General features: G+C 53.2%; 45 protein-coding genes (1 of these 45 running past the window's edge). 18 read left to right on the top strand and 27 right to left on the bottom strand.

Annotated elements, in window-relative coordinates:
• The 4 genes in view from ARC85_RS15235 to ARC85_RS15220 are tightly spaced (at most 46 nt apart) and all read right to left on the bottom strand, a layout consistent with a single transcriptional unit that may run on beyond the window.
• On the bottom strand, positions 1-1,331 hold the 5' portion of the coding sequence (locus ARC85_RS15235) for a type IV pilus inner membrane component PilO (protein WP_011783298.1). The gene continues 34 nt to the left of window position 1, outside the view; 1,331 of the gene's 1,365 nt are visible here — the first part of the coding sequence; its start codon is at positions 1,329-1,331; its stop codon lies off the left edge, out of view.
• A 1-nt stretch (position 1,332) separates the two neighbouring features.
• Positions 1,333-2,976: a secretin GspD/PilQ domain-containing protein gene (locus ARC85_RS15230; protein WP_011783299.1), complete on the bottom strand. Its 1,644-nt coding sequence runs from the start codon at positions 2,974-2,976 to the stop codon at positions 1,333-1,335.
• Positions 2,977-2,988: 12 nt separating this feature from the next.
• Positions 2,989-3,375: a TcpQ domain-containing protein gene (locus ARC85_RS15225; protein WP_041657284.1), complete on the bottom strand. Its 387-nt coding sequence runs from the start codon at positions 3,373-3,375 to the stop codon at positions 2,989-2,991.
• A gap of 46 nt (positions 3,376-3,421) precedes the next feature.
• Positions 3,422-4,297: a hypothetical protein gene (locus tag ARC85_RS15220; RefSeq protein ID WP_011783301.1), complete on the bottom strand. Its 876-nt coding sequence runs from the start codon at positions 4,295-4,297 to the stop codon at positions 3,422-3,424.
• Between the two features lie 108 nt (positions 4,298-4,405).
• Here ARC85_RS15220 and ARC85_RS15215 point away from each other — a divergent pair, with 108 nt between their 5' ends.
• On the top strand, positions 4,406-6,595 hold the full coding sequence (locus tag ARC85_RS15215; RefSeq protein WP_011783302.1) for a type IA DNA topoisomerase: 2,190 nt from the start codon (positions 4,406-4,408) through the stop codon (positions 6,593-6,595).
• 219 nt (positions 6,596-6,814) lie between these two features.
• Here the strand turns inward: ARC85_RS15215 and ARC85_RS15210 are convergent, their stop codons facing one another.
• The 9 genes from ARC85_RS15210 to ARC85_RS15170 form a co-directional block, all read right to left on the bottom strand.
• Entirely contained in the window at positions 6,815-7,501 is a 687-nt protein-coding gene (locus ARC85_RS15210; RefSeq protein ID WP_011783303.1) for an outer membrane protein, read from the bottom strand.
• A gap of 24 nt (positions 7,502-7,525) precedes the next feature.
• The gene (locus ARC85_RS15205; RefSeq protein WP_011783304.1) at positions 7,526-9,175 is read right to left on the bottom strand and encodes a hypothetical protein; all 1,650 of its coding nucleotides are present in this window, start codon (positions 9,173-9,175) and stop codon (positions 7,526-7,528) included.
• Positions 9,176-9,306: 131 nt separating this feature from the next.
• Complete coding sequence (locus ARC85_RS15200) at positions 9,307-10,113, bottom strand: hypothetical protein (RefSeq protein WP_011783305.1); 807 nt, start codon at positions 10,111-10,113, stop codon at positions 9,307-9,309.
• A gap of 19 nt (positions 10,114-10,132) precedes the next feature.
• The gene (locus tag ARC85_RS15195; RefSeq protein WP_011783306.1) at positions 10,133-10,531 is read right to left on the bottom strand and encodes a hypothetical protein; all 399 of its coding nucleotides are present in this window, start codon (positions 10,529-10,531) and stop codon (positions 10,133-10,135) included.
• A 35-nt stretch (positions 10,532-10,566) separates the two neighbouring features.
• Positions 10,567-11,181 carry a hypothetical protein gene (locus tag ARC85_RS15190; RefSeq protein WP_011783307.1) on the bottom strand — a complete coding sequence of 205 codons (615 nt, stop codon included), beginning with the start codon at positions 11,179-11,181 and terminating at the stop codon, positions 10,567-10,569.
• Between the two features lie 15 nt (positions 11,182-11,196).
• On the bottom strand, positions 11,197-12,783 hold the full coding sequence (locus tag ARC85_RS15185) for a peptidoglycan-binding domain-containing protein (protein WP_011783308.1): 1,587 nt from the start codon (positions 12,781-12,783) through the stop codon (positions 11,197-11,199).
• Between the two features lie 87 nt (positions 12,784-12,870).
• Positions 12,871-14,418 (bottom strand): DotG/IcmE/VirB10 family type IV secretion system protein, encoded by a 1,548-nt coding sequence (locus ARC85_RS15180; protein WP_011783309.1) that lies wholly within the window; start codon positions 14,416-14,418, stop codon positions 12,871-12,873.
• Positions 14,419-14,420: 2 nt separating this feature from the next.
• Positions 14,421-15,416 carry a DotH/IcmK family type IV secretion protein gene (locus ARC85_RS15175; protein ID WP_011783310.1) on the bottom strand — a complete coding sequence of 332 codons (996 nt, stop codon included), beginning with the start codon at positions 15,414-15,416 and terminating at the stop codon, positions 14,421-14,423.
• 2 nt (positions 15,417-15,418) lie between these two features.
• Complete coding sequence (locus tag ARC85_RS15170; protein ID WP_157680750.1) at positions 15,419-16,240, bottom strand: DotI/IcmL family type IV secretion protein; 822 nt, start codon at positions 16,238-16,240, stop codon at positions 15,419-15,421.
• Positions 16,241-16,444: 204 nt separating this feature from the next.
• Between ARC85_RS15170 and ARC85_RS15165 the strand changes: the two genes are divergently transcribed.
• Both ARC85_RS15165 and ARC85_RS15160 read left to right on the top strand, forming a co-directional pair.
• Positions 16,445-17,704, top strand: a complete 1,260-nt coding sequence (locus ARC85_RS15165; RefSeq protein WP_049756953.1) for a hypothetical protein — start codon at positions 16,445-16,447, stop codon at positions 17,702-17,704.
• A gap of 128 nt (positions 17,705-17,832) precedes the next feature.
• The gene (locus ARC85_RS15160) at positions 17,833-18,546 is read left to right on the top strand and encodes a hypothetical protein (RefSeq protein ID WP_011783313.1); all 714 of its coding nucleotides are present in this window, start codon (positions 17,833-17,835) and stop codon (positions 18,544-18,546) included.
• Positions 18,547-18,633: 87 nt separating this feature from the next.
• On the opposite strand, the gene tnpA is transcribed toward ARC85_RS15160, so the two are convergent.
• A complete protein-coding gene (gene tnpA, locus ARC85_RS15155) occupies positions 18,634-19,071 on the bottom strand; it encodes an IS200/IS605 family transposase (RefSeq protein ID WP_236079011.1) in 438 nt (145 codons plus the stop codon).
• Positions 19,072-19,093: 22 nt separating this feature from the next.
• Between tnpA and ARC85_RS15150 the strand changes: the two genes are divergently transcribed.
• The gene (locus tag ARC85_RS15150; RefSeq protein WP_011783315.1) at positions 19,094-20,362 is read left to right on the top strand and encodes an RNA-guided endonuclease InsQ/TnpB family protein; all 1,269 of its coding nucleotides are present in this window, start codon (positions 19,094-19,096) and stop codon (positions 20,360-20,362) included.
• Between the two features lie 146 nt (positions 20,363-20,508).
• On the opposite strand, the gene ARC85_RS15145 is transcribed toward ARC85_RS15150, so the two are convergent.
• The 5 genes from ARC85_RS15145 to ARC85_RS15125 all read right to left on the bottom strand — a co-directional run bounded on the left by ARC85_RS15145 (position 20,509) and on the right by ARC85_RS15125 (position 32,328).
• Positions 20,509-22,125 carry a hypothetical protein gene (locus tag ARC85_RS15145; protein ID WP_011783316.1) on the bottom strand — a complete coding sequence of 539 codons (1,617 nt, stop codon included), beginning with the start codon at positions 22,123-22,125 and terminating at the stop codon, positions 20,509-20,511.
• Entirely contained in the window at positions 22,122-23,654 is a 1,533-nt protein-coding gene (locus ARC85_RS15140; RefSeq protein ID WP_157680749.1) for an EAL domain-containing protein, read from the bottom strand. Before ARC85_RS15140 ends, ARC85_RS15145 begins: the two co-directional genes overlap by 4 nt.
• A gap of 5 nt (positions 23,655-23,659) precedes the next feature.
• Positions 23,660-29,359, bottom strand: a complete 5,700-nt coding sequence (locus ARC85_RS15135) for an LPD1 domain-containing protein (RefSeq protein WP_286715333.1) — start codon at positions 29,357-29,359, stop codon at positions 23,660-23,662.
• 105 nt (positions 29,360-29,464) lie between these two features.
• A complete protein-coding gene (locus ARC85_RS15130; protein ID WP_286715332.1) occupies positions 29,465-30,790 on the bottom strand; it encodes a hypothetical protein in 1,326 nt (441 codons plus the stop codon).
• 431 nt (positions 30,791-31,221) lie between these two features.
• A complete protein-coding gene (locus tag ARC85_RS15125) occupies positions 31,222-32,328 on the bottom strand; it encodes a hypothetical protein (RefSeq protein ID WP_286715331.1) in 1,107 nt (368 codons plus the stop codon).
• Between the two features lie 236 nt (positions 32,329-32,564).
• Here ARC85_RS15125 and ARC85_RS15120 point away from each other — a divergent pair, with 236 nt between their 5' ends.
• The 6 genes from ARC85_RS15120 (at position 32,565) to ARC85_RS15095 (ending at position 40,244) form a co-directional block, all read left to right on the top strand.
• Positions 32,565-33,599 (top strand): hypothetical protein, encoded by a 1,035-nt coding sequence (locus ARC85_RS15120; protein WP_286715330.1) that lies wholly within the window; start codon positions 32,565-32,567, stop codon positions 33,597-33,599.
• 146 nt (positions 33,600-33,745) lie between these two features.
• Positions 33,746-34,144 (top strand): HigA family addiction module antitoxin, encoded by a 399-nt coding sequence (locus tag ARC85_RS15115; protein ID WP_011783322.1) that lies wholly within the window; start codon positions 33,746-33,748, stop codon positions 34,142-34,144.
• Between the two features lie 203 nt (positions 34,145-34,347).
• Positions 34,348-35,649 (top strand): replication initiation protein, encoded by a 1,302-nt coding sequence (locus tag ARC85_RS15110; RefSeq protein ID WP_011783323.1) that lies wholly within the window; start codon positions 34,348-34,350, stop codon positions 35,647-35,649.
• 870 nt (positions 35,650-36,519) lie between these two features.
• Complete coding sequence (locus tag ARC85_RS15105; protein WP_286715327.1) at positions 36,520-37,749, top strand: replication initiation protein; 1,230 nt, start codon at positions 36,520-36,522, stop codon at positions 37,747-37,749.
• A 259-nt stretch (positions 37,750-38,008) separates the two neighbouring features.
• Entirely contained in the window at positions 38,009-39,172 is a 1,164-nt protein-coding gene (locus ARC85_RS15100) for an AAA family ATPase (protein WP_011783325.1), read from the top strand.
• Positions 39,165-40,244, top strand: a complete 1,080-nt coding sequence (locus ARC85_RS15095; RefSeq protein ID WP_286715326.1) for a ParB/RepB/Spo0J family partition protein — start codon at positions 39,165-39,167, stop codon at positions 40,242-40,244. The genes ARC85_RS15100 and ARC85_RS15095 overlap by 8 nt, the downstream gene beginning before the upstream one ends.
• Before the next feature lie 413 nt (positions 40,245-40,657).
• Here ARC85_RS15095 and ARC85_RS15090 read toward each other — a convergent pair whose 3' ends face one another.
• Positions 40,658-42,106, bottom strand: a complete 1,449-nt coding sequence (locus tag ARC85_RS15090) for a tyrosine-type recombinase/integrase (protein ID WP_286715325.1) — start codon at positions 42,104-42,106, stop codon at positions 40,658-40,660.
• 113 nt (positions 42,107-42,219) lie between these two features.
• Between ARC85_RS15090 and ARC85_RS15085 the strand changes: the two genes are divergently transcribed.
• The 4 genes from ARC85_RS15085 to ARC85_RS15070 are packed head-to-tail and all read left to right on the top strand — an operon-like array spanning position 42,220 to position 45,637.
• Positions 42,220-42,963, top strand: a complete 744-nt coding sequence (locus tag ARC85_RS15085) for a metallophosphoesterase (protein ID WP_286715323.1) — start codon at positions 42,220-42,222, stop codon at positions 42,961-42,963.
• A gap of 26 nt (positions 42,964-42,989) precedes the next feature.
• Entirely contained in the window at positions 42,990-43,865 is an 876-nt protein-coding gene (locus ARC85_RS15080) for a 3'-5' exonuclease (protein WP_011783329.1), read from the top strand.
• A gap of 3 nt (positions 43,866-43,868) precedes the next feature.
• On the top strand, positions 43,869-44,579 hold the full coding sequence (locus tag ARC85_RS19665; RefSeq protein WP_353744308.1) for a GmrSD restriction endonuclease domain-containing protein: 711 nt from the start codon (positions 43,869-43,871) through the stop codon (positions 44,577-44,579).
• A 29-nt stretch (positions 44,580-44,608) separates the two neighbouring features.
• Positions 44,609-45,637 carry a DNA-binding protein gene (locus ARC85_RS15070; protein ID WP_286715321.1) on the top strand — a complete coding sequence of 343 codons (1,029 nt, stop codon included), beginning with the start codon at positions 44,609-44,611 and terminating at the stop codon, positions 45,635-45,637.
• A 961-nt stretch (positions 45,638-46,598) separates the two neighbouring features.
• On the opposite strand, the gene ARC85_RS15065 is transcribed toward ARC85_RS15070, so the two are convergent.
• The 6 genes from ARC85_RS15065 to ARC85_RS15040 form a co-directional block, all read right to left on the bottom strand.
• On the bottom strand, positions 46,599-47,270 hold the full coding sequence (locus tag ARC85_RS15065; protein WP_286715319.1) for a DUF6884 domain-containing protein: 672 nt from the start codon (positions 47,268-47,270) through the stop codon (positions 46,599-46,601).
• Between the two features lie 30 nt (positions 47,271-47,300).
• Positions 47,301-47,897 carry a hypothetical protein gene (locus ARC85_RS15060; RefSeq protein ID WP_286715317.1) on the bottom strand — a complete coding sequence of 199 codons (597 nt, stop codon included), beginning with the start codon at positions 47,895-47,897 and terminating at the stop codon, positions 47,301-47,303.
• Positions 47,894-48,076, bottom strand: coding sequence for a hypothetical protein (locus ARC85_RS15055; protein WP_286715315.1), 183 nt, complete (start codon positions 48,074-48,076; stop codon positions 47,894-47,896). The genes ARC85_RS15060 and ARC85_RS15055 overlap by 4 nt, the downstream gene beginning before the upstream one ends.
• Positions 48,077-48,192: 116 nt before the next feature.
• Positions 48,193-48,750, bottom strand: a complete 558-nt coding sequence (locus ARC85_RS15050; protein ID WP_011783336.1) for a hypothetical protein — start codon at positions 48,748-48,750, stop codon at positions 48,193-48,195.
• 53 nt (positions 48,751-48,803) lie between these two features.
• Positions 48,804-50,531 (bottom strand): S8 family serine peptidase, encoded by a 1,728-nt coding sequence (locus ARC85_RS15045; protein ID WP_286715314.1) that lies wholly within the window; start codon positions 50,529-50,531, stop codon positions 48,804-48,806.
• Between the two features lie 27 nt (positions 50,532-50,558).
• On the bottom strand, positions 50,559-51,470 hold the full coding sequence (locus tag ARC85_RS15040; RefSeq protein ID WP_011783338.1) for a hypothetical protein: 912 nt from the start codon (positions 51,468-51,470) through the stop codon (positions 50,559-50,561).
• Positions 51,471-51,707: 237 nt separating this feature from the next.
• On the opposite strand from ARC85_RS15040, the gene ARC85_RS15035 reads away from it, so the two are divergent.
• Positions 51,708-52,415 (top strand): DNA binding protein, encoded by a 708-nt coding sequence (locus ARC85_RS15035; protein WP_286715311.1) that lies wholly within the window; start codon positions 51,708-51,710, stop codon positions 52,413-52,415.
• A gap of 26 nt (positions 52,416-52,441) precedes the next feature.
• Entirely contained in the window at positions 52,442-52,741 is a 300-nt protein-coding gene (locus ARC85_RS15030) for a hypothetical protein (protein ID WP_041657256.1), read from the top strand.
• 6 nt (positions 52,742-52,747) lie between these two features.
• Here ARC85_RS15030 and ARC85_RS15025 read toward each other — a convergent pair whose 3' ends face one another.
• Positions 52,748-53,359: a thermonuclease family protein gene (locus ARC85_RS15025; protein WP_041657254.1), complete on the bottom strand. Its 612-nt coding sequence runs from the start codon at positions 53,357-53,359 to the stop codon at positions 52,748-52,750.
• 541 nt (positions 53,360-53,900) lie between these two features.
• Here ARC85_RS15025 and ARC85_RS15020 point away from each other — a divergent pair.
• Together ARC85_RS15020 and ARC85_RS15015 are read left to right on the top strand one after the other, a co-directional pair.
• Positions 53,901-55,391 (top strand): site-specific integrase, encoded by a 1,491-nt coding sequence (locus ARC85_RS15020; protein ID WP_286715309.1) that lies wholly within the window; start codon positions 53,901-53,903, stop codon positions 55,389-55,391.
• On the top strand, positions 55,388-57,625 hold the full coding sequence (locus tag ARC85_RS15015; protein ID WP_286715307.1) for a hypothetical protein: 2,238 nt from the start codon (positions 55,388-55,390) through the stop codon (positions 57,623-57,625). Before ARC85_RS15020 ends, ARC85_RS15015 begins: the two co-directional genes overlap by 4 nt.
• The last annotated feature ends 46 nt before the right edge of the window (positions 57,626-57,671 follow it).

The following is a 57,671-nucleotide window of genomic DNA, read 5'->3' as shown; positions in this document are numbered from 1 at the left end:
CCATTAAGCTCCACAACCTGGGCGCCCCAGTTAATGGAAACAGTTTTAACAGCGATACCGTTGAAGCTGCGGAGCATGGATGTAACAGCGCTCCAGTAACGTGCGGGGAATGTCAGCCCCCACTCCCCTTGATTCCACATTTCAACAAGAGGCAAGAAGCGGCTTCCACGGAATGGGTATTCGGCGGGTTCGTTGATCGCGTACGCGGTACCGGGGCCCAGTCGAGCAATTTTCATCAATTCACCCTGAAACCGATCTATTTCGGACTGATCAAGCAAGGCCTCATTGATGTCGGTTTCGTAGATTTGGCCGCTGGGTTCCTGGCTCACAATCATCGGCTTTCCGACGTATTGGATGTCGCATTCGGCTGTTGTACCGTCTGCCGATATTGCTAGCTGATCGCACCACCCCCCAATTGTTGCTTTGATGTCGGCAGGCAGAGTGAGGTTTGAGTTTAAATAGGTCAGCTTGCAGCTGCTTTCAGCGCAAACGGCTGACTGCAGATTCCATCCATCGATCTGTGTTGGGGTGTCTTTGATGGGGCTGATCCAAATGGATGCGAGGGTATGTCCTGCTGCATTCATCCCTCCGGTTTCGTTCAGGATGGTTTGAAATTCGTTTTGGGCGCGTTTGCGCTGCAGGTCCCGTCGCTTCTCTGCTTGCTCAGCCGTTTCTGCGCCATCCAATCCGTACATGATGCCGTACCAAGCGCCGCCGGCGGCCACAAACGACACCAGCAAGCCAACGGTAAGGATCGTTGTCAAATTGCTATTGCTTGTTCGCTTAATGATCGCTTTCTGATGAGCGCTTTTGGTCAGTGCTTCCGCCAGCACAGGACAATCTCGGGCATCCGTATTGAATGGAAGGTTGCGAGCAGCTTCTCCAATGTACCCGACGTTATCAGCGCCAAGAGCCTCAAGCGTGCTCTCCGCCATTGTAACGACGGTCTCCCAGTCTTCGATCAGAGTGTCCGTGCCAATGACAACCTGGCCATCATTAACAATGCACAGCCAGTACGCCATTGTCTCTTCTCGACGCTGTTCCACTTCCTCCAAAGCGAGGATGGTTCCACTTCGGAATGTGTGGGCGAGCCAAGCGGCCAAAGATACAGCCTTGCCGGATTCGGGCAGTTCAGCCTTCGGAATCTGGCCTATATTCACCATGTCCTTGGATTGGGAGCTGGTGCTTGTTAGGGCCAGAAATTCCAGCCCTTGTGTTCTCATTTCTGGCTTTGCCTTCCTGAACTCCTTGGAGCCCAGGATGGTCCACTCGATGTCCGTCAGGATATTCTTGGCATACTCCGGACTTCCGTTAAGCAGAATTTCCGGCATCTCAGAACACCCCTTCCTGAATGTGCGGTGTAATCATTACCAGAAGGATCTGTTCTTCTTTGCTCTTGCTGGTGCCACCACCAAGTCCCCAGAAACCCGGATCACCTGTACCCTGCTCCTGGTTGGATGATTTGCTGGAATTGAATGCCGCCAGAACCCACGTTTCCCCGTTGCGCAGCCAGGCGCGTTGCACCACGCTGTTGCGATCACGCGTTGGCGTTTGAACGATGGTGCTGTCGAAATTGACCAGAGTAAGATTGCTTGACAGTTCCAGGGCTACTTGCAGCTGTAGCCGGGATTCCGAGATCACCCGTGGTAGAAGTGTGGCGTCAAAGCCAATGTTTACCGTATCCGTCTGAACATCACTTACCAGGTTATCGGCATTAACAGTGGCGTCTTGTTGTGAGATACCGCTGATATAACCAGTTTCGGTCAGAACTTTCAGGCTCGTTGGCTGATTCGATAATGTGGTTACCGCCTGTTCGTTCACTTCTGTGCTCTCAAGCTCGGAGGCCAGCAGCTCAAGGGCAAGGGAGGCACCGTTCGAGGTGCGGATTACATTGAATACGTTGGGAAGGTTCTGCGTTGGTACCTCGGCCGTCTGAGAGGACAATTCAAACGCACCGCTGTTCACCGTATTAAGGATGTTGTTCCAGGTCACATTAAAATCGTTGGCGCTCTCAACAGAGACAGCAGCTGTTCGTATCTGCAGGTACACCTGACGGCCAAACACATCGTTTACCTTTTCGATGTACTCGGTTACGGACTCCATTGCTTCCGGCGTATCAACCACGACAATGTTGCCGGTGCCTTTTACAATCGTGGCCTTGCCGAACGGGCTCAGCAGGGCCTGCACGCCTTCTGCTATTTCTTCCCACGAGCCGGATTCATTCTCATAAGAGGCGTTCTGACGGATAACGCTATCTCGATCACCCGACCGGCCAACGTCGATCTCAGCTTCTGCGATGCCCGGGAAGAATACCTGGAAGTTCTCTTGGTCTAGCCGGTAGAACGTCACGCGGTTCCGGACCTCGTCATACTTCCAGCTGATGCCAAGTTGCGCTGCGATATTGTCGAGCAGATCTGATGCGGATTGCCCTTCGCTCTTAACGGTGAGTTCTGCGCTTAATGGATCATCAAAACGGCCACTGTTTCCGCCGAATGTGGCTCCAAACAGTGTCATCACATTGGAGGTATCAATAATCTCAGGTTGGCGTATAGAGCGTGGACCACCTTCGCTGCCCTGCTTCTGAGTTGACTGGTTCTTCTTACCCTGGTTCGCGGCACCTTCCCGGTTAAGGTAGAGGTCGGACGCCAGGAAAATGTTGACATCCATTTCTTCTGAAAGGCGCACCACCATTTCGGGCAATGTTTTCCCATATTGTGCAATGGTGATTTTTTGGCCTTCCAGATGATCGTATTTCTGGTAGTCGCCAACGTGTTTGGCCACCAGCCACGGACTGTCATCCTTGAATTTGCTGCCCTTTGATGCCTCCTGTTCCAACTTGAGCAACTCGGCCTGCAGCTTTTCAAGCGTTGGCATGTGCTTGGGGCGATCAGCATTGGTTTCGGGCATCCATGCAGCACAACCGGCCAGCGTGATGCTGGTGACAACCGCAAATAATGACGTTTTGATAGGGTTCATATCGGAATCCTGTTAGCGCTTGGCGTTAGCGACAAAGACACGAAGCACCTTGTTTGAGTGCAGCTTCCCGTCAAATTTGGTTTGTGCGCGCACCACCTCGAAAAACGAATCCGCTGCATCAGCAAAGGTGTCCGTAAATGCCATATCGGCAGCAAAAATGATGTCGCCATCCTCCGGCGCCGGCTGCCATACCAGCTCATAACCCGCTTTTGTGGTCCAGCGCGTCATTGCTTCCCGCAACTTCTCGCCCTTATTAATCTTGTAGGTGATGACTTCCTCGGTTCGCGCCATGGGGGCAATTTCAAACAGCGCATCAGAAGAGAATTCACCCGGAAAAGCACCTTCAACGACCTCCACGGCGGGCTTATCCGCATCTTTTTCAGAGGCCAGTGCCATCATTGGTGCCCCGGAAATGGCAACGCACAGACTGACTGCCAGCATCGATTTAGTTTTTTGCATTGGTAGGGCACTCCATATTTCTTGGGATTACGGCAGCTACTTTGTCGGCTTCATACAGGCACATTCTTCCGGAGAAGCCAGATACCACCTGGCCCATAATGTGGTGGGCATCGCCAATGTAGGTTTGTGTTTGCGATACGCGCTGATCGACCATCAGCCAGTGGAATTTCTCGTATCCAAAAATCAGGGCGAGGTCTTCCAGTGCAAGCTTGGCGCTTTCCCCTTTTTTGAGCGTAAACACGCTTTGATCAGGGTTTTCGTCGTTCAGGTTGACGTATGACTTTGTGGACACTCGCTGATGCGCGACGATCTCTTCGACGTTTCCGTGTTTATCGAACACCCGACTTGCGGTGGCGGACGGGTAGGTTTCCTCAATCCCAATCTGCTCGGGACGATCAAAAACAAGTTTCCGGCCGTTCTTGACGAACACCTGCTTGCGATTGAAATCAATGTGGAACTGCAAGCCGTGTCGTTCACCGAGGTTGGCCAAGGCATCAACCCAGGTGGCCTTCTGTAAATCCCAGGACACAGCCAACCGGCCTTCCAGGTCCAAATCCTTCGCCCGCATAACTTTCCATTCGTCCGGGGCGAGCACTTTCAGGGCATCCGACAACGGCATTTTGTCGCCGTAACTTGGCGCTTCATTGAGGCTGGGTACTTCGCCATAAGTGATGACCGATTTGTACGAGTTGTCGACCCACATTGAAAACTCGGATTCATCGAATACCGCAGCGGCCTTCGCCGGTTCTTGCACCGGCATCTTTGATTTCTTGATCTCGAATGCCGCCATAGAGCTTGAGCTACCCGCAAACAAGAGGCCTGCCGAGAGCCCTACAACCATTGCACGTTTAAGCGCGTCCATAACCGTTCGTTACCCTGGTTAGTGTTAAACTGATTTCAGATTTCAATTCATTCTACAACACCCCATGTGCTGTGTGGGTGGGCCGCTTTTATTCGCAGGAGGATTCTGATGGGGCAAATACTGGTTATCGTAGAGTCTCCGGCTAAGTCCAAGAAGATTCAGACCATCTTGGGCTCGAACTATCGTGTAGCTGCATCTGTTGGGCATATGCGGGATTTACCGCCCCGGGACCTTGGTGTGGATTTGGAAACGCTCAAACCCACTTATGTGGTATCCGAAGGTAAATCCCAGGTCGTCAGCAATCTTAAACGGCTTGCCGGAATGAGTGACGAGGTAATCCTTGCTACTGACCCTGATCGAGAGGGGGAAGCGATTGCCTGGCATCTTAAAGTAGCGCTTCGGTTGCCTGATGATGTGAAACGTGTGAGCTACCAGGAAATCACCCGGGATGCCATTATGAAGGCCATGGCCAATCCGGGGCGTATTGATATGAAGTTGGTGGCTGCCCAGGAAAGCAGGCGCGTTCTGGATCGTCTGATTGGCTATCAGGTATCCCCTGCCCTTTCCAGTAAGGCGAACCTTTCCCTCAGTGCCGGGCGCGTGCAGTCCGTTGCGGTAAAGTTCGTGGTCGATCGTGAGCGCGAGATCCAAGCATTTCAGCCTCGTGGCTACAACGTGTGCACGCTAAGACTGGCCGGCCATCCTAATGTATCTGCTTCTCTTGATATGACTCCCTTCGTCCCAAAAGATGAGCGGCTCTGGAAAGCCTCGGATGCACAGCCATTCGCAGGGCCGCAACGAGTGAAATTGGTGAAGGTCGAAAAGAAACCAAATGCTGTTAAGCCGAAGTCTGCTTTTACAACAGTCGATCTGCAGGGGGTTGCGGGGAAAATATTTGGGCTCTCCGCAAAAGAGGTTATGGCTGCCGCCCAAACCCTCTTCGAGCAAGGTCTTATCACCTATCATCGGACAGACTCACCAAACCTGTCCGACGAGGGTATCGCCAAGATCCAATCCTACCTTTCTGGTCAGGGTGTTCCGATTGCTGATCAAGTGGTAAGGCACAAATCAAAAGGTGATGCTCAGGAGGCCCACGAAGCCATACGGCCTACGGATGTGAGCGCCGCAACTGCTGGGCAAACTGATACCGAAAAGAATGTCTACTCCTTAATTCGGGAGCGGGCCATGCTGAGTGTTATGCCCAATGGCATAGATGCCGTCACTCAATATGTCTTCCAGTCCGAGCGTCGAGTGCCAGGTTTAAGTGGTCGGCCGGTGAATCCCATGTATATGGCAAAGGGAAGCGTTGTTCAGGAAAAGGGGTGGCGCGCCTACGCGAAGCTTGAGCGAATCAAATCAAAAGACACACCCCTGCCGTTGCTTGAGCAAGGTCGCATCTATGACGGTTCCGTGGCGGCGGTCCAGAAAACGACAGAGCCACCGTCACGATATAATGAGCAGACCTTAATTAAGGCGCTGGAGGCGAAAGGGATTGGGCGTCCTTCAACCTACGCACAGATCATGGAGAACATTAAGAATCGCTCTTACATCGAGCCTAAACCCGGCTCTGGGAAGTCTCCCGCCTTTGTCCCGGGTAAGCTGGGATACTACATCGTTGATGCCCTGTCTCGCTTTAGCTTTATGAGCTACACCTATACCCGTGCTGTCGAGGCATCTCTGGACAAGGTGGCCCGAGGTTCAATGTCCTACGTTGGGCTTGTCCGTCCCGTTAGTGACCAACTTACCTCTGACATTGCAGAGCGTCTTGAGGCTGAGTCATTAGCGCTGAAAGGCCGCTGCCCGGGCTGCGATCAGCCCATCATCCAAAAGCACCGCAAAGGTTCCGGCCGTGGCAAGGGGCGGTCTCAAGGCTCGCGGGCGTTCTGGGTACACATTGATGACGCTCATGCAGCTGCTTGCGTTCAGTATCTCAACGATGAGCATGATGCCCCAGTCCTTCCCCCTCCAGAGGTAACATCCCCTTGCCCTCAGTGTCAGGCAACTCTAATCCGTCGTTACAGCAAGACGGGTAGTCGCTCACCGTACTGGGCACATGCCGAACGCGGGGATGGAGATGCTTGCGGAGTAAAATTCTTCCCCGATGTGGACGGTCAGCCCGTAATCCCCGAACCAATCCCAGAGACTAAGTGCGTAGATTGCGGCGGGATCATGAAGAAACGTAAAAACTCCAAGACGCAACAGCCGGTATGGGTTCATGTGGCGAAAAAGCCTTCCTGCGGAAACTTATTCATTGATGACATTGATGGGGTGCCGGCGAATGCTGCGAAGAAAGCGTAGCAGGAGCAATATACTGACGCGGCGCTTAGACAGCTTCCTGTGCCTGCTCGCCTGTTCGGCGGGCAGGCGGCCGCGCTTGCACCTGGCGGCGCGCTCTTCTGGATTCGGTTTCGGAATTGGATGTTGTTCGGGTGGGTTGGGTAGGTCTGGGCGGGGGATGTTTCGGTTGGATGAGGGTGGGCCGCGAGGATTCGCGGCCCTGGTCAGCCACTCAATTGATTAGAAGTGTCCGATAATACCGATCGTGATTCGGTTCTCGCTGTTTTTCATTTCCATTTCAGTTGTGCCGTCAGCCATATCGATGTCGAAATCTTCTGAGCTGTAGTTGGTTTGCGTCCACTCGAGCCGGGCGCTCAGTGCGCTAGTCAGCATGGTCTCCATGCCAATGCCAAAGCGGTACCCGCCCAGGGTGTCGTCATAGCCATCATTGGTAATATCACCGCTTGCCAGGTCCCGGGAGGATGACTTCAGTTCAAAGTCTGTCATCTGGTAACCGGCGATGCCGTAAATCTGGCTGTGCGCATTGACGTTAAACGCCAGGATCGCTGACAGGCCATAACCCAGGTCACTGGAGATTGACTGGTCAAGGGTTTGCTGACCGTTAACAGTTTCTGTGGCCTCGTACTCTGCGCTGCTGTCAGCAACATTGGCTTCGATGCCCACAAAGCCCGTTGAGATTGGAAATTTCACGCCCAGGATTCCCCCGAATGCCGGGCCCGAGGCGCTGGCGGTTTGGTCGCCGGCGAAGGTGTTGTTGTTTGCTTCAGTTGAGCCTTCCAGTTCGATTTCACTGGCATTCCAGCCGATATTGAGCCCCGTATAGAACACCGGGCTATCAGCCATGGCGGGGGTTGCTGTGAATCCAGTAGCGGCAGCAATAATGGCAGCGGAGATCAGCTTTTTCATGGGTATGTTCCTCATTTTTCGCGGTTATTGGCGTTCAAGTTCAAGGTGTTCAACGTTGGTCTCGCTCCCTAGTGTCAGCCGAATCGTATCCGGCGTACCTGGAGTGAAATCTGCAATTCCGTTGTAGGTGCCGTTGCGCTCGGACCCTGATGCCGTTGTAGACGCCGAGCAGTTGGCAACCGTGGTTCGAATTTCGTAAATACCTGCGTCCGGTGATGTGATGTTTGTGACACCGTTGTAAACGCATCCCGTTGTGTCGGATCCTGTCAGGGTGCCGTCTACTGCGATCGTAATGGTGGCGGTAATGGCTCCGGGGTTTCGGGTTCCAGAATAAGTGCCAGACACCGTGGGCAGATCAAGCGGTGTAGCCGTAAACACGTCATCATTCGTTTCAATGCGCTCTGCGCTAAACCGATTGAGCAGCTCCTGGTCGCTACCCAGCAGTGAGCCGGCCAGCTTAAATGTCCCTGTTGCGCCGTTATCGGGCGTTCCGAAAATCTCAACCGCATTGGAGGGCTGTTGTGATGCCCCAGCGCGCTCTGATTGCGTCAGGGTGGTCCGGAAGGTGTCTACATCACTTACTTCAATTCGGGCCACGGCCAGGCGTCGATCAGTTGCGAGTGACATTCGTCCGGTGTCGCTTATCACGAGTATCCCGGATTCAAGGTCCGACTGGCTGGCCTCGATGGGGATCTCGTTGAAGCTGTATGTGCCCGCTTCAAGGCTGGTAACTACGGATGAAGAAATGTCGAAGTCATCCGTAAAAAATGTGGCGCTTTCTTCCGGCTCATCCTCACCGGGATCGGTGTTCGTTGCCGTTACTCGCACGCCAATTTCCCCGTTGGTTCCGAACATCGTCAAAGAGCCTGAGTCTTGCGACAGTCGACCGACAGCAAAGTAATGACCGTCCCTGTCGCCAGCGGGGATTCCCACGGCCGGGCCGCATTTTTCTGCCAGGAATGAAGCCTCGAACACATCTTTGGCTGGATCGGGAATGGTGTATTCGCCGCTGAAATCGCAACCACTTGTGTCTGAGCCTACAAGTGTTCCGTCAGCAGCAAGGCTGATGACCGTTCCGGTACCATCCTCACCAATCCCGCTATACGTTCCTGCGGCCGAGCTGGAAGTCAGGCTAAGATCGTCCGGTTGCTGGCGGTCAAGGCGGTAGTTGAGAATGAGGTTTCCGCTGGCCTCTTCAAGAATGGTGCCGGAAATCCGAGCCAGGGCTTCAGGGCTCACACCTGTATCGCGTCGTCCGCGGATGATTCGAGCGATTTCATTTTGCCCGGTATACGTCGACTCCAGCCGTTGTTCAAAACGGTTGTCATCATTTATCTGAATGCGGGCAAACTCCATAGAGTCTTCCATTGCCAACGCCATGCGACCGCTTTGGCTAATGATGGCCAACCCAATTGCTTCGTTCCCGCCGTTCGCGCTGGTGGCGGTGTATTGGTAAATGCCCACTGGGACGTTGGGGCTCAGCGAGGGTTCAATGCTGAGGTCACCATTGCTGAAGAGTCTCGGGATTGGCTTATCGCCTTCATCCTCTTGCTTGATGGGTGGCTCATCATTTGGCGTCAGGGAGCGGTCATCGTCACCACCACCACCGCCGCAAGCGGTAAGTGAGACCAGTGCGGCTAGAGAAAAAGCCAGTTTGCGATCTGCAAATGCCATCGAGCATCCTCCGGGATCGGGATAGATTATGTGTATCTGTGTGATACGTTATGGAGATATGATAACCCCCCGCTCACGCTAGCGGGGTAGGTTGCTTTACTTCGCAGACCGGAAATTGGGTGGACGATGGCTTAGCGGCTATTTTCGCTCAATGCCTGCTCAAAAAAGGTGCTGTATCGTTTGATCCAGGGGTTTCCCGTCGAGGTAGGCGACCGGTCTTCTTGGTTGGGATTTTTGTGTGCTGTGCTCCCCCAGTATCCAAACAAGGGGCGAAAACTGTCAGCCGATGGCCAGAACCGAAGATGTTGGGCGAAGCGTTGTTGGTAGATGCGCCTTTCCCGGGCTGGGAGGCGTCTGAGGGTATCCAGCCAAACCTGGGCGTCCCACTCAGTATCCTCTGGCAGTGCCAGGACTTCCGATAAAATACCGTGGTTCCCCATCTCCTCTTCAATCACCAGCATCGCCTCGCTTGCGCGGCCAAGGGTTGGGATATGGTGATCGCCTTTCGGCTGGCTATCCGCGACGGCGAGTGTTCGAAAAAGCGTGATGAGCTCACCTTGTGAGGCCCATGGGGCAAAGATCAGGCTGCCACGCTTGTAGTTGATTGCAAGATCTACGTGTTTTGACCAGTAAATCAGGGGGCAGACGACCTGCACAGTCTTCGGTGTGACTCCAAGCTTCTGCAGTCGCTCCTGTATTGCTCGGGCAGAGAGCGGTTGACCGTGTTCGTCGGTATCTCTTGGCTCGATCATTAGGGGGGTTGCCCTTCCCCCGCTGCTTGAATCGCTTTTCATGAGGGGGTATGGGTAGCCGGACACCTGGCATTGGTGTCCGGTCGCCGCCGCCAGCTTCATGGCCAATGGTTGAAACTTCTTTCCGAGCGTTTGCGGGAGAAGTTTTTGAGCAACCGTAGTCGAAAAAAGCCGGGGCGTCTTCATGGGTGGGCTTTCCTGCCGATTAAATTACAGATTCGATGGCTTTCTCGGTGTCCTCTCCGGAAACCGATTCACCGACCGCGGCAACGAAGGGGATCAGCAGGATCAGGAGAACACCGCCGATAATGACGTACATCTGAAATGTCGGCTCACGCTGATTCTTCTTCGCGGATACCCAGCTAAGAATGCCGAAACCAGCCATGGCGATGCCCACGCCAGCGAGAATCGCAATGATGATCGGGACGGCCAGGGCAAACTCGTTGCCAATATTGATGATCCAGTCTGAAAGGGCTGCGTGACCCGTCGCGGGGATCAGAGCGGTAAGTGTTACAGCGGCCCAAATTTGGGCTACGCGCACGCCAATCTTCCTGTCAGCAGGGTGCATGGTGCCGAAGCGGTTAGGTTTCACTTTAGATTGCATCGTGTACTTCCTCACGGGGTGGTTTTTGCTTTGGGTTAAAGGTTGAGGTCACTTGAGAACTTGCCTGCTCCACCGGTGACCGATTCAAAAACGTCATCAATGAAAAATTGGGCGAATGTTAAGACCGTTGCGGCAGCCAGGCGCGACAGGCCAGCCTTGGCAAGCTGGTAGCCGTCTTGCTGTGGGTCTCCGCATCTGGCAAACGCGAACATTGCTCGGAATGCTGTGATCCATCCGACAAAGACCAAGAACGCCAGAATACCGAGCATCATCACCTGTTCCGGGGATGCCGCTCCCTGAATGGCCGCTGAGTACGTCATGGCCCTTGGCACCTTGCCGCCAGTTCGGTCGTCGCCAAATACTGACTCGCTCACCTCCTGCATGAAGGGGACAAGGAGAATCGTCACGGGACCTATCAGTGCCCGCCAAGCAATGCTTGATGGGTTGATCTGTTGGGCGTACTGCGGATTCTTCATCTTCATCATTTTCAGAATCGCTGATGCAGAAATCATCAATCCAACGCCCGGGACGATGATCGTCAGCAAAACCGTTTCGATCTTGCCGAACTCTGCCGCCAAATTCGCAATGTATGAGATGAAGTTGCTATCACTTGATAGCAGCCCGTCCAGTATTTGTTGAAGATCGAACATGGTATTTTTGCGTCCTTACCGGCGCGTAATTACACCATTTGGTGTGATTACGTGGAGCTTTTCAGGATCAAGCGCAGTGACTTGGCCCATTCCAGGTATTTCGCTGCCAACCTTGACCACAAATGACATACCGTCCGGCCGATACAGAATTGCCTTGATGGGCGTAACCCCTCGAACAAACCACTGCTCACCGAATGCTTCGGCCGCTTTTTCTTGCCTGGTTACCGCAATTGTTGGTTCCTTTGAGGATGACGTATCGTCCTGGGCATAGGAGCCGCTGTACTTCTTCGGGTTTTCCAGTGCTGCCAGGGTTTCAGGGTTCAGCCAGCCGGTGATATCAAGACCGTGCTCTTGCTGTAATCGCTTGATCGCCCATCGTGTCTGTTTGCCGAAAATTCCATCTACTGGGCCTGGGCGATAGTTCAGGGCCTTGAGGGTTTCCTGAAGCTGTTTCACTTCTTTCGGCGACTTCGGGGGTTTGGTCTTTATGTCGGCCACTTTATCCGCCTGTGGTGCTGTTTCGTTGTGCTTGACCGCCTGTTCCTTTGAATCTTGCTCCAGCCGCAGCTCAAGGCGCGCAACGCGCTTGTCCAGATCTTTGAGGTCCCGACGTGTTTCGCGCTGGTATCCGTTCAGATCGTTCCGTACGTTCGCCAGTTGTTGGCCGTTCTGTTGCGTCATATTCATCAATACAGAGAACGCCTTGCGTTGCTCTTTCAAGGCCTGCGCATACTCGGGCTCAGCATCCACAACACGGCGCGTTGCCGGGTCTTGAATGGTGGGCTGTTCGCTCGTAAACGAATCGTCTGAGATCGTTGGAGGCAGATCTATCCTGCCGGCGCCACCGTTGTTCCCGCCACTTCCGGTTACCGGTGGCGTTTGGCTGGGCGGCATACCAGTATTCGTCGGCGCAAGTGGCTCATCCGGTAGATCCAGTTGTGATGGCGCTTCAACGCCTGCCATCTGCTCAGGGATATCTGAAAGATCTTCGCGGGTTGTGACTCGATCATCGATCGCTGATGGCTCTGGGAAAGGGCTAATTTCAATTGGCCCATTCTCCCGGCGAGAACCGGTGCCAGTTTGTTGCGTCGTTGGCACCCCAGCATTTGCCGTGGGGCCAGCTTTGGGTGCCGGCATTGGAGGTTCTGGTGCTGGAGGTGGTGTTGGCAGTTGCCGAGTCTCTGTACTTGCTGCTGAATTGCCCCCGGTGTCTGGCATGGCCCAATAGCCAAGGCCGCCCGCTGCTGTTGCGGCAACAAGCGCGAGGCCTACCCATGCTTTCCAGCCGATAGATGCTTCCTCTTGGGAATCCGCATCTTCATCAGAGAGGTCATAATCGCCAGGAGACTCCGACGCTTCCTGGTATTCGTCTTGGTGCTGCTCATCACCAAGGTCAAACTCATCTGACTCAGATGCAAACAGATCGGATTCGTCGGTGCCTGACATGTCAAGAACATCGTCCTCACTCAGATCGAATCCTTCATCGTCCTGAGTAAGAAAACCGTCATCGCTGTGCGGGTCATCCGGGATCTGGAACTCATCGGCATCCGGATTAAATTCATCGCCGCCGTGGTTCAAAAAGTCATCATCTCTATCCGACATGCTTCACTCACCTGTCCATTTATAACTCGGTATAGGATACCCTGTGCAACATTAGCCGTGGGTACCCTGCTTTAATTCGCAGAGCAATTATTGGATTGGGTCACCGTAACCTTGGGCTTCCCGTTTTTCCTGGGCGCGACGCTTCTTCGAGATATCGGTGTTGAGTTCGCAAACCGTATCTTCAAAAAGAACGCCAGCCTCTTCGTTTGGGTCGAGCGTCACGGTAATTGGGCGATTGATGTTGTCCCTGAATGTTTCCTCAAACAGCGCGCCGAATTCACCCAACACTGTCCAGGTGACCTGCTTTCCGTCGGGCTCTCTGTTTTGGGTGCTGCGAGTGCCGTCTGGCGTGACGGTTTCGCTGATTTGTGCACGGTTTTCTGCCAATGTCTGAAATGCGCTCAGAATCGTCCCCAGGCCGAAGCCGCCGTAGCGATAGATAATGTGGTAATCCACGTTAGAGGCCATGGCCCAGAGCGTGGTGTTAGGGTCAAGCACGTAACCGTTAACTGCGTAAGATTGGCCATCTGGATCAAATAGAGTGTCGATGGTTAGTTTCATCTTGGCGCCAAGCTCATTCAGCTCAAATGTGCCCATTCCGATGTAGCCGCGCAGATTGCCTTCCAGGAACGTCATGCGAACAGGGCCTTGAAAGTCCGTGTTAAGCGCAATATCTGTTTGTGCGTACCGGATTTCGCCACCTTTCACGAGCGGTATCTCGCACTGACCTGAGCTTCCGGCGCTTTCACCTTTGACGACGCCGGCCGTTCCGTCCTGATTTCTTTGGATTCGGAGTGGGTCTGGCGTACCACTTTCATTGGCTGCCACTCTGGTAAACGCCAGACCAGCGCTTGAGGCAGGGGTGCTTTCAAAATTGATCAACTCTACCGCTGCCGCAAATCGTCGATTTCGGTATTCCTCATGTTCAGCGACGATGAGTCGGCTCTGTTCTTCTTTCTTCTTCAGGTACTCCCTTCGCTCCTGGGGGGTCATGCTTGCCAAAAGGGCCTGCTCTGAGTCGGCGCCAGGCGCACCATTACCTTGGACCGCTGCATAGATCGGTTCTCCTTCTTGCGTGTACCCGACAATCTGGCCACGCTCAGGGGTATCGCTATAAATCGGCGTTCCGTCCGATGTGTATCCGATGATTTTGTGCGATTGGGCAACCTCAATGCACAGCGGTTCGCCACTCCGGGTGTAACCGGCAATCTTGCAGTCTTTTTGAAGTCCTGCAGCTCCAGCTTGGTGTTTCTTCGTGCGCTCTTTTTCCTCGCTAATTGGGTTTCCGTTGCGATCCACGTCAATCAGGACGACATCATCAGGTGTTGGTTGGCCAAGGCGGCCTTCCTCTGCGGCGCGCGCGTTAAATTCATCCAGAGCCTCACGCGCTTCGGGTGCCAGGTTCTGCGACGTAAGGTCTGGCCGGATACCCTCTGTTTTCTGGGCTTCCACATCGCTTTCGCCGGATGCTGCTCGTTGGGCGGCTGTGATTTCCCGCTCCGGGGCTTCGGGATACAGTGCGCTGTATGCGTAATACCCAATCACCGGGACTATGAGTAACAGTACCCCAACAAAGATGAGCGCAGGCCGACCTTCCTTTGAGAACAGGAATTCTCTGGTAGATTGCTCCGACATAATTACTCCTTGAAGGTCAGGTAGACCCGGCTACCTTCGTTGTTGAGGGCCATAACGGGGTTTATGCGTGGAATGATGTATATGCGAACGCCATCCTGTAATGGTGTGACGCCTCGGCCGCCCGCCCGGGGACCCGGAGAAACCAGGTTGTAGTCGGTCATTACATACATATATTTCGGTTTTCCGATCTCAATCCAGGCATCCACTGACCTGTCGGAGCTTTTAAGCTTCTTGAATCCCTCTGGCGTCACCTTGTAAGCAAGCTTGTTCAGGATCATGTCAAGGTTGCTTGAGCCTTCCTCGCTTTGGCCTGTGGGATTCAGGGTTTGGGCGGTGTTTGTCTGACCGCGAGAGGCCAGCAAAACATCCTCCGTCTGTGAGTTCGGGCCTCGCTCTGTAACCCGGATGTGTTTGAGTGCGTGATAGTTGCCTGAGCTACCAGAAATTGTCATGGTGACCGGAAGCGTCAATCCTTCCAGGAACACAGATACCGATTTCCGGCCGGCGCTGTTCTTTGCGTAAATCACGAGTGAATTCGATGTTCCCGAAGGTTGCTCAATCGTCGCCAGCGAGGTTGTTTGACCGATGTAGCTGATTGGCCATGGGGCCCCTGTGATGTCAGTAAACACCACGCTCGTGGGGTAATCCGGCGTGACCTTGATCTCTGGGATTGTGTCTGCATTGGCGCTCACTTGTACCAGCTCTCGGATTGGCTCTACATTCCTGAGGGGTTTGTAAGTCGCTTCTTGGTCTTCAAGCTGCCGCTGCCGAATCTCGAGCTTTTCTTCCGGCGATAGCGGGAAAAGTAGGTCCATATCTCTGGGTAGGTTTTGTAGATCAATGCCCTTTCTCAGAACTGGCTGTGTGTTCTCGTTCAAGTCGTACCTGTTGTCGTCTTTTTCAGCCTCGCTGGCGCCGGCGCCCACTGGAAGAGATGCGCTCACCGCAAGAACGCTGGCCATGAAAAGGATCTGTTTGAGGATTTGGTTATGATCCATGATTATCTCCGAGGCTGAACTGCATACTTCGCAAGCATGAGGCCCGCGTCGTACTCAAGAATGTTTGCTCGGACGATCCATGCCGTGAAAAGGATGTCCTGATTGATTCGGCGGCGCTGTCCGTCTTTGACTTCACCGGAGTCGTAAACCAGGGTCATTGGAATCTCGACAATCCAAAGTCGGCGACCTTTGGTGATCGTTTCATTGACTACAACCGGCTCGTCCACAATGTTGGCGCGTAGAATCAAAAAGTCGTCCAGCACTTTCTTCAGGATTCCAGAGCTTTCAAGGTCGGTCTGGAATTTCTCAAGGGTGACCTGCTGCGTATAGTTCCGGGCTTTATTGAGTTCGGATCGATAGTTGGCGTAGTTCCAGTCGTACAGGTCTGGAATGTTCCGTCGAACCCAGTCCATCAGTAGTTGGCGGGATTCAAGCGGCTTGTCCAGCAATGGCAACTCCTGAATCCGGCCGTCCACGGTCATTCCGAGAAGCTTTGGTTCTGGCTGGCTGGCTTGAAGGGCTGCATTCCACACAATCAGGGCTGCGCAAAGAACCAGGAGTCCCAGCAGTGCTCTGCCCTTGAAGCGAGAAAGTTTTGACTCAGCGACCGTCACAGCGGCCAGCGCCTCGGCGCCGTATATCATGGGCACATCCTCTGTCCCCGTGCGCTTTGGTTTTACTGACCCGGCCTGCTTTTTAGGTCCGTTAGTCTTGTTCGCGCTCTGGGCGTTCGAGGGTGAAGGCCTTTTGATTCCTGCTTTATTAGGCGAGGGTTTCTGAGCGGGCGTTCGTCTTTGCTGGGGCTTTGCGGGTTTATCAGCCATTGCAGTCCATTCCAGGTTATTCGGTTTGGCCTATAATAACTCATGCGATACGCCGGCAGCGCACCGAGCTTTAGACTGCACCCCAGCAATGACCAAAGAATTGTGCGAATGAAGTAATGAGTCACCGGGGATGGGGCTGGACTGTTATCCTATGTGCCACTGTAACTCGTTTTGAAATTCGTGAACCCGCTCCCGGAGCCTATCATGCTGAATATTGTTTCCCCGTCATCCTCGCTGTTCCGAACTATTCGAGCCACTGCCCTGACGCTTACGATTGGGATGGGTGTCGGTGGCGCGCCCGTTATGGCTTCCGAGTCCCAAGATCCCAAGGTTGCCATTCGAGCTGTGCAGTCAACCCTGCCCTCAGTCGCAATTCTTGGCCAGAAAGCAGGGCCTGCAGGTTCGACCGAGGTATTTATTCAAGTGCCCGGCGTATTGAATATGCAGAGTGTGTATGTCCTTGGTGATGGCAAGACAGTGATTTCGGGAGTCGTCGTTCCGCCAATTGAGAATGGATACCCGGGCGCCCAGCTCTCTTTGCCAGATGGCAATGCAACCGTGAATCCCAGAGCGCCGCGCTCCGGAGCTCAGCAGCTTAATGAGGTATTGGGTATTACGCCCCCAACACCTGCAGCTATGTCCGGTGGTGACAAGGCCAATGATTTCTCGGTACCGCCGGTGCCAGCTCAGCATTCTGCACCTGTTCCCGGTAGTGGTGCTGATGTGCGCACCGTTGGTGATGAAATTGCGTCCTCTCCTGTTAGCGCTCCTGTTGTCGCGCCAACAGTTGCCCGCTCGGAGGGTGCTCCTTCGCAGGCTTCAAACGTCGACAATTTGAGCTCTAATGGTGGGATTTTGATTGAGTCGCTGGCGGATGTTGCTCAGACGGGGGCGTTTAGCAAGGTCGTGGGCCATGCTCTCGATAATAACTCTGACATCCTGGCGGTGAAGGAACTCGCGGGTAAATCTGGGCAAACCGAGGCGTATCTTGATCTCGTTAAATCCTTGCCCGCAATTGTCCAGGGAGACTCGGATCGGAAGGTCTACGTGATGTTCGACCCGAACTGTCCTGTTTGTCATCGGTATTACAGTGAGTCAAAGGCGCTTGTCGATGTCGGAGAGCTGGAGATTCACTGGATTCCTTCTATTGTGTTTGCGGATACACGCTCAAGCTTGACCGCCAGCGCAGCATTACTTGCCGAAGCTCAGCGTAGCGACGGTGATCCTTTGGCTATGTTGCACCAGGTCATGACAACCAATACTTATGCTCAGCGTATCGACTCCGCACCGAATGTCGATCGCCTGGTTCCGTACCTTGATGCCGTGGCCAAGAACACTGCTGTTATGGTTATGGCGCGGGCAGAAACCCCCCTGCTGGTTTTCGAGGACACCAGCGGAGCGCTCAAAATCAGCGCTGGCATCCCCCGTAATGGATATCATGAGCTGATTCAGCGAGAAGGCTGATTGAAAGTAGGTTCGCCAAGGCCCAAAAAAAGGGGTAGGCCATACTTCTGATTGGTCTACCTCTTTTTTTGTAGCAGACTGAACGTAATGAAACATTGTCTGGCCTGATGGCTGGTTCGGAGTCCGAAATGAATATCTCCCCACAAGCATCCGACAAGCTCTATCTCACCGATCGCGAAAACGCAGAGTGGGAGGCTAATGGGTTTGGCTTCAAGAAAAATCTGAAGCTCAAGGTGAAGCGCATGAAGGAGTCCGTGAAGGCCCGACGTGATATTTCCGTTGGTGACTACCGCACTTTGCTGAGGGACCGCCAGCGTCGGATGGAGCTGATCACCCTGGCGCGGCCGATCTTCCTCGACAACGACAAGCTGTTTCGTATTGGTGTTCCGGCGCATCTTATGCAGGATTTCTACGGTGACCTGCAGGCCGGTGACCATATTTACGGCGGTTACACTGCAGCGAAAGAAGCCCTTGATCATCTCGCCGAAGCGGTCTTTACGCACAATGCCTCTCGGCAAGATATTGTCCAAAAAGGCTTTTGGGCGGGCGGTATGACTCGAGGCCAGCTTGAAAAGGCCGAGATGTGCATTGATTACGTAATCTGGCGGTTAAAGCCCTATATGGAGGATCTGGCCGAGCGATTCGGTATTGCTGATTCAGACCAGCTGCACAAATCTCACCTTGTCGCAATTCGTGAGGTGGTCGACAAAGAGATGACCGTTCGCTCCTCCGTTCCCGGACGGGGAGGTTATGAGTGGCGCCTAGAAAGGAGTGATGCAGATCGCATGGCGCGACACTTCCCGAGAATCGCTCACCACATTCGGGCGGGAGAAGTTGCTTGAGGCGGTGTTACTTGGCCCTCTCTCCCATCAAAGTCACCGCAGGGTACCCACACCGAAAAAGGTGTGGGGTGAATGCGGTGCAAGGCGTTAGCCTTGCTGGTTTTCAATGTATTCTTTAATGACGGATAGTGGAGCACCGCCACAAGATGAGACGAAATACGCGCGACTCCAGAGGACTGGCTTTGAGTATGCTGCGACAAGATCGGCAAACTGCCGCCTCATTCGGCGTGACGAGACCGCTTTGAGGGAATTGATTAACCTGGTTAGCTGAATTGAAGGAGGATAGTTCACCAGCAGGTGTACGTGATCTGACTCTCCGTTGCACTCTTCAATCTCCACTCCGAACTCTGCACACACTTGCCTTGCGGCTTCTCGAAAGGCGTCGTGATGCGCGGGTGCAAAAATCTTTCTCCGATACTTGGTGACAAATACGATGTGAGCATGCAGGAGGTATGCTGCATGCCTATTTTTTTTGTACTGCACGCTCATTGCTATGACTGACCTTTGTGGTAGTATTGATGGCATCTAATGTACTACACACCGACCTATGATTATACGCCAAGGCTTCAAATTCCGTCTGGAGGCCAGTGACACGCAAGGCGCCCGCTTACGGGTGCTTTGTGGTCACGCCCGGTTTGTCTGGAACCAGGCCTTGGCGAAGTGTCATGAGGCGGCCGATGCCGAGGGTGAGTACGTGCCTCGGTACGAGACAATGGCCAAATGGGTCACGGCCTGGAAGCGTGAGCCGGACACCGAATGGCTGAAAGAGGCTTACACCGACAATCTGCAACAAAAGCTCAAAGACCTGGACACCGGCTGGCAACGGTATTTCAAGAAGGTGGAAGGCGCGCAACGCCCTCGCTTCAAGAAAAAGGGCAAGTCCCGCGACAGCGTTCGGTTCGTCAACTTCCAGAAATACTGCAAGATCGACAATCGGCGGGTGAAGCTGCCAGCCGGACTCGGCTGGGTGCGCTTTCGAAAATCTCGTGAGATCGTCGGCGCGATCAAGAACTGCACCGTTGGGTTCGAGGGCGGTCGCTGGTTCATCAGTTTTCAGACCGAGCGTGAGGTGTCCGAACCTGCGCACCCTTCCGCCTCGATGATTGGTGTGGATATGGGCGTTGCCCGCTTCCTCACGCTCTCCGATGGCACCTTTATCGAACCGGTCTCCGCGTTCAAAGTGAATCAGGGCAACCTTGCCCGGGCGCAACGCGCCCTGGCCCGCAAGGTGAAATTCTCGGCCAACTGGCAAAAACAAAAAGCCAAAATCAACCGTCTTCACAGCCGCATTGCCAACCTCCGGCGCGACACCCTTCACAAAGCCTCCACTCAGATCAGCAATAACCACGCGATGATCGTGATCGAGGATTTGAAGGTTGGAAATATGTCGCGCTCGGCCAAGGGCGATGTGGACAATCCGGGCGTGAACGTCAAAGCCAAGTCCGGGCTAAACCGAAGCATTCTGGATCAGGGCTGGTACGAGTTCCGGCGACAACTGGAATACAAGCAGGCGTTTCGGGGTGGCGGTGTGCTGGCCGTGCCCGCACACCACACCAGTCAGACCTGCCCCGAATGCCAGCACGTCAGTCCGGATAATCGCACCTCACAAGCCCGGTTTGAGTGTGTAAAGTGCGGTTTCAAGGAGAATGCCGATTTGGTCGGTGCGATCAACATTCAAGCGCGAGGGCATCGCGTGTTAGCCTGTGGAGAGTTTGGGTTGCCGGACTCTGTGAAGCAGGAACCTGTGCGAAACCGTGAGGAAGTAGCACCCAGCGCAGCGCACGCTGCGTTAGGAATCCCCCATCGACGTTGTTAGGTGGGGGAGGATGTCAATAGTTGAAAAGGGTCGGCTGCGTCGAAACCGGGCTGCAAGCTCTGGATGGGGCAAAGAACCCTGATCGTTAATGGTGTGTTGGTGTGGTAGTGGCGCCCCGATAATCGGGGCGCTCTTGTTTTGTCGGGTTACAGCCCGGGGCGCTGCCCGGTTTCCTCTGTTTCGTTTTGGTCTGGATTTGTTGGGGTCCGTGCAAGATCCTCGATCTGGCTTTGCTGGCGCGCCTTCTCAAGTTCCGTTCTGATGCTCTCCTGGACGCCGGCGACATTGTTCTGTCGGTGTTGCTGGTAGCTTACTCCTTCTTTGTCGATCGCGTTGTGCACAACCTGCTCGGTCAGTGTGTCGAGCTTCCTTTGGCTGCCAACTGCGGTATACAGGTGCTCCAGCGCGCTGGCCCGGTCCTTCGTTGATATCAAGGACATATCCGGATGCTGAATAACTCCGCTCACTCCCTCGGCAAGCTGCTCGCCAAGCTTACGGTTTTTGTTGATCGCTTTAGTTACTTTGGCCTTATCGGCCGGACTCCGAGTCGCCAGCTGTTCTCTGAATGAGTCCTGCGAATTGATAATAGGGGCGCCGACTTCGTGGGTTCCCAGGCCGTCGTTCAGGCTCTTCAGTGTTTGTTCGTCCGCGGTGTGAAATGTTTGGACGGCCTCATTTGATGCCTTGTGAACATTCTCGATGGCCTGGCGGAGCCTGGTGCTCAGGTCTTCGCTCGCGCTTTCTGCCCCGGTTTCGCTGACCGCGGCGCTCTGCTGTGAGGTCGACTCCGTGGTGGAAGGTATGTCCCGATCTTGATCGCCGCCGCGAGCTTGCTGGGCGGTCTTCTGCTGGGAATCCTTCGTAATCAGCTTGCTAATCTGCTCACCGGCTGCAATCACCTTCGATACCAGTGCTTTCACAAGTCGTGCAAAGACAGACAGGACGGCTCCAATGCCCTCCCCCACCCTGTTCAGTAGCTGCTCTCCGGGGAATGGTTTGTGAGCTTGCTGCTGTTGTTTGGCGTTTTCGTTCTGTTCATCTTCCTGATCCATGGCCTGGCGGATTCGTTCATCTGCAGACTTTTTCTGGCGCTTCTGGTTCTCGGTTTCTGGATCTTGGCCACTGATACGCTTGAGCCGATCTTCGGCAGAGCTCTTGATAAAGGTATCGAGAGGTCCTGCATCCTGAATCTGTTTCGGCGATTGAAGTGGGCGTACTGGCTTATCAGGGTTCAGTGCCATGCCCTGGCTGCCGGCGTCATACATTAAAGGTTTCGCCAGCCGCTCCCCTACCCGAGAGGCATATACATCTGCGTTGCTTCCAAGCTTTTCCAGGATTGCCGCTGCGTCAGGGCCGGCTGGCTCAAAGCGCTTGGTGGTCTTGTTGTAGTGGACCAGGTCAGCATCCTTCCCGGTAATCACCGGATCAAGCATGACCCTGTTCCGGAGGGCGGCAGCAGATTGTCGGGTTTCTTCGGTGATCGCAGGATTATTGACCTTTTCGGCTTGCAACGGTTGTGCAGGCTCACCGGAAAGCGGGATTACGCCCGCAGCATCTGCCGTTGCATCGGTTTGTGTGGCTCCGGCATCAGGGGCAGTCTGTTCTTGGTGAGACGGCTCTGCAGGGGTTTCGTCGTCAAAGTCATCCGCATTCTCAAAAAGAAGATCGTCATGGATTTCGTTTGGATCTTCCGACTCAGCGCTCTGGGCAAGAAGGTCGGTCATGTTGAGTTGCTGGTTGGATTCCGGTTTCTCGGCGCTCATTTATGGACTCCGTGCTGGCATGTATTTGAAAGATAGGATTCGCTGGTATTGAGGAATCGACTGCGAGCGTCGATCAGCCCTGAATTTTGTGAATTCCGGCCGCCTGAATTGAGTGTCCAGGCAAAGGCTTGGTTGAGGCCCCTGTCAGTGCTCTTTAATGAATGCTCAATTGCATTGACGCCTATTTGCTCGGCGATGCGCTGGATGCTGGGAGCGGCATTTGTGCCCAGCACAATTGCCATGCTCTCGTTCAGTTTGTTTCGGTACCGGATGATACTTTTTAATCGCTCTTCCGCCTCAGGTCCTTCGACAATGGGGCCGCTGATCCTGAAGCCTTGAACGCTCAAGCTGCTCAACGAGCTGAAATTCCCATGAATCGCCAGGTCGTCCAGTTCTGAATACACCTGTATACCTTGGGTCCGATGCATGTGGTGGATCCAGTTATTTATTCGGGACACCTCCATGCGCCCTGGTGTGACGCCATTATCTGTTCGGTGTCTCAGGTAGATTCGCAGGGCCCCTGTCAGCTTTCTGGGGTATAGGTTGAGTACATCGGAGAGGTCTTCAGGAAATTCGCTCCATGAAAGTACCGTCTCTGCATGGATCGGTACCCCAATTCGCATGTCCTTTGGGGTAAGGCCGTCTCTGGCTTGATTGGCCTCATGCAAAGCTTGATTCAGTAGCGCCGTGTCGAGCTCCCATGTCATTCCCAGGGAGGCGCACAGCGGTTCAACGGTCTCTCTAATCAATCCGGAGCCTCGTATCATTGTATCCAGGGAGATTAGCGAGGCGTTAATGCTGTCCACTCTCCTGGTGACCGGGTTAATGGCAGGCGTACCTTCAAGGCGTATGGTTTGGTTCTTGAACGTCCGGCGCAAAAGCCGACGCGTGCTGTCTTCATAGCACTCTTGTCGTTCCTGAGACGTTGCAGCCGGGTTATTCACTGAACTGGTTGGGCTGGTCAACCACATGGCTGATCGAAGCCCGCTACGCCCTTCACCGGCCGCACCGGTTACAGATGGTTTGCGTTGTTGCAAGTCGTTGATCAAGATCGCGGCCAGGTTCTGGTAATTCATCAGTTTCGGCTTCGTCACCATTGAAAAGATGGGTGCTACGCGGCCAAAAAAGACCTCATGGGTGAGGTTTCCGGATTCTGCCGGGTATACCAGACGGCTAAGGCTGGCGAATCGACGCGCTAACGATGATAGTCGGCTCTGGGCAATCTCGTGGCTGGCTTCGTATTTAAAGCCGATCAGGAGCATGTGAGTCGATGCCCATCCCGCTTTAATCTTGATCAGCTCATCTGTTTCCCAGCTGCGTGCATCCATCTGCAGGAGTTCATAGACTTTCGTGTGAAAAGCATGCGTAAAGCCGGCCGGCTGGCTATCTTTAACTTTCTGGAGGCCTTGAAACTCCATCAACGCAATGTGACCCTGAAAACAGTCGAGAATAAGGTCGCTTGGTCGCAATCCCGTCTCCAGGTATGCCATTTTCATATCGCTGTGCCTTGCTTCAACGTCTTCGTGCATGCCCATTACATTGATAACCCTGGTTCGATGTCGTCTTCCGGTTCAGACCAGTACCCGCTGGTTGAAAGGTCAGAGGGGGTCTGGCTCAAAACCTCTAACCTCTCCGGCTTTTTTTCATCGGTTTGACCGTGTGTGCCCGGTGACATGTTGATCGGAGGCGAGTCGGCGTTGGTTTGGAAACGAGCTGTCTGTTTCTGTTCCTCCCGCTCCCGAAGCTTGCCTTGGTAAAAAGCTTGGAATAGTTGCTCTGGCGTTTTAAAGCCGGCACCTTTCGCAATGGATGCCACCTGGTCAAAGAACGACTTTACTTTTCCGAACACCCCGACAGGCGGTTCCTCAATTTTTACGTCCAGCTTTCCTTTGACCCATAGTTCATAGGCATAGGCCTGCGCTTCGAGCGGATCCACATCAATGATGGCCAAGGCATCGTCGCGACCGTCATCAATAAGGGCCTGCTGTAGCCTTACGAATAACGGGGAGTCCTTCGCGAAGAACCGATCGAGCATGGTTTGCTCGCTTTTCTCCAACAGGTTGTCCTGGGCATAGTGGAATGCCTCGTGGTGCGCCGTATGGATTCCGGCACCGTAGGCAATGCTAATCACGGCTTGAAGGTTGCCCTCAGTATCGGTTTTCTTGCTGTAGCTCCCTGCAGCCTTGCGATTGAGTGGGTCGGTAATCCAGTCCTGGAATCGCACCCACACACTGTTGCCGCACATCCTTGCCACTTCACTGAGGACGCACTCGGCGATAACGGCATGGTCTCTGGGTGTGATTCTTTCCGCCAGCCCGGAGCCGGAACTGTAGAGCACCGGCATTTCGATCTCGCCAAGGTGGTCGTGGTGAACCTTTTTCTCTTTGGTTTCGAGTGTTTTGAACAGTTTGTTGAATGCGTCTTTAATCCGGTCAAGCTCGCTACCGGCCGGGTAAAGCTGCGCTCTCGCCATTACCCGATCAAGTTCTCGCGTCTTGCGGTATAGCTCTCTTGTGATCTCGTATCCGTCTCCGGTAAGGGACTCGGCGCCAGACGCCTTTCTCTCTGCAACTTGTGCCTTTAGGGCGTCCTTCGTTTTATCAGCGGCCTCACGAATCTCATGGGGCGTGAAGCCCCAAGTCTTCAGCTTGTCATCACGCACGAGGAAGTCATTTCGAAATCCTGGGAATTTCTCTTTCAAGGCCACGCTGACATAGGTTTCAAAAGCCCGCGCGAACAGTTCCTCAATGGTGGCCCAATACCGTTTATCAGGCTTTCTGCCATCTTCGTTGTCGGCGTGGATCGCGCCACTAACGAACAGGCTAACCTTCGGCTTGTCGCCCTCTACCGGGGTGTAGCGAATGCTCTTCAGCACCTCGGCGATTGCTTGTGCAACAGGCTCCCGAAGGTTTCCGGCAAGAACTTCTGAGGCGCTTTGGAGTTGGCGGTCCATGACGTTCGTAATATCGCCGGGGGCGCGGGAGCCCTCGACACCTCTGGATACGCGAAAGAGGTAGTTCGCAAAGGCGTGGCCGTACTCATGGGCCATTGAGCCGGCCCCCTTCATTCTGGTCAGGTTGATAGCGTTGTTTGCTGGTTCAAAGTGTGCCAGCGCAGCGCGGCGGCCGCCTTTGCCGCGTGATCCAAAGGCCAAACCGAGCGTTCCGCCGAGGCTAAGGGCTCTCGGGGGTACGTCCAGTAGTTTGGCCAGATCCATAAATCCGTCGTATGCCTCATTCAGATAGCGCGTACGGTCGGCCTGTGACATTGACTTACCGTACTCAATGCCCGAGAAACCAAATGTCGCAATAACAGTTTCCTCAGATACATCCAGGTCGGCCCGATAATCTTCACCACCTTTGCGAACCAAGCGCGAGAGCATAGGCATGGCGCCGGTCAGCTCCTGTTCCACCTCATCGGCATCAATCTCCTGATCCTGGGTGATTCCCCGTGGAATTGGGCGTCGGCCACTGCCAGGCTTGGCCTCTTTGATGTCCCAGACCTTATTGGCTCTTGATCGGCGTTCAGCTGCATGGTGAACAATGGAAAGAGCGAGTTCCTTGCGTGCGGGTATCCATTGAGAGCAAACGTCGTCACCAAGAATGATGTGTGCCTGTATACCGTACTGATCTGCTTCATTGCTGATCGACTGGTACAGTTTGGCCAGGGCGCCCTCACCATTTTTCAGAGAATCCAGCAGCTCCTGCTCGGTTCGAATGATGTCAAACTGATCGCGAACGCCAAGAATAAATTTTGCATACATCTGGTTGATGTAATCGAGATTCGCCGGTGGGGTCGGATTGAGCCGCTTTCTGAGCTCATCGAAAAACGCGGCAACGATCGGTTCCATGGGCTTGGCACCCTCATTGCGGTCATCCTCAGATGGGGCGCGCAGGAAGGCCCAGTCCGGGGCTTCCCAAAGCTTTGTCTTGGTGATGAACTTCTTTTGATCGGATGCGGATGCATCGGCAAGCGTGCCGAGCACTACAGATGTTTTCCCTCTCAGGTCTTTAACGGCCAGGCCGGCGACTTTGCCTTTGTCCTGGCGGGCGCCTCTACGCTTGGTTACCTGTTCATCATCAGTCGGTGCACCGGTTTTCCGTTGCGTTTTTGCTTTCAGCTCATTGAGGTACCGAATTGCCTCTGGGCGCAGCGTCTTGGCAAGGTCAAACACTGCGAAATGGAAGCCTTTTCGGCTGCGTGGGTAAGCCTTCTTGCAATTCAGAATACCGACTTCAACAGCCTCATCGCGATCATTGTTGGCCGCCAGCAAGTCGTCCTTCGTGACCACCTGGATGAAATAGCGGACATTTCGACCGGTTGATTTTGCCGCAACTACGAGCATTTCCGATTTGGCATCGTTGGCCAATTCTTCTATCAGCCGGTTCGCCATGCGCTCTGGGGTGGCAAGTTGCTGGAGAGGCTTGAAGTCCTGAATGAAAAGGCGCATCGCGTCTTCCAGGTCGCGGCGGGCACCGTCGCTATTTCTCCAAGCCGGGGATCCTGTGAGAAGGATCTGTTTGTTCTCTTCCACGAAGGCCGTAAATTCGCTCACTTGTGTGTACGCGGTGTCAACAAATTCATCCACGCGCATAATCTCTTCCAGGTTGCCAATGCCCGCTTGGGCGGAAAAACGGCTCGCTGAAATACGGTTGAGGTGCTGCAAGCTGTAGATGGCCGGTTTTATCTGGTCGATAGCTTCTGCGCGAATGACCTGATTGTTTTCTTCGAGGGGGCTTCCAAAGGTAATTGGGCTGACCCGATGAAGGTCAATCAGCTGACCGAGAGCTTCAATGGCCCGGCGCTCATTGGAGTTGATTCGGTCGGAATCCGAGATAACTGTCGGGACCCCTGTACTGATCGATGTGCCCTTTAGTCTTTCTTTGAAAAGATTGTGGGCGGTGGCCAGCAGTCCCACTTGAAATGGTTGACGTTTGTAGCCAACCGATAGAAGGCCGCTGGTGACTGAGAGTCTTGGCAACCCGTTCTTGATGATATGGGCTGGAATCCCCAGGTTTTGGAGCGCTTCACTGTCCTCTTGGCTGGGCTTCTCTGACAGTATGGTTGTATGAGCCAGGTCAATGCTCACCCCTTGCATTGCTGCAAGCTGACCAACCCATGAAAGGCGCTCCGAAAGGTCAATATTCAGTAATGCCAACAGCTCGGCTTTGCTGGCGGATATTCCGGATGCTTCTTCGATTACCGACAAAGTGACGAGAATCGGGTGATTGCTTTCCAGAATAGTGTCTGGGCTCACGTCGGCCAGATCAGCGATGGCGGTAATCATTGCATCGTTGCGCTCAGTTAGCTCGGCGACCCGAGCGCTTTGGCCATTGATGTGATTGGCTGCATCAGCATAGGTGCAGAATAGTTTGCCCTCCGTTGCCAGCATTACAGCTGCTTGGGCTTCGGCGGAGCGCATTTTTCTAACGGACGCGAGCGCGCAATTTCGCTCAATTTCATCCGGGCCTAGTTCTTCCCGGGTGTCACTGTAAATATCTCGGTATACATTCCGAACCAGGCTTTGCAACAAATTGTCGCTACCCACGTTAAAAGCGCAGGGGCTCAAAGTCAGGCTCTGTGATTTCAGTGACAGAGCGACGCTCTCCAGCTCAACCGCCAAGGATGGATTCGACTTGCGCATAGATGCCGAATACTGATTCATCCAGTCATTCAGTCGGTCGTTGATTTTCGGCAGCAATAACGGATGGAAGCCGACACGGCAGTATTCAAGTGCTTCAATCGCCTCGCGCATCTCAGTGTCGCTTCCCGGGTCAGCAGCTACGTAGTGACCGGCAGGCAATACAGCGAAGGCCGATTGAACGCCGCCAATCGTTTCCGGTTGCGCTGAATTAAACTCTTCGATCAGGGCGTCTCTGGCGATGACCTCTGCTTCCAGGATCGCCCTGTCATTATCCGGGTACTTGTAGAACTCACCACTCAGGTGGCGCCAGGATGCCATCAGGTCTACTCGGGACTCGCCTGGTGGTACCAGCAATGGGTGTTGCCCAATATTGCCACCTGAACGTGCGAACAATTGAACATCACTCACCAGCGAGCTCTTTAGCAGACCGCTGCGCTCGCGTTGGGCAAGCAGTCGGTTTGGCAGATCCGCCAGCGTGATCTTGGGCTGCGGAAGAAATGCCTGATGGTGTTCCTCTTGGGCGTGTTCTCCAAAAAGGGCTTGTTCGGCCAAATTTGTGGGTTCTGGTTTCTGGCTTTCGCTGACTTGAGGTGCGGGGTCGACAATATCTGAAGCCTTAACCTTAATGCGTCGCGGAAAATAGAAAGGCAAAGCGCTTGGTTGGCCGGCGGTGTCGTCAACCCCTACAACCCAGAGCTCACTTTCGTCTTCCGGCAAGCCAACAACGATTCCTCTGACCCGTGTGTTGTCTTCCATCCATGCAACTGGGGTTTGCAGCGACGGACGTTGATCATCGTTCGGCTGCGCCATTGATGGCAAGACGCTTGCTTCCAGTTCGGGGGATTCACCGCGAAACTCTGCCAATGATTGAAAAAGTGATTGGCAGTCTTCCGGCCAATCGCCTACGTAGGGACCGTACTCCATCATCCCGCGTTGGAGGCCCAGGCTCAGTATGGTTTCAGTAACTGCATTGATTTCACCGCTAAGCGCCTGGGTGACCCAAACCTGCAGGCGTACCGGGTTATTGATACCGCGGCTCCCCGCACTTGTCGGGCTACCGTCGACCAGATGGAGCAAGTCGGGGTTGAGGTCGTTTCGACGCTCGGCCAGAGAAATCTCAATTTCTTCTGCCAGAACCTCTGGCCGGGTTTTCCAGTAATCCCGGATTCCCGCCTGAACTTCCAGGGGAACGGCTGGCTTGAACTGGTCTCCCGGTTTGAGGATGGCCACCCGTTCAGCTGGCAGGGTGTCCAGAGGCAATCGAAGAATCTTGCCCATCATATCGACCATCCGTGGGGACGGGTACGACGGACAAATCAGGCGGCCGTTGCTGCCTTTGCGGAAGCCGACAGCCTCAAGCGCCTGTACTTGTAGTTCATTGAGTGCGCCAGGTGCTTGCACTTTGATAAGCGCGAGCCAAAGGCCGCCGTTGAGTAGTGGTGCAACCACAAAGCCCTGAGCTTTTCTGTCATCTGGCCAAAGCGCTGGCGGCTTGGAGGTGTCAAACTCAACTGCCAAGGTGCCATCCCCGTCTGGTAAGATGCCCCAAGACGGTTGCCAAATTGTTTTCAGGTCAGCTTGTGTGGCCACTCTTGCCTCCAAGTGTCGCATGGCAGTCATTAGTATGTATCACGCATTATACCGAATATGGTCCAGGTTGGGCTGTCGCGGTGTAGCGTAAGTGACCCATGCGGGTCAGTTTTTGCCCAAATCTATCTCGCCTTTTGATCGGTCAAGCTGTTCTGATATCCAGGCTTTCCACGCAGACGCGCGCGAAGAATCGGCAGGTCCAGCCGGGTCGGTGATTCGATGCTGGTCTGGTCGGCTGCTACGACTGTGGTTCAATTCCATCCACAGGGGTTTTGGCAGGCTATCTTTCGCCTCCAGCATTAGTCCTCGATGACTATCGCGCAAAACCTGGTGTATCGAGGGTTCTGGAAGGTTGGACAGCCAAGGGCTTATCCAAGTCATATAGCGGGCGTCCGGCTCTCTGACCGATGAAGCGAGGCGATAGCGGTACCAGGGATGAGACACGTAGGTTTTTGAGGCGCACCCCGCTATCCGTTTTTCACGGCGCTTCTGGCTTATTAGCGTACCAACTTGATCTGCCACGCTCTCTTTGAGCAACTCAAAGTGAATCATCTGGTTCATGGCCGTTGGATCGATTTCCCCGGTTGCCAAATCCTCCGGGCGGGTAGCCGTTAATCTTCGGCTCTCCATGGTGCTGGACCACTGCTCAAGAAGTCCGGGGTCGGCACATGCTTGGCGCGCCTGTTCCTGGTTCTCGTTCCAATCTGTCAGTTGTTGGTCACCCTTTCCTTGGGTGGCCAGGTACTCAGCCGATTGATCAGTATTGCAGTGGGCAACTTCATGCCAGAACACAATGCTATCGCTGTTGCGTTTCAGATATTCCCTGTCGTTCTTCCCCAGCATTGACCAGGCATAGGGTTGTTCAAGTTGCGATTGCTCGGCAAATGGCATCTCGGGGATCGAAATGGTGCACACGGTACCGGTCGTCGCAGCATAGGCGCCCTGATGATCTCGTGCGCCCGCCAAAACGCCGCGATTGATATGCCTGATGGTCTCAGGGCTATCTGCGCCAGTACCCATTGCGGGGTACAGAAGAACATTCGCCTGAGTCAGCCGATCAGCGTGGTGCTCTCGCTCATAGTGTCGTCTCAGTCTCGCCACTACCGTTGGGTGTCGCCGTTTCGCTTCTACGGACATACCAGCGAACATGACGATGACAGGCATATCCATGTGGCCGCTTGCCAGAAACGACAGGCAGCTCTCGTTTGTCGGCAACGCGCTTATGGACTCCAGGTGGCCAAACCGATTGAGCGTAATCATGCCCTTTCGTAGCTCTTCCGCGGAAACTTCGCCAGCCCGAATCGTCACCGATTCCTGTAGGTTGCATGCGGTCACCCAGGCATTCAGGTTGTCATCTGCCGCATTGGCTGGATTCAGTGACAGGTTTGCCAGCAACACTGCGCTGACGGCGACATTTTTAACCAGGGGCATGGCATCAATTCCATAATTCTACTGTGGTCTATACGGTATCATGTGACACCGCTGTGCAGCCGGATTGTCTGCCATTGGGCGAATGGGCGTTTGTAGGTCTGAGTGACCTACAGGCGGGGTATAATTGTTTCAATTCAATTGCACACTACGATAGGCCCGATCTTATGCTCAAGCGAATCCAAGTCACCTATGAATTTTGCGTAGACGCTCCCGGGGGCACCGATGAAGAGGCTCTGGAGATTTTTCGTCGGCAACACGCGCTGGCTATTCAGGATGATCGTTGCGGGGTTGTGGATGGGCCGGTCGTTACGCCCGTAATGAGTTCTTTGGAGTTCCAGGAAAACACTTTGGACGAAGTTCCCCTTGGTTCTTTGGACTACACATTGCGGGAGCGTTTGGCTCGGGGCGAATAACGCCCCGACGTTCCCGCCCTATGGCCTTGGCCCCTCGGCGTTTTCTTCCCTCAAAAGGCTTTCTGCCTTCTCGCTAACTCGCTCCATCGTTTTCAGCAACTCCTGAATGCTGGTTTTCGCGGCGCCGTAGGCTAAATCCCTCTCGACCCATGCAAGTTGGTCTGCCAGTTTTGGCAATTGCACTGCCAAAGCCCCCAGCTCTTCGGATTGGCTTTTCGCTTCGTGAACGGATGAGAGCTTCGTGTTGCGGGCGGACATTTCTCTGTAGGCTTCGGCAAGTATATTTCTTACCGAATCCGCAGCGGAGTGCTCAAGGCTTTCAAGTCGGCTGCTGCATGCGCTGGCCAGGATTGCCGTCGCTGCAACGCTCAGGCCCTCCGGCTCTACTTGCGGGCAGGCATTCATCCAGGCTTCCCCGAGCTTTTTGCAAATCGACTGATCAGCGTGAAAGTGTTTATCTACATGTTCCAGGAAGGGTTCAAAAAAATCGGCGTTCGCCGGCAGTGCGCCTCGAATGCTCATTGCATTCACCCAGCTGCGCAAGATCGGTTCGTTGACAAATTCGACGTTCAGCGCTGACACCTTTACAGATATCCGGGGTGTTGATACCTCGGCTCTCTCGCTCTCGATATGGTCGGCCGCATCTAGTCCAGTGCCGATAGCTTTGAGGTCGTGCTGATGTTTCAGTCGTTCAAACGGGGTTAAATCGTCGATATTTGCTGAGACAACACGCTCCCGCTCGCTCAACAGGATTGTTTTCAGATTTGGTGTACCTTCGCATGGCAAGTTGTTCAGGAGGTTTTCGGCAGCCACTTCCAGCTTGGTGATCCCGGGCATAACAGCATCAAGCGAGGTCTTCTCTAGCATCGAGCTCCATGCCCTCGATGACAGCCGGCTTCCCTCACGCATTGCATCCATGAATGCAGTTGACGCCAACTCCCCTGGCGAACCGTCCAGTGCAAACCGATACAGTTTATCCCCTAGCTCTTTGATCTCCTGGGCGAAACCGGCCTTCCAGTTCAGACTTAGAGATAGCCCTTCCAGGTATCGGACGCCAATATGCATGTTCGTGGCGACCCGTTGCAGCTGCTGAACGGTTGTGTCAGTCAATTCATATGTGTTCATGTTTTCTTGTCTCCCCCCTACGGCTGCACCTCAAGTATCACACACGGTCTATTACTCTAAATGTTTCAGCCAATTTAGCCGTAATTGGTCAAAAAAGCGACGGTTTATTGGTCTATTTCAACCCGCTCCGTCCAAATTAATTTGACGCGGCCGTGTAACTGCTCTATTTTTGCGCCCTATGTATCACAGGGGTATCCGTATACCAGTTTAAGAACCGGTTGATGTTGAGGGCTATCATGTACCAGGACACCGCAGCTGCACTTGATTACCGCCAGGGGAGCTTGCCGTTCGATGATGTTGGGGCGCTTGGGCATTCGGGTATGCGTGCTCAACCGTCATCCCGCATAGAAGCGTCAGAGTCTCCGGCAGAAAGTGATAGCCCGTTTGAAGACTTGTCGGGCTCCCTGCTCCGAGTGGGGCGATTATCCGATGAGTCGGCCAAGCGAATGGCGGCCTTTTCGAGTGTTGTTCAGCGGTCTTTCGATATTCGCCGGCACGAAGATGCTGGCCATATCGTGACTCACTTTACCGCTGCGTTCACAGATTTTTGGTACAAGCGCTATGCCCAGTATTCATGCACGAAGCGATTTTTACGGCGCGTTGCAAAAGTGTTTAACCTGAGTCCCGAGCAAGCCACAGCAACACAGGCGCACCTCGATCTTCCCAACTGCGTGTCTGCGCCGCGTCGCGCCCTTGATCAGCATCGTTTTTCAACCTGCCTCTACATGGACGACAATGAAACCGTCCGTGATCCGCTGGCCCGGTACTACGACAGAACCGTTAAAAAACAGAGCACGCTGGCCGCGTGGGATTCCTATCTTGCCCGCTACGCCTATTTATCGCCTGATATGCTAAATCCAGCCGATATTCGATTTCTCTTGCGAAACTATCCGGTGCTTACTGAGCGCATGGCTATGCTTCTGCAGGTTCGTCCAGATGAGCTGGCGGCCTACGCCGATGATATGAATTTCCCTCAAACCTACCGAACGCGGCCGTTGGCTATTCGTGATCTTATTGGCCACGAAAAACACCAACGATTAACTCGCATCGTTATCGCTTGCGCCCAAATGCTCTATACGCATCAAGCCATACCCTTGAAGACCATCGCAGAGCGAATTGGTGTCGATATCGTCACGCTCTATACGCTGGGCGAGAAGGTTGGGGGTGACTGGGTGATGCCTACCCTTAATACCGTCCATCACGTCATCGAGATCACGACACTGCTGCATGTAGAGTCGGGGGGCGTTCTCAGGCAGAACGTGAATGGCTGATGTGTGCCTCAGTCGAGTGCTGGCAGTGGCCTGTACTGAATCTTGTGCGGCAACGTCGCAGCTCTCGCTGCGCCTTGCGCGGGCGCCCTTGAATATGATTCTGCGGGCTGGGGTTGTTCCTGCGGAGAAAAATTGGAGTTCGTTACATGCTTAACGGTTCATCATTTTCCAAGAATTTGGGGCATCCCGGATCCACTCTCGGGCAGTTCATTGAGTACCTACTGGTGCCCAAGGGCCAGGCTGCAAGTCACATGGGTGTCTCACGAGCCACTCTATTTCGCATTCTGGCGGAAGAGGGCCGCATTACAGTCGATATCGCCATGAGGCTTGAGCAAGCTTTTCAGATTGATGCTGGGTACTGGCTCAAGCGCCAGGCTGACTATGACGTGGCGCAGGCCCGGGAATCACAGAGATACGCTGAAATTGCCCCCATGAAGGGCCGAGATGAAGCGCGGGATGCCTTGATGCAGGCTGAGCGCGTGACGTTTTCCAGTGTGATTCGTTCGAATAAAACTGACAGAGGGCTGTCGATGGCCATTCGTTAGGCAGAAATGAAAAAGCCCAGAACGGCAATTCTGGGCTTTAAAGTGCAATCTTGTTTGGCGACGGGATTGCTTAACATGCGCAACTATGGCGATGTCGGTATGCCCATAGTAGCGCGAAGTGTTCCCTTGTGCAACTTTTGGGGCTGAAATGATCGACATTTTCTGCATTCGCTCCGCTGGATTTATATCCTGGCGGGGCATTCATGACTGAATCTAGTCACGCTTATCGCTTACCGTCGTGGTCAACTGCCCTTGAGCGCTTTTACGAGTTGGCGCCCTACTTTCCTCGGTGTTCCACAACCAAAAATGCAGCACTTACCCGGCCGAAGGAGCTGGCGGTTCGCCATCCCTATATCCAGGTTAATCCCAAGTGTCTGGTCTCATGGCTGATCTTCGACCTCGATGACGTTGAAGACTGGTATTCATGGGAGACGGCCGACCTCCCCCCTCCGAACCTCGTTGTTCGAAATCGCCAAGGTGATCATAGGTCTGAGCATTGGTACTACGCCATCACGCCGGTGGCCAAAGGGCCGAATGCACGGGAAAAACCTCTCGCCTTCCTGAAGGCCGTCTACCAGGGCATGGCGGCCAGGATTCGCTATGCCGATCCGCACTATGCCAATGGGCCGGTAGCTAAAACTCCGGGGCATCGTTTCTGGTCCACCCTTGAGATTCATGACCATGAGTATTCGCTAGGTGAGCTGGCGGAATATCTGGCCATGGGTGATTCCGTCTCCCCTCCCCTTCCAGGTGAGCACCAAGACGCTGAGATCGAGTCCAGGCATGTATGGATGTTCAATCATCTTCGTAGACGTGTTGCCTACCCGAATGTCGTCCGGTTCCGCGAAAACGATGATTATGAAGGTTTTGAGCGCCTGCTTCTCAGTGAGGCGGGGCGTGCGAATCAGTTTGCGCAATCGGGCTGGGGGCGATCGAACCTCCGATTAAGCCAGTTGAAGGCCACATGTCGCTCCATCGCCCGTTGGACCTGGTACCGGTACACCGGGCAAGGAAGTGGCTGCAACCGCGGGGTTATGCGTCTCAGTGGTTCACTGCCGCTACGTGAGCGTCAGCAGCTTTCATCAAATCGAACACATGAGGTGCGCCGGCAATCTACGAAGGATCGCATTGTAGCCTCTGTAAAAGCCCTGAAGCTCGCTGGGGAGGCGGTGACCTTTGCTGCCATAGCTCGTAACTCCGGGCTCTGCAGGCAGACCGTTGCGCGGTACCGGGATCTCGTTGATCAGTGCTGTTCCGCCCCAGGTTCGAATGCTCAGGTATGTGTGAATGCTGGCTCTGAAAGGAAGGATGCGGTGCGCTCTGGCTGTGTTACATTTGGTGTTCATCAGATAACTAGCTGTTCAAAGACTTCAGGACAGTATAGCTATGACACCAATAATGTTGCCTTTAGCCCTGGCGCTGGGGTGTCAAATCATCATAAATCGATAACTGGGCGTGTAGATGAAGTGCCGGGGTGGGGAAAAATCCTATACCTGGACGGTTAAATGAGAGCTACATCCTTGTTTATTGGTTTGTCTGTTTGGTTGTTTACCTATTTCTGCTCCCTATAAATCATTGTATTTCAGTGTATTAGGTTGTTTATCGGCAACACTTTTGGTGTTCGGGGCAACTGAGCCTGTTGTTGTGGCAACGAAGTCATAGTCACAGACAACGGATTTGGTGGGATTGGCAACAAGAGCCGGCTCGGGCAACAGGATTAGTGCTTCCGGCAACACGATTGGTGTAAGCAGCAACGTAATTGGTGGATTCTGACTAAAAATCCACCAGATTCGGCTATCCAGACAGTTTCCGGTGTCTAAAATCGCTCCTTTATAACCATTTGTGTTGCCCTAAATGGCTTAGGCTGGGTCTAAAGGCAACATTTTTGGTTGATTGCCTTCACGCAACCAATTTTGTTGCCTTTTAACCCCGGGGCCCACCAATTTTGTTGCCTTTGGCTTGGGATAGACACCAATTGCGTTGCCGTTAGAGGCTGGATTCCCGCTCCTACGGGCAACGTCATTGGTTTTCTGCCGGCGTGATCGGTGGTGCGAGTCCCAAAAGCAACACGATTGGTTGTCCCGCTGCACACTGCAGGGCGCTATCGGCAACATTTTCGGTGTTTTGTGCGAAAATTGGTTAGAGGTTGATCACATTGTCAGGGTGGAGGCGACGAAAAAGAGTCAAAAGGTCCTCCAGCAACCAAAATTGTTGCCCATGACACCAATCGTGTTGCCGGAAGCACTAATCCTGTTGCTCTTTGCATCAATCCCGTTGCTTTTCGTGTTGCCGTATTGCTACATCCGGGATTGGCTGGTATCAAGATCATCAAACTTGTTGCCGTTTGCGGCTATCGATCATGGAATAGGCTATCAATGAGCAAAATGGAATCCCCAGGCGAACAGCTCGATCTGATCGTTGTCGATGAAAATACGACGAAGCTCAAGGTTGCTAAATCTAATGCGCTGGTAGAGGCGCAATATGAGCTTAGCGGGAAGGAGCACAAGCTGCTGCTGGTCGCCATGGCAGAGATCCGTAAGGATCAGACGAGTTTTTATGAGCAGGTTTTCTCCGTCCAGGACCTTGCTGAGCTTCTCGATTTTTCCAAGTCTTCAGCTTACTCAGAGCTGGATCGCCTATCTACGGGCTTGATGCGTAAGCAGGTGGAGATCCGTAATGATCAAACTGGTGGTTGGGAAAAGTACCAGTGGGTCACCAAGGCCTACTGTCGCAATGGTCAGTTTGGGATACGTTTTAGTGAAGAGTTAAAGCCTTTCCTATTGGGCCTCGTTGGTCGCTTTACGCTGTATGAGTTGTCCCGGGTTCTCAAGATGAACTCCAACTATGCTATCCGCCTCTATGAGCTGCTCAAGCAGTTCGAGCGGTTTGGTAAGCGAACCTTCAGTCTTGATCCCAAGATGACCTCCAAGGAGGACTGGGAGTCCTTTCCAAAGCTGATGGGTTACAACCCAAAGAGCTATGCCCGTTTTTCCAATCTTAATCAGAGGGTTTTATCGCCGGCGATAAGCCAGGTTGAGCAATACACTGAGTTTCGCTCGGTCAATTTCAGCGTTATTCGATATAACCGGAAACCCGTGGCCTTGGTCTTTTCCTGGAAGACGGTGGATACCTTTGAGGATATTCAGGAGCATCCGTTGTATCGGGATATTCGGGCTCTTGGGGTGACTGAGGCCGCGTGTCGCCAGGCTTTCAAAGAGTACGATGAGGATCGAATTGCTCGGAATCTGAGTTATACGAAGCGGGCCCATAAGGACGGCGATGTAAAGAATCCGGCCGCCTATTTTGCGTCAGCACTTGAGAGTGATTTTGCCAGTGGGCAGAAGCCCTTGCAGTTTGAAGATACGTTTGCGCTGGCAGCGCAGGCCAAGGCTGGCGCCGGTAATGCCGAGGCATCGCCCCAGCAGGCTGAAGGCATCGTGGATGCGCCAGGCAAGGAGCGGCATCAAGAGGTTCGTGAACTCTGCACAACCGATAATGAGGCGAGGCGCTGGTTATCCTTAGAGCGGGCTCTGGGGGTTCAGTTTGAGAGTTTTAACGAATTTCATGCTGAGGACATGAGGCAGCGACAGACCGGTACCCGCTAGCCTGGCTGGCAGTGCTTTTCTTTTTGTCCTGACCTCTCCCTTATTCGATTTCCTGAACAACCCTCTCCCCTGCACCGCTTTTTGTTCTCGGCTTTTACGTGTGGTACTCCGCTGATCGCAACTCGGTAGCTACCTAAGTTACGTTGCGATTCTTCGGGCCTGTATTGGTTGCAATGTGCCACTTCTGTGCTAATGTGTGTCAAAATGGTGTTTTAGGCTATTTGACCCACATTAGTAGATTTAACCAACGGAGGTTGCCATGGCTTTGAAGCAGCTGGGGCCGGATAACGCAAGTGCATATTTTCATCAGTTTGTAGTACGGGGAAAGGAAGAGTCCGAATCTATCCGGGCGGACATTCTTACGGAGGTAGGTGATGGTCAGCGTCGTCTGCCTCGCACCTGGGGCGCCAAGCGAGCGGCTAAGATGATTGGTCGCAGTGAGGGTTGGTTGCGCGACAATGATCCGGATGTCCCGCGGAATGAAGCTGGGCATGGTCGCTGGACTCTTGCGCGAATTAACGAGCTGCGCAAAAAGGCGGGGACGTTGTATCAGCGCCCGGCCGGAAGCGAGCCAATCATCATGGCAGCATCAAAGCTCAAGGGTGGTGTTGGTAACACGACATTCGTCTGTCACGCGGCTCATTACTTTGCAATGCAAGGTTTGAAGGTTTTGGTGTGGGATCTTGACCCGCAATCGTCCGCCACATCTATCCTTGCGGCTCTGGTGCCAGATGCTCACTTAGAAGATGAGGATCTGCCCAATAGTGCGTTACTGGAAGATATGTCGCTCTTCCCGGGCTGCATCAGAAAAACCTACTTTCATAATGTCCACCTGGTTCCATCGAATTCTGCGCTGCAGGATTTGGATCTCAAGTTGGCGAGTCAGCAACAGTCGGATAGTGAATTCCAGATTGCGCCGCATGAGCGTGTTCGGGCTGCGCTGGATCTGGTAAAGGACAATTACGACATAATTTTGATTGATTGCGCCCCTGCCCTGGGCATGCTGACATTAAACGCCTTGATGGCGGGTAATGCGCTCATCAATCCTATGCGCCCTTCCCTGCTGGATTTGGCTTCCTATGTAATGTTCACCGGCAGCCTCCAGCTGTTCTACCAAGAGCTTGCTGAACTCCCTCTCAAGTATCATCGGATTGTTCTCACCGCTCATAAAAACACGACCGGCAATGAGCGAATGGAGAATCGAACGAGGGCTATGTATGGCGATGCCGTTTTGACACGGCGGATCATGGATAGTGAGGAAATTTCCAATGCGGCCACCAAGTTGTCCACGGTCTACTGCTTAGAGAAGCCGATCGGCGCGCGGGAAACTTACAACCGAGCCATTGATACTCTGGATCAATGCTATGGTGAAATTTTTGAAGATCTCAAGCGTGTTTGGGAAATGGAGGGTGAGGATGTCTGACAGTAAAGCGCGCGGCATGTTTGCAAATGTTGCTGATAAGAAGAAATCGTCGAAGCGTGGGCCGCTGGTTTCGCAAAACGAAATAGAGGATGGCGACAAGCCGTTTCCATCCGCGAAATCCGCGCCCTCGCCTTCTGCGGTTGCATCCAAGCCTTCGGCGCCTGCGGTTCAATCTGAGCATAGCCCATCCTCTGCTGTTTCCAAAGACGGTGAGTATCGGGTTATCGATTCAAAGTTGATTCGTACCTGGAAGTTCAAGGACCGAACGGTTGATGAGCTTCAGCATGATCCAAAATACTCGGAGCTTTTGGCTTCAGTGCGGGCGTCTGGTGTTCTTGAGCCCATTCTTGTTCGAGCGCTTCCTGAGCCGGATTCGAACGGTTGTCTCTATGAGGGCATCGCCGGTTTTAAGCGGCTAAGTGCTGCGACTGCGTTGGGTCAGTCCATCAGGGCTTTGGTCATCGATGTTGATGATGTAAAGGGTGCTGTGATCCAGGAACAGGAGAACGCTGGCCGGTCTGAGCCATCTGCCTGGGGCCGGGCCACCAATTATCTTCGCCTTCTCGATGGCGGGGTTTATACAACGCAAACCCAATTGGCGGATGGCTTAGATATCAACAAGAGCTACCTCAGTAATCTGTTGAGGGTAGCCAGGCGAATGCCAGAGGATTTGGTGAAGTCTTTGCCGCTGACGAAGCTTGGTTCAACCAGTTTGATCTATATGATTACGAAACTGGATGCGGTTGAAGGCTCGGCAAAAGAGGCTCTGATTGATCGAATTGTCGAATTTGCTGATGACTTTAATGCTAAGCCTGAAAAAGCATCAGATATTATCGATAAGGCGGTGGCAAGCCTTAGTGAAGATAGCCGGAAGGCCTCAGGTCCGGCGTCCTCGGTTTATCAAAGTCAAAAGGGTAAAACGCTGACCGTTAAGGCGAAGGATAACCAGGTGGCGGTGACGTTCCATGAGGGCGCCTTGGCTGTCGCTTCCGTTGAAGATATTACGGATGCTATTACTGAGTATCTTGCGAAGAAGGGTTTGTCTTTGGAGCAGGTCCAGAAGAAGAAATAGCTTCGAGCGATAGTTCAATTAGTTCTACGTAAACCCGCCCATTGAGGCGGGTTTTTTGTTTTCTATAGAAAACTCATGGTCACCTCGCGTTGGGGGTGGCGGGGCGGGTTTTCTATAGAAAACCTGGCGCAGATATAGAGTGAGGCACCCGTCGTTCCGATTGCTGGTTCACTGATTGGTTTTCTATAGAAAACTCGGGTTGGCAATGTTTGGCGGAAAAAGGTGTTTTCTATAGAAAACTCGCCTGGGCGTTGAGGTCGGCTAGCACTGTCATTAGCTGGAGTTTTCTATAGAAAACCGACGACCATTCAAAAGGGTGTGGGGTGGAAGAGCGGTCTCGCCCCCCAGTTTTCTATAGAAAACTAAAACGTGCGCCTGTGACTGGCCATATAGTTTTCTATAGAAAACTACGCTCAGTCAGGGGCGCCAGTGGTTTTGTTCTGAGCCTTCAGGGCTTCTGCCAGCTCATCCGTTGTTGCGTCAACGTAATCGGATGTCGTCTGTATGCTGGCGTGATTAAGTAAACGTCTTGCGATCGTCAGGTTGTTATTGCTAGCCGCCAAAATTCGTTTCCCGGCGACATGCCGAAACCAATGGCTGGATGCGTTCACTAGAAGCTGGGCGCCTGAATGGTCGCCTTGCGCTCTTAGTTCGTCCGCCAGCGACTTTAAAAATCGATCCATGAGTCGGTAGAGCCCGGACCTCGACAAAGGCTTGAGTCTATCAATCCTGACTACGTTTCCTGACCGTGGAAGGTTCGCGGAGCTGGGGATTAAAGGGCAGGCCTCTTCGTTGTGGGAAGGGTAGGGCGTCAGCCCCAGAGTGACTCGCATCAGGACAATTTTTTCCATTACCTGGTCTGGCAAAGGAAGTGATCGGTCTTTATTTCCCTTTCCTTTTGGGAGTAGCCAGATCCAGTTTGTTGCCCCGGCCGCATGCTGCGGCACGATGTTTGAGGTCATTGCATTCAGTAAATCTGACGATCGTGCGCCCATGGTGCCAGCCAGCGCGATAATAAGCTCCAGTCGCCGCCTTTCAAAGTCGCGCCGAAGTCTAATTGCCTCGCTTTCAGTGTTGTATTCATTGAGCTTGATTTGCTTTGAATACGCTGTCGGGAATTCTTCTATTTTCGCCATTAAAGATTCAGGGATTTGCCGGAGCGCAATCTGCTCGGGGCGGGGGAGGGCGGTGTGCCTTATTAGAACCTTTGGTTCGGGCATGGTATTCGCCAGCAGCCAGCCATTTGTGTGCAGATAACTGATTAAAGATCGGCAGATCGTAAGCGCTTGCCTCGCCGAACCATTGCTCAGCGGAGCCTGAAAGGGTCTCCAGCCAGGGTTGCTCCGGGGGAGGCGCTTCTTGCCTATCCATCGCTCGGCTGGCCGGGGATCTAAGAGGAATGCGGAGAAGCGAACATAGTCCTCCCTCGATGCATCGGAAAGAGTCATTCCCTGGTCCGCCAGCCAAAGTAGCAGGCGCTCGACCTCTTTCCGGTAGGCTGCGGCAGTGTTCTTGTTACTACCTGCTCGTTCCGCAAGCCAGATTCCAACCGCTTCGGCGTCCGTGGTTGCTCTGAAGGCCTTTTGATCAGGGTTAAACAGCGGGCCCTTGTGAGAGGGGATAGTACGAAACCCAGACGGCGCGCCCCAGGGTGGTGTGGTCGGCTGGGTTGCTTGAATTGCTTTGCCTTCCCCGTCGCTCGGGGTTCTTCCGTTATGTTCCACGATTTCTTGCCTCTGTGTTTCACGCTTTTTCTGAACTGACTGGAACGCTTGCCCCATCTGGCCTGTTAGCGCATCAGTATTGCCGGGCGCGAGGGTAGGGGAGGGTTCTGTGAGACTGTTCCACGCGGCAGTTTTCAATTCTACGGCGCCGCATGGGTAGAATCAACATAATATAGATTATGTTGTATCCGTGGAGGTAACATACTAAATAATACGGTATACTATACGTACGTAATACGTTTGAGGTGTTTATGTTTAAGGTGGATTCAGTCTGTGGTCGAAACCACTCCCTTATGCGCCTTCCAGCAAACCATGTCGGGCGTGATCTTTTTGTCGGTGATATTCATGGGCAATACGACGACCTGATAGCGCAGTTGAAGGCGGTCAATTTCAATCCTGATATCGATCGCGTTTTCTGTGTTGGCGATTTAATTGATAGGGGTCCTGCTTCACGCGAATGTCTCCATCTTTTAAGGGAGCCCTGGTTCTTTGCTGTTCTCGGCAATCACGAGGATTTTTTTGTTGGCGCGTTCTACGAGGACGATGACAGGGCAGGGGAGAACCTCTTTTTGAATGGGGGTTCCTGGGTGCTTGCGGAAGATCAATCTGAGCTACGTAGTATGGCCGCGGACTACCTGGCTAATCTCCCGGTTGCCATAGAGTTGGAGACCGCTTGTGGTCGCAGGGTTGGAGTGGTTCACGCTGCCTGTTCATCCGGAGTGTGGGGCGAGTTCAATGTCCAGGCCGACATTTGGAATCGTAGAATTGCCGACTTTGAGCGTGATGCGCCGGAGGCAAATGTGTCAGGGATTGATGTTGTCGTTGTTGGGCACAATGTTGTGGCTGAGCCGTGCAAGCGGGGGAATACGGTGCTGATCGACACTGGCGCAGCTAAGGGGTGCGCGCTCACAGTCTGGGATTCCGAGCAGTTGTTGGCATTTGCAGGCTTGAAGGGTGATCTTGGCCCGGCAGGTAGCCCACGCGCTCGGATTTAGACCGATATTTACATAGGAGTTGTGCATTGTTCCCGATTGATGAGATTCCAGCGATCCAGTCTGCACCAGAGGATTTCAGGCTTCTGAGAAGGATTCCCTGGACGAAACCGGACGTGGCTTTTCCGATTATCAATGTGCCGGTAGAGGTGGATAACCTGCAGGCGGTTGTGTGGCTTGATTGTGAGACCACAGGCTTCCAGGCTGGGCACGATAAAATCATTGAGCTTGGCCTGACCAAAGGTTACGTCGACCCTATCACTGGTGAGCTGATTAGCCTGGTTGCGTCGGTAAGCTTTTATGAGGATCCCGGATTCCCTTTGCCCGAGATCATCACCCAGATTACCGGTATCACCGATGAAATGGTCAGTGGGCGGACGATTGATGGTGTTCAGGTTCGGGAATGGTTTACAGATGATCCCATCGTGGTTGCTCATAATGCCTCATTTGATCGTCCCTTCTTTGAGTCCAGGTTCCCCATGCTGGATCAGCTGCGCTGGGCCTGCTCGATGAAGGATATTCCCTGGCAAGAATATGGGTTTGAGTCTACCAAGCTGGAATATCTGTTGTATCGGCTGGGCTACTTCTATGAGGGCCATAGAGCGTCAATTGATGCGATAGCCACGGCATTTTTAATGTCTCAGGTTCCAAGGGCTTCGCGCGCTCTTTTGGAGGCTGAGGCGGCTAGTAACGTTCGTATTGATGCTATCGGTAGCCCATTCCACGTCAAAGACACGTTGAAGTTTCATGGTTTTCAATGGGATGGCGATAATCGCGTCTGGCACACAGAGGTTCGAGAGACGGCGCTTGATTCGATTCTAGCGTTCTTAACGCAGACCTACGATTTCGGTGGAGATCGTGCTCATGTGACCAGGCTTACCTCTCGTGATCGTTATAAGGGGTAGGGGATGGTCGTTCGAGTGGGGCAGCGCTGGCGTCCATGGTTCCGGGTTCTTGTTCTGTTTGTGCTGTCGGGGTTGGCGTATGCCGGCGATATAAAGCGAACCTCAAGCGGGCTGTGCCATCCCGAGCACAGCCCGTATTACAGCAGGATTAAGAGCTATACCGGTTATCCATCTATTTCTGAGTGCCTCAGAAGTGGGGGGCGTCTGCCGGAGGGCGTTTCGGCAAACCGGGTCCTGGTATCGGAGGGTGGTGGCGGAGAATATCGGAGATCCGCTTTCGGTCACGGCTGGTTGGACTTTGATCGTGATGGCAAAGACGCCAGGACAGAGGCTTTGATCGATCAGTCTACGGTTGCGGTTCAGTATGCTACTGACAAGCAAAGACGCGTAGTTCGTGGTCGATGGATTTCTCCGTTCACGGGTAACGCTCTCATGGATGTGTCTCAGGTTGAGGCTGATCATGTTGTGCCTCTTCGGTTCGCCTGGGAGCACGGTGCGCGCACGTGGACGGATGATCGTCGCCGGGAGTTTGCCAATGATCCCAGGAATATTCTGATCGTAGAGGCAAGCCTTAATAGAAGGGGGCGCGGGATATTGTCGACTGGCTTCCCCCGGCCGGGCAGTGTGGGTACATTGCGCGGTTCGTCAGGTTGGTGCGCATCTATGACCTGGATATCCCTGCCACAAGGCGGGCCCGATACACTGAATTGGTAAATCAATGTCGATCACAAGGGTAGTCTGAGATGCCGAGACCTCCAAAAGTCCAATACGATGATGTGGCTCGTTCGTGCGTCCGAATCATTAGCAAGGGGAAGCACCCGAGTATAGATGCAATCTATGATGACCTTGGCCGCATTGGGTCCCGGAGCACCATCCACAAGCATCGTCAGACGTTTCTTGAGCAGTTTGAGCGAGCTGGATTGTCGATGCTGCCCTCGGCACTTCCTGAGGCTTTGATCCCGGTATTTGAAGACCTGTGGTCTCAGGCCATTTTGCACGCCGGGAAGTCGTATCAGGAGCATGAGGCGGGCTATGAGAGTCGAATATCCGATTTGGAGTTGTCTGCCAGAAATCAAGAGGCGGTCATTGCGGAGCAGAAGGAATCTATCGCAACTCTGAAGCAGGAGCTTCGGTTGGCTTACCAGGAGAAAGCTGATGCGAATAAAGCACTCCGGGAAGCCGAGTCTACTAATCTGGGGCAAAAGGCCATTATCGACGCTCTTAGGGCGGACAAGGATACTCTGAATGAGCGGCTTGCTACTGAACGTAAAGCAGCCGATCGTCGGTATGATCTTGCTCAGCAGGATTGGGTGGCCGAGCGGGCTGCGTTCAAGGAGACAATTGAGGCGCTAAAGAAAAGCGCACGAGAATCCGAGGAAAAGCAGAATCGCCTCACCGATTACTGGACCATGCAGGTTGCTGATGCTCGCGACCAGGTAACGGAAATGAAGCAGCAGCTCCGGGAGGCCAAAGAAGCCCACCAGGCCGATCTATCGTTGGAGCGCACTCGCATTGCTCAGTTGACCAAGCAGGCTGACAGGTTAACCGACGATCTTGAGCGCCTGCGTCAGCAGCTACTGGAGTCTGAGGATGATAATGTGGAATTGCGGAAGCTGAATCAAAGTCTTAACGAAGAACTTGATCTTCTGAAGCCGGATTTGGAGCAGCGTCGGTCAGAGGTGCTTGATCTGAGGAAAGCGATTGAGGTTTTGGAGCGCAAAAACAGCGATCTGAGTGGCAAGATTGCTGATTTGGGTAACTCTCGTAAATAGCTGGGAGTCAATCTAGGGAGTGGGTGGTGTTGGGCCGCGTATGGCGGATCGTGCCGCCATCGCGAGTTCTGTTGCGGTAGTATCTCTGCCTTCATTCCCTGTGTTATGCGTATTTGCTATGTCTGAACTTCTGGATCGTTCCTCGCTGTTTTCCTCAGTTGACCTGTCAAATGTCTGGTACTCCGTAGATCAGGGTGGGAAGGTCATTTATTCCCAGGTTGGGCGGGATGTCTATCGTCCGCTATTCAAAGAGGTTGGCGTTGATATCCAAGCCATTTCGACGGTTGACGAGCACAAAGCGGCCGTCCAGAAAGTGGTTGGAAAGCGGGTAGCTGATATGAAACGGGGGCCTGGAGCTAGGCGCGGCAGATCTTGAGGTTTTTTAGATCTGCCAGAAGTCATCAGGAAGTAAGGGGTGGCCAGCTTCGTATAGGCGGCGCGATTTCCACAGCTGGTACCGCTGCGGCTGGAATTGGTCGAGGTCCTGTTCCCATTGTTTCCTGAAATGTATGGCCGTTCGCAGTGTATGAAGCTTTTGGTCTGCGGTGGATGGTTCTACAAGCATAAAGCTCCGGATGCGAGCCTTCCCTTTGCTATCCTGCCATCTCGCCTGGTACCGGAAGTACGTTTTTTGGCGGCGTGAGTCGAAGTAGCTGCTGCCCGTTACACCATTGACCCCTGTGTTGCTTCGGTTCGTTTCGTTAACCCGAAAAGAGGGGCGGCCGTTGCTTATTCGGCGTCGGTATCGTGCGCAAAGCGCCTGATTATCCTTGATGGCTTGTAGCACGGCCTTTCGCACTCCGCCGTGCTTCGCGTATGAGTAAAACTGCCCGTAATCCTTACGTTCATGGATGAAACGCATCTGGCATCCTGACGCACACGGGAATGTGATCCCGAATCGTCGCTCTGCTAATAGATCGCTTACTTCTGTTGGGATGGGCATACCGGTTACCTGCAGTGATTAAGCCGCAATGGCCCTGATTATCTGGTTTGCGATCTCAGCTTTTACCCACACCTGGCCCGCCCCCAGTGATTGGCAGTCGGCTTCCTCAACGGGAATCTGAAACAGATTGCATCCGTCAATCCTTAATCTGCAGGCAGCGTTGCCTACGAGTAGCGTGGGACAGGGGGCCAATAGTGGCGTTGAAACGGCGCAGGCATCGAGGTAGTCCTGTCCGAGCAATACCAGGGTGAGATCCGCGTCAGTACGCTCCACGGCATTCCTGAACGCTTGTGGTAGCCCCAGGATAATGGAACGCCGCGCGATCTCCGCTTTTGGTAACCCACTGAATGTTGCGTCATAGGATGCTATTGGTTGGTCGGCATCAATCAGCCCGTAACCAGCTGAGACAATCTTGAAGTCAAATTGAATGCTCGGATTCTCAGCGATGATCTCGCAGACGCGTTTATGCTGGCGGCCGCAATAGAGGTTGCGGGCTGAAATCGTCTCAATTTCGGCTTCACGCTTGGTAACCCATGAGGATCCCTTTTCGAAATCCGTCCAGGTAAGGGGGGATTCTGGATGCCTGGTTTTCGACTGGGTGCAGGAGGAAATGATCTGAACTCTGCGCACCTGCATTCGAGCAAGCAGTTCCAGGAGTGTCACTTTTGACAAGTGTGTTATCGCTGTCATTTGGGGGTTCCTGCTAGACCTGGTGGGTCGTTATCGTGATTGCGATTCGGTTTTAACTGCGGTCCACTGTGGCAGTCGTCTGTTGAGCGCTTTGTAAAACTGGTCTTCCAGCGTCTTGGTAGCCTTCGGTGTTGATACCCGAATTGCATGATGACCGTCAGGCGTGAGTGTCCAGGCGCTGTCTGATACATCCATTCCACCCAGGCGAATCGTTACTGTGCATTCGGGATCCGTTAGGCGGGTTTTATCGGATGGTAGGCTTGGGCATCCGAACTGTTCACCGGCAATCTGGAAAATGCTGGAGTAGCTAAGATCGGCAGGGTTTCCGGTGATAACCGGATTTCCCGGGTTTGAGATGGCAACCTTTTGGTGATCAATCTCGAGTTCTTTTAGGGTATCGATGGTGGCTTTCTGGTATACGGCCACAATAAACCGATGAACCATTCGATCATTCGGCTTATCCGCCCACACATCCTTCGTAACGGTTGCTGAAATCGGTTGCCACTGACCTGCTTTCATTTGGTCTGTCCCTGCGTCAGTGGCGCATCCCGCCAAGGTAGCTGCCAGCACAGAAAGCTTTACGGCCGATGCTGCCCATCTGTGGGTGGAGTTGTTGGCTTGTTTCATTCGTTTGCGTCCTTCGGTTCAGTAGTTGGTCTGGCGTCAGCGATATGAATGTCTACCAGTTGTTCAAGGTCTTCGTCGGACAGGCTTTCAAAATCAATGCTGTTGTGGGTGGTGAGTTCCCTTGCCATGGCCAGTAACGTGCGTCGATTAATGTCCTCGCGGCTACGTCTTGCGTTCATTGTTTGTGACCTTGCCTTTAGGGCGCACTATGTGCGCTTCTATACTGATTCTCTTGTGCCCCGCACTTGGCGCGCGGGGCTGTCGCGCTTGCCTCTGGCGGCGCGCTCTCTGGCGATTACAGATAGCTGTCCCGGGATGGCAGTGTTGATCGTCGGGGTTGCTCTGGTGTCTGTTCCTGGTTGTCGTCACGATATCGCCATTCCCTGTTGGGCGCTGGCGCGTCCTCGATCGTTTGCGGGGTGCTTGGCGATGCTTGCGGGTTGGCTCTTGCCTTGATGCAAGCGCTTGTGAGTCCCGTCAGTCCACGTTCAAAAGACTCTATTCTGCCGGAGCGGAGGTAGTCGTTTGCTGCGTTCGTGATGATTTGGCGGCTGGCGGCGTCTGGTTCGCTTTCAATAATGCCTTCCAAAATGCTCCGGATGGTTTTCTGCTGATCAACCCGGTTGAGTGTTACCTGGTTCCGCTCAAGCATAGCCCTGTCGGAAAGGTTGTGTGCTGTGGTTCGTATGGCGCTCACCAGTGACTGGCCGTAGCTCTCGCATGAGCGTTGAATGATTTGCTGGGTCATTTCCTGAGCGCTTGGAGGGTGTTCCTGGCCCAACGCTGGGGTTGCGCTGATCAGTGGAGCGAGTACAAGGGCGAGTGCGACGTGATTGCGGGTAGTGGTGGTCATAGTCCGGCTCCCTGTCAGGAGGTGGCCGGGGCGCGAAGGCCCCGGCTGCTGGTTCAGATGCAGGCGGTTGGAGTTGGCAGGCTGCTAATGTCCAGCGCCTTGATGGTGTCCTTCACAGAACAGTTGGTGCCGGTGGTCAGATCGCAGTGAGCAACGCCCAGCTGGCGGTTACCGCTGGCTTCTGCGCTCAGCTCGTTCACAGTGAAGGCCATGGCCTCAATAGTGTCCGTGCGCTGGACAATGTTTGCAGTGGTGCTCAGAGGGCTAAGCAGGTCACCTTGAGCAACGCTGAATACAGCAATGGAGTCGGTACCTGTTGGTGTTTCGCCATTCACTTCCACGATGTCACATACTCCTGCAGCGCCGGTGCGGGCCTGAAGGTACTGTGCAGCGGCCGGGTGCGTCAGCGCTTCGGTGAATTGCTCCCGGGCGCCAGACAAGGCAGGTTGAACGGTAACGGTTTCCCGTGCCACGCCAGCGCCATCCAGGAACAGCATCGCGTCAAGGATGCCAGCGCCCATATCAAGGACTGGCTCATTGCTGAAGGTGCGTACCGGCTTACCCGCGTTGGTCAGAATGCTGTCGATCAGCGAAGGGCTCAGGGCTGGACGCTCAGACAGGGCAGAGGCGATGATGCCCGCAACCAGCGGAGAGGCAAACGAGGTTCCGTAAATGCTGGTTTGAGCGCCATTTTCGTCAAGGGCGGGAATCGCAGAGCCTTGAGCGGAAATGGTGATGTTGTCGCCAGCGTTGGTGTAGTCCGCGCGGTACCCGTTGGCGGTTGTTGCGGCCACGGTGATCACGCCGTCGCAGTTGGCGGGCGCGTAGGTGGTGCTATCGGCAAAGTCGTTGCCTGCCGCGACAACCACGCTGATGCCTTTGCTGGTTGCAAAGTCGATGGCGTCTTGCATGTAGCTCGGGCAGCTGGTCTGTGCCGCCAGAGACATGTTGATCACATCGACCGGCTCACTGATGGCAGGCAGATCGGTGATGGTCAGGTCTTGCGCCAGCCAGCGAACGCTCTCGGCGTTATCTGACAGAATACCGGTGTTGGTGCAGTTCATGGAGCGGGCCGCAACCAGTTCGACGTTCGGAGACGCGCCGGCGATGCCGAGGCCATTATCGGAAGTTGCACCCGCTACCTGAGCTACAAAATGGCCGTGGATACTCATATCCTCGCCCGGCTGCAGGAACGGACACTCGATATTGGCGTCGGAGTTATAGAACTCGGGGCCGCGACCGTTGGCGAGTGATACGCCTTCCACGTAATTTACATCTGCTGAGCGGACAAAGCCGCCATCAACAATGCCAATCCGGATGGTGTTGGTGAAGTCGAGTCGCTGGTGGGCTTCGCTCAGGCGGCTGTTGTATTCGTGACCCGGGGTGAAGTAATCCTGCTGGTTGAACAGCGGGTCAGCGTAAGTAGCTGCGCCCTCGGAGGCTTTCGTGATGCTCAGGGACTGAATGCGGGACACGGGGGCTTTGGTCAGCGGTACCGGGTTGTAGGTGACCACATCACGCTCAACCAGAAGCACGTTAGGGTCCTGGAGCAGTTCGGCTTCGCGCTTGTCTGCTTCGCTGGCCGGTACGGTAACGCGGTCGTACTTGGTGGTGCCATCAACAAGCTGTCGCTTGACGATCAGGTGCACCTTGCCATTGATTTCGTGGATGCTCATATCTACCAGACCATTGGCAACAGCCGGGGCAGTAAAGAGGGCGGTTCCTGCGGCAATCGCACTGGCCAGCAAGGAAACTGAGACGGTTGTTTTGATCGCTTTCATGGGTGATCTCCTGTATCTGCTGGCCGGTTACTTGGCGTAAGGGAAAACGGTGTTGAAGAAGTCATAAGTGGCGTTGAAATCAAAGCTGTCGCCGTTCAACGTCCCAAAGTCTGCGTGAGTAAACCGTGTGTACCGTTCAAGATCCGCGTCATAGGTGAGCGGGTATGTGTCTTCGAGGTTTGCAGGAAGTGCCAGCCCCATCGTGGTAAGAGTGCTGGCGTGTGCTGACAGGATTTGCTCACCTGCATTGCCATAAGCCTGTACTACCGATTGAGTCATCAGTAACTGCTGCTCAAGGTTCGCTTCAGTGATCTGGCTGGTGCCATAGTCCGCTACCGCTTGCGTCAGGGCGTCAATCTGAGGCTGCGTGGTTTGTGCAACTGCGGTGGCGGTAGCAAGGGCCTGGTCAACACTTTGTGCTTTCTGGGTTTCGGAAACCTCTTTGGCCAGATATTCCAGTTCCGCGAGAATACTTTGCAGCCTCAGTTCGTCCGCCAGCATGAGGTTCGGCGCCGCAGAATCAGTCAGGGTGTTCGCCTGATCAATCAATGCGGCTGCACTGGTGTTGGTGGCATTGATGCTTACCGTGTACTTGCTGTTAGCGCTTGTCTGGACGGTAAAGCGGGCATTCCCATCGTTTTGAAGTTCGCCAATGGTGATGGAGAGGGTTTTGCCGTTGGCGTCCACCTCAATAGCCGGGTTCTCGATAATGGTTGTCAGGCTGGCGGTATCGATGTTGCCGTCAAGCTCCCGGGAAACGGTCTGGCTTTCGCCTACTGTCAGGGAAAGCGGCTTGTCGGTGATAGCTGGGGCCTTGGGCTTTTCGGGGGAGCTGCTGCCGCCACCACCGCCGCCGCAGGCGGTCAGGGTAAGAGCGGTCAAAATGCTAACGCCTAGTGTTGCTGCGCGGTGTTGCTTGTTGGTCTTGGAGTAATTCATGGCTTTGCCTCTCCGGAGGTGTGGTCGGTATCGGTATGGTTTTAGTATGCCTATGTTGCTACCTTCTTGCAAGTCATAAGGGGTAGTACAGAATGAATTATTGTGACGATTTGTATTTCTTGTCGGAGGTTGCTTCGATGCGGCCTATGGTTGGCGCTCTGGTCTTTGTCGTAATAGGTAGTATTATTGTGCCCAGATGGTTTTCCCCCAGGGTTTTTGTTTACTAAGAGGTTTCTTATGGTTCCCTCAGAAGAAATGGGGCCTTTGGCTCTTTACTTGGAGAAACAGCGTGAGCTCCGGCGCATCTCAGAAGAGCTGGAGCAATTAAAGTCAAACCGGACAATTGAGGCCGCCATGCGCATAAAGCATGAAATTGATGCCTTGCTGGCGGACTACGAGCTTACTCCGGAGCAGCTATTGGAAGCTCTCTGCACGTTGTTCGATCTGGCCAAGCCCTATGGTTACGAGGGTGATGGGTTGGAGGCTAAAGCTTCGCCTGGCGGGCGTGCTGATGTTGGTCAGGCCGAGAGCATAAACCAGGGTGATCGATCGGGTAAGCAGGGCGGAAACAAGAGTGCAGTCCGTCAGCGCGGTAATCGTGGAGCCAAGTCGAAAACTGAGCCACCCTCGGCCACGGGCGGTTCATTGGTTCCAGCTAAGAAGGTAACGATATCAACTCGATCTCCGAAAAAGCCGACTGTTGATAGTGGGGTAGCCAAGGGTCCAGAGCAAGGCGCGTCATCTTCTGCCCAGGAGAAACTGGCAAGCAAGCCCGTTGGTTCGAAGGTTCCTGGTGGGCGCCGTCAAACCAGGAAATACACCAATCCGCATACCGGCGAAGTTGTAAAAACGCGGGGTGGAAACCATCGTGTTCTCAATGAGTGGCGCAAAAGGTATGGTGCTGATGTTGTTGATGGGTGGTGGGTTGTTGCGGAGGCCGGCTAAGCGTGTACCTTCGGTTCCGGATGAATATGGCGTATAGGGATCTGGGTCCGCTCCGGGATGGAACGGTGCTCGAAATTGCTCCGGATGAGATTGTTCACTGGCTTGGTTACATCGAGCGTGATTTGGCCCGGGAGTGGGCGGGTTTGCTTGGGGCAAAAGAGGTATCTTTAACCTCGTATGCGAAAGTTGAGGGCTGGAAGGCCAGTGAGCTGGATGGATGGCAGTGGCTGGGGGCCGGGCAGACCTTCGTAGGCTTTCTGGTGGAGCAGGGGGTCTTTGCTGTAGTGGAAAGAGGGAAGCCGCTGATTAAGCGGCTTCCGGGATAGGTGAGCTCAGTTAAACGTTTCAGTCTCGGCCCTTCGGTAAGCTTCGTGCCATTTTCTGTCGTGGTGTCGGCCGTATTTGGTCACATATTTTGTAAATCCCGCTCTGATCATAATATCGCCCCAATCGCCGTCGGCAGTGATGATGTTGCATATTGGTCTGCCGTAGTAGCCAATGGTGTGGCAGGTCAGTAGAGCGTTTTTCCCTTCAAATTTCCCTTTTGCGTACTCGGATGCTTTGATTCCGGCTGCTGAGTTTCGGGTGGCGTCAGGGTGTACGGATTCTGCCGTATCGATGTTGGTTAGCCTGACCAGGATGGTGGGTGTTCGGGCGTTTGTGTTGTAGATCCGGTCTATGTCCAGTTTGCGTTGATAATCATCTTGGGCTCTTTGTGCCTGCGCTTTCAGTGCGTACAGCAATTCCATGGAGTGCGGCGCGATTCTCGCTGTGTCTCCATCAATCACCTGTGTAACGGTTCCTTTCCCGCTGATCGTAAAGTCTCCGTTCGCGCTGGCGGTTGGGCTGTTTGTGATCATCACCATCAATGCAATGATCATCCCAAGCATTGGGTCGGTGATCTGCTTCCAGGTCGGTTTTGCTGTGCATTCTGATTTCAACATGGTTATGCCTCGTAGTTGCTTTAACGCAATGGTACGCCATAGGCGTACTATGGTCAAATAATACGAGTTATAATATCCTCTGCGAAACATGATAGAGCTCTGCAAAGGTTTTCATTATGCGGGTTACCAATAAGGCTGATTTGGAGCGATTAACCAAGGGTGGCGAGCTTGGGCAGTCGGGTATTTCATCATGGGCGTCCCGCCAAATTGAAAGGGCCCTCGCTGAATCATCGGGGGCCAAGGTTCCCCGGGAGCGGCGGCCGGGATCAACAACTGGTGGTAAGGGTGCCCCAAAGAAGAGGGCTCGGCAGGTTGTCGGTGAGAGTCCGGGTGAGGCGGCTGTCCGCTTGGCTCTTATTTCCGCGTTTGGTGACTGGCATAAGGGGGGTGAGGTTGTGGCCGAACTGATGCCATTCCGTACCCGCCGTTTTCGGACGGATAATTCATTACCCCGTTGGCGTATTACGGTACACGTAATGAGTTGACACACTACTGTACACGCATTAGCCTGTGCACATAAATACTGTATGGATAGCCAGCAATGAAGCCGGGGAATTTCTCTAAGGAACCTCTCAACTCATCAGCCCGCCTTTCGAAGATACGAATTTTTATTCCACGCAGAGTCGATTACGAGGCGGAAAACTTGGCGATATTTTCTCCGTATCGATTCCAAGCCCCCTATTCACTATCTGTAATAAGAGAAGAAGGGATTATTCGGAACTTCCCTATGCTGTTCCGTGGAAACGGTGAACCTTGGGATGTTGGCAACCTCTACTTAATGCATGAGTTATCGGAGAGAGCCAAATTTGAAAGAATCACCGTTGAGACCTTCGAAACCCATGCCGTTCATTTGTTAGCTTTTCTTCGATGGCTGGAGCATAACCAGGCTGAGGGAAACAACATCAACGAATTCACATTCCCTGATGATCCTCATGAGCGAGTAACCTATGCATATCGCAGATATTTAATGAGGCAAATACGGAAAACACCACCTCCCATTTCACTAGGGGTCGCCAAAACCCGCATGGGTATAGTCGTTAGCTTTTACAGAAGCTTGATTAACGGAAGACTTGTCGATGCCTCTGAGCTCTCTAACGCCCCATACGAGGAGAGAGTTGCAGGCATTCCCTACGTTAATCGCACAGGCCTGATGAGAATCAAAGAAGTTTTGACAACGGATTTGGCCATAAAAATCCCAAGACGCGACTCTGACGCAGACACGGAACACCTAAATGATGGAGGCAAACTAAGACCTCTCAACCCTGATGAACAGCGAATAATTACTGGCGCTCTTGAAGCCTATGGGAATCGAGTATTTGAGCTGATGTTTCTTTTTGCATGCACTACGGGGGCACGAAAACAGACCGTTTGCACTCTCAGAATCCACCACATCAAAAATTTACTGGAGAAACAGTCAGGCCAGGAGCTGAAACTAAAAGTTGGTGCGGGAACTGAAATCGATGTAAAAAACAAAGGTAACCTTAAACATTACCTTCTCCATATCCCCCGCCCCGTGGCGCAAATGCTTCTTGATTATTCGAATTCCACAGACGCAAAGAAACGCCGTAATGAGAGCTTTTACGGCGATTCAGATCGAAACTACATATTTCTCACACAAGACGGTACGCCATACTACACCAGCAGAGCTGAGATTTTACACCGAGAAGACCCGAGTTTTAGCAGCCGGGTTGCATCGGAAAATCGCATCGACTTCCCGATCGCAAGAGGACGAGCTCTAAATAATCTGATACATCGGCTCATAGAAAAGATCAGAAAACAGCACCCTGACTTCAAATACTTTCGCTTCCATGATACCCGCGCAACGTATGGCATGAATTATGTCAGACACTTCATCGATAAAGGGCATTCTCCGAGCAAGGTTATAATTGATCTATCCGCCCGAATGGGCCACGCCAATCCCGGCACAACGCACGATTATCTGTCCTACGACTCAAACAGAGAGCACGTAGATTGCACTGAAGACAGTTACGCAGCCTGGCTAGAGATCAACAGTCGGCAACAGTCACTATGAGTAGTCTGAGCCAGCTTAAAGCAATAAAAACCCAGGAACTTCTGGTGCCTCTGGAGCCTACCAACGAGAAGCTCAAAAGCCCGGAAACTACAGTTGTGAGATGGCAAAATTCATATTTGGAGACCTTTGCAATATTTCAATACTGCTACCTAGAGCGCCAATCTCTGAATAATGGAAAGCTACCACATGAAAAAACGAGAGACTTTCTTGTTAACCCAGAGTCCCTGTGCTTTCAAAGAGTGGAGTTGGTAACGAACTGGCTCCAAGGGATAGTGGGTGGAGAATGCAAACCAAGGCGCGCGCAGCACATTGGCCAAGCATTGAACTGGATTGACCAGAAAAGCCTCAATAGCCTTTTATACAGTGAAAAAACCCTGAGACGCTTGTACGAACAGTACACCTCCCACCTAATTCAGTTAGTCCATCAAAAACAGGAAGATCCGAATTCGCATGAAGGGCTAAAGCCCATATCCGCTGGAAACTTGCAACACGCTCTGCAAATGATCATTGAGTATTCCACTGGCATCAAACGCACCGACAGTAAAAAGTGGGCAACGGTCGTTTGCCCTTCATATTTTAACCCTTGGTTCGAACAGTTCAAAAAGGTGGAACCAGTCGTATTATTTGCCGGCAAGGATTTATATCAAGACGAAGAAACTCCTCCTCAAAACACTGAGATACGCTTCACCAAAAAGACCTCCGAAACCATTAAGGCTTTCAATTTTTGTTATCTGGATCGCGCGTCGCTTGTAAAACAAGGGAGCGGGAAAAGCCAGAAAGCGCAGCTATACGTGAACCCAGCAAGCCTATCCCGCAGCAGATGTCGTATTGTCTCGCACTGGATCAGAGACATGCTTAACGGGCGGACAACGCTAAGCCAATCTCGTTCGGTGAAAACTGCCTTTGACTGGATCGACAGGGCAAATAAAGATCCTGACATTTACGATTTGGAACGAGCAAAAAGCCTTTATCAAGACTTCAGCGCACACCTGGATAAGTGCGTTGCAAACAAAACCTTCAAAATAAACAGTGCCACAAACCACCAAGTCGGCATGAGCTATATCTTGAGCATAAGCCTTGGCATTGACTCCCCTGAAATCGAAAGCTGGGCCCCAAAACTCTCCTTGCAGCAAGATTATGAATACACTAGCGATCTCTTTGTAGATTTGGAAACTTATGATTTAATCGCCAACTCAGTAGACAAACCGCCTAAAAACATCCACCCCGAACGAGTTCTGCTCAGACTCAACGGAAAATCTACAGCGAACATAGCCAAACTTTGCTATTTGGATCGTGCGAGCTTAATCCCTCAAATTCACAAGTCTTCTGTATTTGGGCGAAGGGTAAACCTTGCTAGCTTGTGTCCCAAAAGATGCAGGCTTATGACCAACGTCGTCAAACAAGCCATAACCGGAGTGCTTCAAGGACGACAAGTCATGCAAATCGGCGTGGTATTGGAATGGATTGACGGGCATAGACGCAGCGAGGAGCTGCACTCAATTGCTTCTGCCAAAGTACTTTATTTAGATTACACCCAATACCTATTTCACGAGAGCCGGCTATCTAACGTTGGCGAAAAAAAAGGGAAGAGTGTCGACTGGGCAGCCTCCAACCAACACGCCATGGCCCTAGTCATAAGCCTTTCAATAAATGTTCCTTTTTCTACCGTCAGAAATTGGGCTATCCAAATAACGAGAAACTATCAGAGCCTCCCGCAACCTCGATTAAACGAGAATGAAGCGAAAAACTCCTACCAAATACACAGCCGTTTTTTTTGGGCATATAGTCAAGTAGCTCTCGGCCAAACCTCGACCGCAATACCTCTTGTGGTCCGACTAACAGACTTGGGTTACGAGAACTATATTGCTTTCAGCTTCAGAAACTCGAATTACACAGACTATGAAGCAAGAGGAAAAAAACGAACTTGGAGAGAAGCCGCCTTCTCTGAGAATGGTTTTGATACCGATATCGAATCCGTCAAAAGAAAAACGGGCAACTTAGGCATCGGTTGGACAAATCAAAGCACAAACAAATACAACTTCACAAAAACTTCGTTGGAGGCAACGGGGTTCGCGTTTTCTTTGGAGACCATTAGGCACTTTGCAAACCGCGCTATAAAGCATTTTGGACACATGCTGATGTATGCCTCTGGCGCCAATGCTAACCATCTGTCAATGGCCATTTATTTTGACCCACCTTTGGCCAATAAAATTGACCCACCCTTTATAGTCTAGCTTGTAACTTTCTGCTTCAGTCGATAGCTTTCTCCTCCCAACATAA

It is taken from the genome of Marinobacter sp. tcs-11, assembly GCF_002049515.1.
Lineage (GTDB): Bacteria > Pseudomonadota > Gammaproteobacteria > Pseudomonadales > Oleiphilaceae > Marinobacter > Marinobacter nauticus.
The sequence above is the reverse complement of the archived record's forward strand: the minus strand, read 5'-3'. Positions and strand labels throughout refer to the sequence as shown.

Coding starts and splice junctions, on each gene's coding strand:
- ARC85_RS15220 (WP_011783301.1), bottom strand. CDS start 4,297: ATGGACGCGCTTAAACGTGCAATGGTTGTAGGGCTCTCGGCAGGCCTC.
- ARC85_RS15130 (WP_286715332.1), bottom strand. CDS start 30,790: ATGCCCCTGGTTAAAAATGTCGCCGTCAGCGCAGTGTTGCTGGCAAAC.
- ARC85_RS15140 (WP_157680749.1), bottom strand. CDS start 23,654: ATGCACGAAGACGTTGAAGCAAGGCACAGCGATATGAAAATGGCATAC.
- ARC85_RS15200 (WP_011783305.1), bottom strand. CDS start 10,113: ATGAAGACGCCCCGGCTTTTTTCGACTACGGTTGCTCAAAAACTTCTC.
- ARC85_RS15125 (WP_286715331.1), bottom strand. CDS start 32,328: ATGAACACATATGAATTGACTGACACAACCGTTCAGCAGCTGCAACGG.
- ARC85_RS15225 (WP_041657284.1), bottom strand. CDS start 3,375: ATGATGGCACTGGCCTCTGAAAAAGATGCGGATAAGCCCGCCGTGGAG.
- ARC85_RS15120 (WP_286715330.1), top strand. CDS start 32,565: ATGTACCAGGACACCGCAGCTGCACTTGATTACCGCCAGGGGAGCTTG.
- ARC85_RS15045 (WP_286715314.1), bottom strand. CDS start 50,531: ATGAAAGCGATCAAAACAACCGTCTCAGTTTCCTTGCTGGCCAGTGCG.
- ARC85_RS15055 (WP_286715315.1), bottom strand. CDS start 48,076: ATGAACGCAAGACGTAGCCGCGAGGACATTAATCGACGCACGTTACTG.
- ARC85_RS15070 (WP_286715321.1), top strand. CDS start 44,609: ATGCCGAGACCTCCAAAAGTCCAATACGATGATGTGGCTCGTTCGTGC.
- ARC85_RS15170 (WP_157680750.1), bottom strand. CDS start 16,240: ATGGCTGATAAACCCGCAAAGCCCCAGCAAAGACGAACGCCCGCTCAG.
- ARC85_RS15040 (WP_011783338.1), bottom strand. CDS start 51,470: ATGAATTACTCCAAGACCAACAAGCAACACCGCGCAGCAACACTAGGC.
- ARC85_RS15150 (WP_011783315.1), top strand. CDS start 19,094: ATGATTATACGCCAAGGCTTCAAATTCCGTCTGGAGGCCAGTGACACG.
- ARC85_RS15180 (WP_011783309.1), bottom strand. CDS start 14,418: ATGTCGGAGCAATCTACCAGAGAATTCCTGTTCTCAAAGGAAGGTCGG.
- ARC85_RS15030 (WP_041657256.1), top strand. CDS start 52,442: ATGGCGTATAGGGATCTGGGTCCGCTCCGGGATGGAACGGTGCTCGAA.
- ARC85_RS15230 (WP_011783299.1), bottom strand. CDS start 2,976: ATGAACCCTATCAAAACGTCATTATTTGCGGTTGTCACCAGCATCACG.
- ARC85_RS15185 (WP_011783308.1), bottom strand. CDS start 12,783: ATGTCGGATAGAGATGATGACTTTTTGAACCACGGCGGCGATGAATTT.
- ARC85_RS15165 (WP_049756953.1), top strand. CDS start 16,445: ATGCTGAATATTGTTTCCCCGTCATCCTCGCTGTTCCGAACTATTCGA.
- ARC85_RS15210 (WP_011783303.1), bottom strand. CDS start 7,501: ATGAAAAAGCTGATCTCCGCTGCCATTATTGCTGCCGCTACTGGATTC.
- ARC85_RS15020 (WP_286715309.1), top strand. CDS start 53,901: ATGAAGCCGGGGAATTTCTCTAAGGAACCTCTCAACTCATCAGCCCGC.
- ARC85_RS15015 (WP_286715307.1), top strand. CDS start 55,388: ATGAGTAGTCTGAGCCAGCTTAAAGCAATAAAAACCCAGGAACTTCTG.
- ARC85_RS15105 (WP_286715327.1), top strand. CDS start 36,520: ATGAGCAAAATGGAATCCCCAGGCGAACAGCTCGATCTGATCGTTGTC.
- ARC85_RS15215 (WP_011783302.1), top strand. CDS start 4,406: ATGGGGCAAATACTGGTTATCGTAGAGTCTCCGGCTAAGTCCAAGAAG.
- ARC85_RS15160 (WP_011783313.1), top strand. CDS start 17,833: ATGAATATCTCCCCACAAGCATCCGACAAGCTCTATCTCACCGATCGC.
- ARC85_RS15085 (WP_286715323.1), top strand. CDS start 42,220: ATGTTTAAGGTGGATTCAGTCTGTGGTCGAAACCACTCCCTTATGCGC.
- ARC85_RS15145 (WP_011783316.1), bottom strand. CDS start 22,125: ATGAGCGCCGAGAAACCGGAATCCAACCAGCAACTCAACATGACCGAC.
- ARC85_RS15065 (WP_286715319.1), bottom strand. CDS start 47,270: ATGACAGCGATAACACACTTGTCAAAAGTGACACTCCTGGAACTGCTT.
- ARC85_RS15110 (WP_011783323.1), top strand. CDS start 34,348: ATGACTGAATCTAGTCACGCTTATCGCTTACCGTCGTGGTCAACTGCC.
- ARC85_RS15035 (WP_286715311.1), top strand. CDS start 51,708: ATGGTTCCCTCAGAAGAAATGGGGCCTTTGGCTCTTTACTTGGAGAAA.
- ARC85_RS15175 (WP_011783310.1), bottom strand. CDS start 15,416: ATGGATCATAACCAAATCCTCAAACAGATCCTTTTCATGGCCAGCGTT.
- ARC85_RS15100 (WP_011783325.1), top strand. CDS start 38,009: ATGGCTTTGAAGCAGCTGGGGCCGGATAACGCAAGTGCATATTTTCAT.
- ARC85_RS15205 (WP_011783304.1), bottom strand. CDS start 9,175: ATGGCATTTGCAGATCGCAAACTGGCTTTTTCTCTAGCCGCACTGGTC.
- tnpA (WP_236079011.1), bottom strand. CDS start 19,071: ATGCCATCAATACTACCACAAAGGTCAGTCATAGCAATGAGCGTGCAG.
- ARC85_RS15195 (WP_011783306.1), bottom strand. CDS start 10,531: ATGCAATCTAAAGTGAAACCTAACCGCTTCGGCACCATGCACCCTGCT.
- ARC85_RS15190 (WP_011783307.1), bottom strand. CDS start 11,181: ATGTTCGATCTTCAACAAATACTGGACGGGCTGCTATCAAGTGATAGC.
- ARC85_RS15095 (WP_286715326.1), top strand. CDS start 39,165: ATGTCTGACAGTAAAGCGCGCGGCATGTTTGCAAATGTTGCTGATAAG.
- ARC85_RS15060 (WP_286715317.1), bottom strand. CDS start 47,897: ATGAAACAAGCCAACAACTCCACCCACAGATGGGCAGCATCGGCCGTA.
- ARC85_RS15115 (WP_011783322.1), top strand. CDS start 33,746: ATGCTTAACGGTTCATCATTTTCCAAGAATTTGGGGCATCCCGGATCC.
- ARC85_RS19665 (WP_353744308.1), top strand. CDS start 43,869: ATGGTCGTTCGAGTGGGGCAGCGCTGGCGTCCATGGTTCCGGGTTCTT.
- ARC85_RS15050 (WP_011783336.1), bottom strand. CDS start 48,750: ATGACCACCACTACCCGCAATCACGTCGCACTCGCCCTTGTACTCGCT.
- ARC85_RS15025 (WP_041657254.1), bottom strand. CDS start 53,359: ATGTTGAAATCAGAATGCACAGCAAAACCGACCTGGAAGCAGATCACC.